We start from the raw sequence: 57671 nt of genomic DNA, 5'->3' as shown, positions 1-57671 counted from the left end.
GCTGAAACGCATAGCTGGGCAGCGGCACCCGGTGACGCGCGGCATCACCCCAGATCGGGGCCCAATCGGCGGCCACACCGCAGGCCCAAAGCCGCCCGATGGTGGCGATATGCCATTGATCGTCGGGGATCGCCTGTTCCGGGTGGCGCAGCGCCGGGATCACCTGCCCCGCAGGCACGCCATTGGCCTGCGCCAAGGATGACATCGCCCGCCCCGGCCCCATTTCCATGAACACCCGGTTCGGGGCTTTCAGCGTTTCCAGACAGGCGGCGAATTTCACCGTGTTGCGCAGATGGGCGACCCAATACTCGGGGCTTGTCGCTTCCTCTGTCGTCAAGGCCTTGCCCGTGCGGTTCGAGATGATGGGCAATTGCGGCGCGTGCAGCGGGATCGACCGCAGGTAATCACCAAAGCGGGCCAAAATCGGTTCCAGCATCCGCGAATGGGCAGCGATATCAATCGCGATGCGCTGGGTTTCCACATCCCGCGCGGCCAAGGTTTCGGCCAGCGCCTGCAAATCCGCATCAGGGCCAGACACCACGCACAGCCCCGGCGCGTTGACCGATGCCATATCAAGCTCCGCGGTCAGCAGGGGGCGCACCTCACCCTCATCCAGCGGGATGGACAGCATGCCCCCCGGTGCGATGGTATCAAACAAGCTGCCACGCAGATGCACCAAGCCGATGCAATCTTCGAAACTCAGCACCCCTGCAAGGCAGGCGGCGGTGTTTTCGCCCATGGAATGGCCGACCAACGCGGCAGGCTCCACCCCCCAGCTTTGGTAAAGCCTGGCCAGCGCGTATTCCGTGATCATGATCAGCGGCAATTGCACCGATGGCTTTTTCAACGCCTCATTCGCCGCCGCTTCCTGCCCCGGTTCGGGCAGCCATAGCGCGCGGATGTCGTAATCCAGCTTGGGTTGCAGAATGTCCAAACCACGATCCATCCAATCGGCGAATTCCGGTTCGGTCTGATACAGATCGCGCGCCATGCCGGCATATTGCGCGCCGCCACCGGGGAACATGAACACCACCTCGGGCGCGTCCAGCGGCTCATGCGTCCAGATCCGGCGGGGGTCGGCCCCTTCCAGCAGATCGGCGGCTTGGGCATGGGTTTCGGCGACGATCACGCGGCGCCGCTCAAACGCGCGGCGGCCTTCTTTCAAGGTCCAAGCCACATCGGCCAGCGGCTGTTCGGGATGGGCGCGCAGATGGGCGGCAAGCGCGCGCGCCTGCGCGTCGAGTGCGGATTTGGACTTAGCCGAGATCACCAGCAGCTGAAACGGCCAATCACTTTGCCCCGAAGGGCCGCGCGCGGGGGCTTCCTCCAGCACGGCATGGGCATTGGTGCCGCCGACGCCAAGCGAGTTTACACCTGCACGGCGCGGGCCTTTGCGGCGCGTCCAGTCCGTCAGCCGGTCATTCACGCGGAAGGGCGAGGTTTCAAAATCAATCGCCGGGTTCGGTGTGGTATAGTTCAGGCTGGGCGGCATTTGCCCATGGTGCAGCGCAAGGCTGGCCTTGATCAGGCTGGCCACGCCCGCCGCCGTATCCAGATGCCCGATATTGGTTTTCACCGAACCGATGCGGCAAAAGCCGGTTTCATCGGTGGTTTCGGCAAAGGCTTCGGTCAGCGCGGCCACCTCGATCGGGTCGCCAAGGAAAGTGCCGGTGCCGTGGCATTCGACATAATCAATCGTGTCGGCGGTTACGCCTGCAATCGCCTGCGCCTCGGCAATCGCGCGGGCCTGCCCGTCGACAGACGGCGCGAGATATCCGGCCTTGGCAGAGCCGTCATTATTGACCGCCGAACCTTTGATGATCGCCCAGATATGATCGCCATCGCGGATGGCATCCGCCGCGCGGCGCAGCACCACCACCCCTGCCCCCGAGCCGAACACCGTGCCTTGCGCCGAGGCGTCAAAGGCGTGGCAATGCCCATCGGGTGACAGAATTTCCCCGTCGTTGAAGATGTAACCCCGGCCCTGCGGCAGCTCAATCGTCACGCCACCTGCCAGGGCCATATCACATTCGCCCGTCAGCAGCGCCTGTGCGGCATAGTGAACCGCCACCAGCGAAGTGGAACAGGCGGTCTGCACGTTGATGCTGGGGCCTGTCAGGTTGAAGATATGGCTGACGCGGGTGGACAGGAAATCCTTGTCATTTCCGGTATGGCGCAACAGGAACATGCCGGTGTTTTCCACCAGATCGGGGTTTGAACACAGGTTGAAATAGAAATAGCTGCCCATGCCGCAGCCCCCATAAACGCCAATGGTGCCGGGGAAGTTTTCCGGCGGGTGGCCTGCATCTTCCAGCGCCTCCCATGCCACTTCAAGAAACTGGCGGTGCTGCGGATCAAGGATCGCGGCCTCTTTCGGCGAAAAGCCAAAGAACTCGGCATCGAAATGGTCGAATTTATCCAACGGGGCGGCAGCGGGCACATAGTTGCGATGCCGCATCCGGGCCGGGCTTTCGCCAGCGGCCAACAGCTCGTCCTGCGTCAACTGGCGGATGCTTTCCACCCCAGCGGCCAGATTGGCCCAATATTCGGCAACAGTCGCCGCACCCGGCAAATGCGCCGCCATGCCAACGATTGCGATATCGTTGTCGCCTAGACCCGTTTGGTTCGCCACATCATTCATTCCTGTCGCCTCAAGGCCTTTCGCGTCACTGAATCACAAAGGCCTTCAAAAGCGAGACCAGCTAAAACACTTATTCTGTTGGATTAAAAATACCGCAAACAGCGTTGCTTTAACACCCATCACGGCGCGGGTGCGCGATCTGTGAAGCAGGGGCGACAATGCCACATTCCCGCCACATTCCCGCCCTTTTACCCGCCGAAACATGGCAAAGCCGATGGGATTTCACCTCGTCTGGCGAAAATGTCGCGGGGTTTGGTGTGGGTTTGGAAACAATGGATCAGGCATTTTTAAGGGGTTTGCGCCGAATCGTCGTTAACCCAACCGCAGTTACAAGACGGTGCGGGGGCCCGAAGCACTGGCCAAACCTGCCTTCCATCTGGCATGCGCATCGGCGCGGCGCTGCGCTGCCAGATCCTCGGCATAGCCCAGCAGCGTGCCCGCCATCAGCCATGTAAAGGGGATCAGCGTGGCATTGGGCAACAGGTCGGCAAGGTTGGCCGCATAGATCAGCGCGATGGTGCAGCCAAAGGGTGAAAAAGCGGCCGAGCGTTGCAACAGCGCCTCGCGCCCCAACAAGACCAAAGGCATGATCAGCAAGCCGAATTCGGCGATATAGCCCAGCCAGCCATAGGTGCCCAAAACGATGATCCACTGCCCGTCCGGGATGGTCAGAATACGGCCATCCACCGGATCAAGGATCAGGTTACGGCCATAGCCGCCCCAGCCGAACCACGGCTTTTCCATGGCGCGGGCCAGCAGTTCCTCTTCGTTCATCACGCGGAAATTCAACGATTGGTGCCGTTCCGGGCTGACGGACAGCGCATAATCCAGAATGGCGTCCAACGGCACCAGATGCGCGCCGCGCAACAGCGGATAGGTGATGACGATCACCCCCAGCACCGCTGCCAGAAGCAACTGCCAGCGCCGCCCCAACAGCATGATCACCGGGATCAGCCCCGCCGCATAGACCAAAGGCCCGACGCTTTTGCACATATACAGAACAAAGCCGAGGTAGACGAACACCAGCAATCGGCGGGGCCGTTCCTCGGGCGTGGAAAGCCGCAGCAGGATCAGCGCCGACATCGCCGTCATCAGCGCAAAGAAGGCCACCCAAAGCCCGTGTGGCATAAACACCATCGGGCGGAACCCCCCGCCGCGCATGCTTTGCGAAAAGTCATGCTGAAAGAAGCCATAGACCCAGATATTGATCTGCGGCGACAGACGCGCCTCCAGCAGCATCGGGAGGGAATAGATCAACCCCGCCGCAACCAGCGCGCCGATGATCGCCCGCATCCCGGCCTCGGTCCGCAGCAAATGGCGGGCCAGAAAGAAAGGGATCAGCGCGATGAACTGATAGCTTATCGTCGCCGCACTGTCATAAAGGCGCAGGGCCGGAACGTCCTTGACCACAATCGGGATCGGGTCCGGGTTGGTCATCGCGGTGGCGAAAGGGCTGATGATATAGATCACGATCAAGGCCCGCCCGATGATGCCCTTTGGCAAAAAGCTGATCTTTTCGTCCAGCACCCAGATCGTCAGTGCCAATGCGCAAAGGTTGGCGATGGTGAACTTGTCCATATCCGGCACCGCCGGAAGGTTGAAATTCGCCAAGGGGGGCAGCAGCATATAGGCGGCAAGGATCGACCAGACCAACGCCTTTTCGCGCGGCAAATGCCGGAACAGGCCCGTCGCGATGAAGGGCCAGACAAGCAGCATCAGATAGGCAAGGGCGTTGGGCATCGCCTTGGGTCAGTCCTTTGGTCATGCGCGCCGGGTCTGCGGCGGCTTTGGCACAGCTTACCACATTCGCCCCGCCAGACCATCAAGCCCGTGGCCGTGGCAGGCCATCTGTTGCCGCAGCACACCGCCCACCAGGCCGCCCAGCACGCCGCCCCGCCCCCGTTTTGGCCCAAATTCAGGGAATTTCTGCCCCAGCCCCCGCAAAACCCTGCAAACCGGAAACAGAGTGTTGCCAGCCCGCCACCGCCCCAGCAGCAGTTTGGCCCATCGCGCAGGGGCCAATTTCATGCTAGGCCCGGATCGCGCGTAGTGATTGGACCCGGATTGTGAAATTCGCTTTTGCCGAAACCGAGATTGAAATTACCCACCCGGATGCCGCTTCGGTTCTGGCCGAAGTCAGGGCGCGGCTGGGGGCCGGAACCGGGTTTGCGCTGGCCACGATCAACCTTGACCATCTGGTGAAGCTGCGCGATGCGCCGGCGTTTCGGGCGGCCTATGCGCAGCAGGATATGGTGGTGGCCGATGGTAACCCGATTGTCTGGCTGTCGCGATTGGCCGGGCAACCTGTCTCGCTGGTGCCGGGGTCTGATCTTGTGCTGCCCTTGGTGCAAGCGGCGGCGCAAGGCGGGCGGCCCGTGGTGCTGTTTGGCAGCACGACAGAGGCGCTGACCGGGGCGGCGCAGACCCTGCGCGAGCGGGTGCCGGGGGTAGAGGTGCCGCTGTGCATCGCCCCCCCGTTCGGCTTTGATCCGGCAGGCCCTGCCGCGCAAGAGATGCTGGGCCGGATTGCGGCGGTCGGGCCTTGCCTTTGCCTGATTGCGTTGGGGGCGCCAAAACAGGAAATCTTCGCCGCTTTTGGCCGCAGGCTTGCGCCTTCGGCGGGGTTTGCCTCGGTCGGGGCGGGGGTGGATTTTCTGTCCGGCCACCAGAAACGCGCGCCGGATTGGGCCCGCCGCTTTGCGCTGGAATGGCTGTGGCGGGCGTTGCAAAGCCCCAAGCGGATGGTGCCGCGCTATCTGGCCTGCGCCGCGATTCTGCCGGTTCAGGCGCTGCGGGCGTGGCGGCTGCGCGGTTAGGCGCGGCTATTTATACTCGATCAAACCCGCGCGCTTGCGGCGCAAGCGGCCCCACCAATAGCCGATAACCCCTTGTGCCTCTGGCAGTTTTCCCAGCACCGTGAAAAACGCGCGTTCCATGCCCATGCGCGGTGCAAGGCGCATCACTTGCGCGGGCCAGGCCAAAAGCAGGGCAAAGCCGATGGGGTGCAACAGCCCCAACAGCAACGCCGCGACCGGAATGCCAATCCCCCAGACCAAGGCGCGCCGGGTTTCGGCAACCCAATGCCGCTCTGGCCCCGCGCCGTGCAAGGCCGCCCCTTCGGCAAAAGCGTGGCCCGCCCGCTTGCTGCGCTTCCACCATTGGGAAAAGCGGGTCATGGCGGCGTCATGCAGGGTCATTTCGGCCTCAATGCGGTGAACGCTGCCGCCCTGCCGGGAAAGGCGCAAGCACAGTTCCGGCTCCTCTCCCGCGATCAGGCTGTCGTTATATCCACCCACGGCGCGCAAGGCGGCAACGCGCATCAAGGCATCGCCGCCACAGGCGCGGGCGGGACCGATGGGCGTATCCCATTCCGCATCACACAGACGGTTGTAAACCGAGGCCTGCATAAAGCGTTCGCGCCTGCGCCCGCAGATCACCACCGCATCGGGCTGCGCTGTGGCAAAGGCCAAAGCGGTGGCAACCCAGTTCGGGGCCACCGCACAATCACCATCGACGAATTGCACAAACGCGGCCCCCACCTGCGCCAATCCGGCGTTGCGCGCCCGCGCTGCCGTAAAGGGCTGCGCCATATCCAGCGCGATGACGGTGGCCCCCATCGCCTCGGCCAAGGCCGCACTGCCATCGCTGGAGCCACTGTCGACATAGATCACCCGCGCCACCTGATCCTGCAAGGACAGCAGGCAGGCCCGAAGCCGCGCGCCTTCATTGCGGCCAATCACCACCGCCTCTACGGGCACGGGGGTCTGCAAAGGGGCGGGGGCGGCGGGCATAGGCATTTCCTGTGGCAGGTTTCGCGCCAAGCATAAGGGTGCCAGAAATCTTTGACCACGGCTTTGCACGGGTCGCCTTGATCAAGGCCTAAACTCTTTCAATTCAGAGGTTTCTCTGCTATTCCTTATGTGCTGGGCGGGGGCCCGGGCGAATCCATCGGGCGTGGCCCAATTTGGGCACAACAAACGGTGATCGCCTGTTAACTTGCCTGCTGCAACGCGGGTGCCTATGTGTGTAACCGCCTGCGACGATTGGATTCGTGCGGCGCAGCAGGAGCCTGTTTTCCTATGGCCAACCACGATATCTTGTTGACCTCGGCCAATTGGTCGGCGGATTTGGGGCAAGCGCCGATGGATGACGAAAGTTTCCGCAAAATGGCCGAAGAGGTAAAGCGCCCTCGGTCAACCGGAGTTTCGGTCTTTCGCAACACACACAGCACGGCCCACCCCCCCGCGACAGTCGAGGCAGAGCAAACGTCGGGGGCGTTGAACCTGTCACCGCCCAACCCCGACCGGGTATGGGAATCACTGAACCCGGTGGCGCTGAACGCTGCAACGCTGGCTGGAAATGGTCTGTTCGCGAATGCGCAACAATCGCCCGAGATCGCGCATTTCGACATTCTGCGCACCCGGCTTTTGCACGCGATGCAGGAACGCGGCTGGACCCGGATCGCCATTACCTCTCCCACGCATGGTTGCGGTAAATCCTTCGTTGCGGCCAATCTGGCGCTTAGCCTTGCGCGCCGCCCCTCCAGCCGCACGGTCTTGCTGGATCTGGAACTGCGGCAACCTGCGCTGGCCAATCTGTTCGGGCTGACCGATATTGGCCCGATCCGAGAGTTTTTGAATGGCGAGCAACCGCTGGAAAGCCATTTCCGGCGTGTCGGGCGCACCTTGGCCTTGGGCTTGAACGGCACCCCCGTCAGCGCCGCCGCCGAAGTGTTGCACGAACCTTCTACCACCGACACGCTGGACGCGATGGTGGCACAGCTTCACCCCGATCTGATCGTGATCGACGCGCCGCCGGTGCTGGTTTCGGATGATGTGCTGGCGCTGCTGCCAAAGGTGGATGCGGTGTTGCTGATCGTGGATGGCACCAAAACCACCGCCGAAGAGGTGCGCGCTTGCGAGCGTTTGTTTGAGGGCAATTGCCCCTTGATGGGGGTCGTTCTGAACCGCGCACAGGATCGCGGGCTGCGCCGCTATCGGTATGGTCACAAGTAACAGGGCATATTGGCATGGGACAAATTCAAAGCATTGAAGAGCTGATCGGCCTGTTGTTTCGCCGCCGTCTGTTGATTGGCGCAGTGACGGTGTTCGGCATCGTGATGACGCTGCTTTATGTGATCTCAAAACCGGATGTGTTTGAAAGCACCGCCGTTATTCAGGTGCAAAGCCCGACAGTTGCCAATGCCGAAGTGGGCAGCACGGTGGCGCGCGAAAGCTCTGCCCAGCGGTTGCAGACCATCCAGCAGCAATTGACCACGCGCGACAATATGCTGGCGGTGATTGCGAGTCAGGGCCTGTATACCGATTTGCCGCTGACCGATGACCAGAAGGTGCATTTGCTGCGGATTTCGCTGCGGTTTGAAACGGTGGCCAGTGCCGCGACGGCGGGTTTCGGTGCCCCGGCAGAGGTGTCTGCCCTGTTGATCAGCGCGCAGGCCCCGACACGGGCACAGGCCGCACGGGTCGCCAATGATTTTGCCCAAGGCATTCTGGATGCAGGCTCCGCCGGGCAAACCGAACGCACGCAAGAAGCCGCCAGCTTTTTCCGGGGTGAGGAGACGCGGCTGAAAGCGGCGATTCTGGCGCTGGAAACCGAAAGAGCCGCCTATCAGGCCAGCCATAGCGGCGCCCTGCCCGCGCAACGCGACCTGCTGCGATCCGAACAGACCGGGCTGGAAACCGAGTTGCGCAGCCTGGATCAGGCGCTTGTCGCCGCCCGCAATGAACGCGCCGCGATTGAACGCAAAACCACCCTGCGCGCCACCGATCGCCGCCAGTTGGACAGCTTGGCCGCCGAGATTGAAACGCTCTCCGCGCAGAGTGAGGCGTTGACGGCGCGGCGGGATGAGATTCAATCCCAACTGTCGCAATCACCCGAGGTAGACCGAACTTTGGCCGAATTCGACAGGGCCTTGACCCAGTTGCAGGGCCAGTTCGAAGTTGTGACCCGCCGCACCGCCGAGGCAGAAACCGCCGCTAAACTGCAAGACAACCAGCAAGGCGAAAGCTTTACCCTGCTGGAGCGCGCGGCGGAACCGGACTACCCGATCAGCGGCGGACGGCGCAAGCTGGCCATGGTCGGCGCGGTCGCCAGTCTGATGCTTGGGGTGATGGTGGCCTTTGTGCTGGACCACCTGCGCCCGGTGCTGCGCACCCAACGCCAGTTGGAACGCGAACTGGATTTGCGCCCCATCGTCGTGATTCCGGAAATCAAGCGCCCCGGCAAATCCCTGCGCCAGACCTTGCTGCCTGACCTGCCGCGCCTGTCGGACCTGTCGCGCGGCGTGCCTGAGTTCGCGGAACGGATGGCCGCGCAAGGCACTACGGCCACGGCGGGCCTCAGCCCGGTGCAAACCGCCTTTGGTGGGGCGCTGGTGCTGTTGCTGGTCGCGGCGGCGGCTGCGATGACCTGACGGGACCGCGCCAGCAGCCAAGGACGCATAGAAAAACCCCGCGCCAATCACTTGGCGCGGGGTTTTTTCATTTCACGTTTCACCAGTCTTTTGCCCGAAGGCTCAGTAGCCGGTGCATTTCATCACCACGCCCACCGTCCTCGACAAGACCTTCAGATCGGTCGCAAGCGACAGATTGGCCTCATACGCCTCGTCATACTGGGCGCGGGCCTCGAACGTGGTGCCATTACGGCCGCTGGTTTGCCAAAAGCCGGTGATACCGGGGCGCAGCCGATAATAGGCGGTGCCGGGATACAGGGCCTGTTGGTTCAGCATGATCGGGCGCGGGCCAACAAGGCTCATCTCGCCGCGAAAGACGTTCCAAAGCTGCGGCAACTCATCCAGCGACGACTTGCGCAGGAACTGACCGAACGGCGTGATACGCGGATCGCGTTTCAGCTTTTGTGTCTGTTCCCATTCCACCCGCGCTTGCGGGTTCGCGGCAAGGTAATCCGCCATCCGGTCATCGGCATCGCTGACCATGCTGCGCAGCTTCCACATCCGGAAATGCCGCCCATCCAGCCCGACGCGCTGCTGACTATAGAACGCCCCCCCGCCATCGCGCCGCACCGCAAAGGCCAGCCCTGCGATCAGCGGCACCACGAAAGGCGCGGCCAGCACCACCGCGGTTACATCCAGCACGCGTTTGAAAACAGCGCAATAGACCCCGCGCGGCGCGGGATGAACAGCAACTTGTGCGGCGGCCAGATCAACCGGCCGCGCAGGATGCTCAATTGCGCCGGACCCGCCGGCAATCATGTCGGAATAACTGATTGTCATTGTTACCCCCCCGTAGACAAAGAAGGATGCAGACCATCAGTGTCGGTGGCAAACCCCGCAAAACCGGCTGATACAGCCAGCCCTGCGGCATCCGAGATGCCATAGGCTAGAGAATTCAAGCAGACCATTACACGTACTCGGCAGTTACGCCCCCCAATGTCCATTTTAGCTTATTTTTAGATGCATTGGCGAGATCTGACGCTGCGAATTTGACATGATTTTGCCCCATTTACTTTGATATCCGACCCCGTTCACGACATTCGTGGCGCGCCAAGGGCGATATGCAACTTTCGGTTGCGTCTGAATGAAAAATACAGCCGACAGCGCGCCGGCCCGATTCGGGTTATGCCATGACAGGGTGGGGTAATTTCAGGGGAATACTGCGCCAGAATTCACAGCAAACCAGCCAGCGGGCGCAGTAGTCGATTGTTTCCAAAATGGAAATTAGCGCGCGCGGCGATCAGCGCATTTCTGTGGCAAACTCTGGTATGTCGGCGCGCACGCGGTCTGTGCTGCGGGTCATGGCGAAGGTGATGAAGCCAACGGCCCCCAAAGTGCCAAGCATCGGATAGAGCAGGATTGCAACCCAGATCGGAAAACCAGCCGTCAACGCAAGGATTGTCCCGAAAAGGCCCGAAAGAAATCCTGAAAGCAAAACGCCGATGACCATCTTAGTTTCTCCTGCCGGGTTCCCCGACTTTCCATTTCCTGCGATACACAGCATCCCTGCTGCCTGACTATGGTCGAAGTTGACCCGGAAATGTGGCGAGAGTCAGGCAAGATTGCAGCCTGCTTGCGGCGTCAGTCTTTTCTTGCCAAAACCGCGCTGCTGCCTGCGCCAGTTTTCGCCCAAGGCAGCACAAAACCCGCAGCACGCCCAAATCGTTTACCCTTTGGAAACGGGCTTTGCATATGGGCCAACCGGGCTTTAGACCTGATTCTGCACAAGCTGAAAGAACCGCCGTGAGAATCGCTTACCTCGTCAACACCTATCCCCGGGCCTCGCATACCTTCATCCGGCGCGAGGTGCAGGCGCTGGAACGGCGCGGGTTCACGGTGCATCGCTTTGCCATGCGATCCGAACGCGCCAGCCTAATCGACCCTGCCGATCTGGCCGAGGATGACCGCACCGAACATGTGCTGGCCCAAGGCGGGATGACCCTGTTGCGCGGGGCCTTGGGCTGGATGCTACGCCACCCGGCCCAAAGCGCGCGCGCCATTGCGGCGGCGATGCGCTGCGGCAAACTGGGCCAAGGCGGCAGCCCCGGCACCGGCGGGCGGCTGCGCCATCTGGTCTATCTGCTGGAAGCGGCTTTTGTGGCGCAGCGTTGTGCCGATTTGCAGGTTCAGCATTTACACGCGCATTTTGGCACCAACTCTGCCGCCGTGGCGATGCTGGCGCATCTGCTGGGTGGCCCCCGCTACAGCTTCACCGTGCATGGCCCCGAGGAGTTTGATGCCCCGCTACCGCTGGCCTTGGGCGAAAAGATCCGGCACGCGGCCTTTGTGGTGGCGATCAGCAGCTTTGGCCGCAGCCAGCTTTACCGCTGGGCGGCGCTGCGCGACTGGTCGAAACTGCATGTCGTGCATTGCGGGATTGAACCCGCCAAATTCACCGCCCCTGCCCCACCGCCAAGCGGCGGCCCGCATCTGGTCGCGATTGGCCGTCTGGCCGAGCAAAAGGGCTTTTCGCTGTTGGTGGATGCGGTCTCGCTGGCGGCGGCCACCCACCCCGACCTGCGGTTGACATTGGTGGGCGATGGCCCCTTGCGCAAGGAACTGGAAGCGGCGATTGCCGCCAACGGCCTGTCACAGATGATCACGCTGGCCGGTTGGCAGGATGAGGCCGGGGTGCAGCGCGCATTGGCGCAGGCGCAGGCGTTGATCCTGCCGTCCTTTGCCGAAGGCTTGCCGATGGTGGTGATGGAGGCGATGGCCGCAGGCCGCCCGGTGATTGCAACCGCGATTGCCGGGGTGCCGGAACTGGTGGTGTCTGGTGAAACTGGGTGGATTGTGCCTGCTGGCGATGCCGTGGTTCTGGCCGAGGCCATAGCAGCGCTTGCCCGCACCCCGCAGGCGCGCTTGATCACCATGGGGGCTGCGGCCCGCGACCGGGTGCTGGAACGGCATGATATTGATGTCGAGGCGGCAAAACTCTCGGGGTTGATCAGCCCCGAGCGCGGCGAAACCTAGCGCCCCCGCACCCAGGCACCGCCGCCGCGTCTGGTCTTTACCGCCAATGACACCGCCGCATAAACGGCAAAACCCGCAGGGTCCGCCACCGCGCGACGCAAAAGGCCCGCAGCGCCCATCTTTTGCTTGGCCTCCCGCGCCAGCAAGCCGGGGAACAGTTCTGCGATCTGGGCGACGCCGGCATCTTGCCTGCGCCGCACGCGGACCAAGGCATCGAACCCCTCGATCATCGGCCAGATATAGCTGGCGCGGCAGCCGACACGCTCTGCCGGGGTGAATTGCAGCCGCACGAAAGTATCGTCCGAGATCAGGTCCGGGAAGGCGCCCCAGCGCGCGCGGCCCGCACCATTCACCGCAAAGAGCCCGTAACCGGGGGCCGCACTTTGCGCGAAAGGCAGGGTTTGCCAGAACCGGGCATAGGCGCGCGTGACTGCCGAACGGGCGCGCGGAATTTCGGCCCGACCCGTGGCATAGCGCGGCGCGTCAATCGACAGGGCCAGCGCAAGCTGCGCCATCAGATCGGGGCTGACGATCACATCGGCATCCAGATAGGCCCGCATATCCCCGCGCGCCACGGCGTCACCAGCATTCAGCGCGCCGGGCTTGCCGCCCTCTGCCCGCTCTATCACCGTAAAGCGCCAACCCGCTGCTTCGGCCATGGCCAGATGCGCGCGCGCCTGTGCTGCGGTATCGTCGCGGCAGCCATTGGCGACGACAATCGCTTCTGCCCCGCCCGGAACCCCTGCGGATGCAAACAACGCCGACAAGCAGGCCCCGATATAGCCCGCCTCATTGCTGGCCGGGATAATCACACTCAGCAAGCGCGGCACCCATGGGCAAGGGCCTGCCAACGCGGGTTATCATCACCCAAGTCGCGCAAGCCGCCCCAACTGCCCCATTTGTTCGGCGCATAGACATCGACAAAAGCGTTGAACGGCGCAGGCGTCAGCGCGGCCCAACCTTCCAGCAAGCGGTCATACAACTCTCCCATCTGGGGGGAGTAATTGAGGTGGTGGAAAAAGGCTGTCACCTCGTCATCATCCAGCAAAGCCGCACCGCCGACGACATGGGTGCCGCCTTCATACATCACCAAATCAAGCCCATGTGCCTTGGCGACCTTGGCGTGATGGGGCAGCACAGCGGTCAGCAGATTGACCAGCGTGTCGGCACTTTGACCAGTAACAAAGCCGTTCTCCAATTCGGTCGCGGCGCGGTCGGTGGCCAGATCAAAGCGGTGGGCGGCCAGATAGGCCGTCCGGGCCTCGCCCTCCAACCCTTGCTGATCGGCCTGTGCTTGGGCGAATTTGCGGCTGTCGGCCAACCAGTTGCGCACAATTCCCGCCTTTTCATCGCTGCCCAACCCGGCGGCGAAATACCCCGTCACCGCATAGGCATCAAAGCTTTCATGCGGGGGTTTGCGCCCTTCGGCCACCACCAGCGGCGCGTTCAGGATCTGATCCTCCAACCCGATCCAGCCGGTTTGGGTGGCGATCACGCGGGTCAGACGGTCGCGGCCTGCTGCACCAAACACCTCGGCCCAGATATCGGCCACTTCGGCGGCGCGCAGTGCATAGAATTGCACCCAGCAATCGGTGGCGTTCCAGCGCGCGCGGCATTGTTCATCGGCCCAGGCGGCCTGACCGAATTGCCAGTTCCAGACCTCGTTGGAATATTCCACCTGCACCTGCAAGCCCGGTGCCAGCGCATCGCGCACCGCTTCGGCATAGGCACGCACCAGCGCATCCTCGGCCAGATGCGGCAGGGTGAACCACGCATCGGCACGCATTTCATTGGCAAGCGCGATCATGATTTCAATCGGCACGCCTGCGATGCCATAGGAAAAATCATCCGGCTTGGGCCTGTCAGCCAGCTTTGACAGCGTGGCGTTATTGGTGGCCATCCAATCCATGAACCGCACCCCCCGCACGCCGCGAATACGGCCCAGCCAATCGGGGTTGAACAGCGCGCCTGCATCAAAGGCCGCCAGATGATCTTCGCGCACCACCGAAATCGCGTGGATCGGGTTCGTCGGGTCAATCGCCTTGATGGTCAGGGTCACGGCACCGGGGCCGGGCGTATAGTCAAACACCACGCGGCCGGGTGCTGCCTCCACCACCGTCGCGCGGCCTTCAACCGAAAGCGCGCCTTGTCCGGCATAGCGCAGCACATAGCGGCCCGAAACCTTGGCCGCCGTTTCCGGCAAATCCGTCAGGATCAGGGTGGAAATCCCCGTCACCTCGGGGGGCAGTCTGACGGGCCAGCCTTGCGGGTTCAGATAACCGCCGCTGCGCAAATCCTCATATTCCATGCCGCCCCATTGGTCCGGCAAATGCCCGACCCAAGGGCGCGCGGTTTTCATCACATCGAGGAAAGGTTGCTGCACCGACCAGTCATGCACCCCCGCAAGCCCCAGCGCCAAGCGCGGGTTGGTAATGGCGCGCGGCAGATCCGCGGCAGGGATCGCGGGCGCGGCCACAGGGGCTGGCGCGGCTGCCGGGCTTTCGGCGGCTTCGGTCGCCGTCTCTGGCACTGGGGCCGCAATGGAGGAAACGTCAATCGTGGTTTCCAGTTGCTCCGGCGGGGCCACAGGCGCCGCGACCGCAACATCCGCTACGCGCGCGGCGGCGGCCAAGTCTGTGATCCGGGCGGTATCGGTGGCGCGATACGCGCTGACAGTGTCCCAAGCGATTTTCTGAAACGCCGCCGCCTGCGCATCCGTGATCACCCCCCCACGGCTAAGCCAGTGGCGCGAGAGTTTGGCGGGAAGCCCCTGCACATCCTTGCCACTGATCGCGGCCATATGCACCAAGGCCAGGAACGTCAGCGCCTGATCGCTGGGGTGGATATCTTCATCAAACAAGGCGTCACGGCTGGTGATGCCCGGCACCTCACCGGCGGCAATCGCATCGGCAAGGCGGCCCATGGCCTGCCCTGCCGGGATCAGCCGGACCAAAGGCGCGCCATCGGGGCGCATCGCATTGGCTTTGGCTGTCAGCGCCTCCCATTTCGGCAGATCGGCGGTCAGCCGTTCGCGCCATGGCACGCCGCTGCCCGCATCATCCGGGATTTCAACCCCCGGCCCGCTTTTGGTGCTGTGCCATGTCTCATAGATATAGACCTGCGTATCGGGCCGCGACTCCCATGCGAGCCCTGCGAATTTCGCCACATAGCCCGCGCTGTCGTTCCATTCGATCTGATTGGCCAGCGGGATCGCTTCGGTCAGGATAAGGGTTGTGGTTTCCCCCTTGGGCAAGATTGCCCGCGCATCGCCGCGCTCGCCCTCGGCGCTGTTATCCCACGCATATTTCAACGGCGCGCCATTGATGACCTGTGCGGATACAGCGACCTCCTGCCCTTGCCGGGCCAGCCCAGCCTCGACCAACGGGGGCAAGGAGGGGCCGACAAGGCTGTGGCCGACATATAAAATATCTGTCAACAGGGCCAGAAAGGACATGGGCAGGCTTTCCCTCAACAATCACAACACGAACCGGGCACGGCGCGAAATCAGCGCGCGATCCCGGTCAAAGCATAGCCTTGGACCACGCTCCAGACCAGCCTTTGCAATGGTAAAACCGCTGGTTCGGGCAAGGCTTGGGCCATCTGCCCATCTGCGCGGCGCAATTGATGCGGCAAGCCTTCGGGCGATTGCTGATACAGCGTGGCGAAATGGGTCAGCGCAATCAGATAGGCCCCAAGATCGTTCAGGTGAATGGGGTCCACCGCCCCGGCTGCATCGCGCGAAAACAACGCTTCGCGCTGGGTCAGGCCGGGGATTTGCCCGGCCTCCATCGCGCGCACGGCGGCGGCCAGAACCTGCCCGCCGGGGATCAGGTAAATCGTGCCGACATCGGGCCGCGCCATGGCCCCCCGCATCAGCACATCTTGCCATGCCCGAGGCAGATCGGCGTCAATCCGGGTCAGCCAGCCTTCGGGATCATCCAGTCGGTGCCATGTTTCATAAAGATAAACCCGCACATCGGGGTTTCCGGCCCGCGCGGCGGCGGCCCAATGGGCCAAGGCTTCGGCGCTTTGGTGGTATTTGATGGCATCGCGGATTTCGACCATTTCGGTCAGCACCACAGCATCAAAGGCACCAGAGGCCAGCGCCTCTGCTGCGGGGCGGTGGTTGGCATGGGCGTTTTCCTCGGCAAAGCCGGGGGTGGCATCGGGGCCTTTGCGGTGCTGGTCAAGGCTGGCACCCCAACCAAGCTGGCTGGCGTGGGCATGGGCGGCAAAGCCTGCGGCATGGGCCAGTTGGTCCAGCATCACTGGCATATCGCGGCCCACAAGGCTGTGTCCCAGATGATAGACAGTCAACGCAGCATCAGGCTTGGCCAGCGCGGCCGCATAGCGCGCCTGAAACGCGGCCATGTCCAGCGGTCGCGCCTGCATGGCCCGCCACGCGCCATAAACCCCGGCAGCCGCGATGGCCGCCAAGCCCGCCAAAATCATCCCCCTTCGTTGCATCCCATTTCCCCGCAAGGCTAATTTTCTCTGTTGCTTGCCGTTCAATCTGGTATCTCTGGGATCAGAAACCAACCCGGGGGGGTAGAAATGATCGGTTTCCATTTGCTGCGCAATCGCAAGGGCGATGCACGCTATTACCGCGTGGATGTCGCCTATAACCTGTTTGGGGAATATTCCGTGCTGCGGGAATGGGGCCTGCGCGGGCGGCCCGGTGCCGGGGCGGGACAACGCCATATCACATGGTTCGCCAATCTGCGCGAGGCTTGCCTTGCCGCCGAACGCTTTCAAAAGCGCGCGATGCGGCGCGGCTATGACCGCTTGATACAGGATTAAAAGGACAGGCCGGATGACACATATCTGGGTGCGCGCCGAACAGCGCGCCAATGAGGAACGCACAGGCATCACCCCAAAAGGCGTGACCGCCCTGATGGCCGCAGGGTTTCGCGTGACGGTCGAGGAAAGCCACGTCCGCGCCATCCCGATGGACGGCTACCGCGCCACGGGCTGCGAAATCGCGGCCGAAAATTCCTGGCCCGATGCCCCCCGCGATGCGATCATCTTTGGCCTGAAGGAACTGCCCGAGGATGGCACGCCGCTGCCGCATCGCCACATCCTGTTCGGCCATGCCTACAAGGGCCAACCGGCGGGGCAAGTGCTGTTACAGCGCTTCAAGGCCGGTGGGGGCACGCTGTATGATATTGAATATCTGGTCGATGAGACGGGGCGCCGCGTGGCCGCCTTTGGTTATTGGGCGGGGTATGCCGGGGCGGCGGTTGCGCTGAAATGCTGGGCCGCGCAGCAACGCGGGGCCATCGCGGGGCCAGTGGCGAAATACCGCGGCAAGCAGGCGCTATTGGATGATCTGGGCGCAGAGCTTGCCGCAACTGGCCCCAACCGCCCCCGCGCGATCGTGATCGGCGCAAAAGGGCGCGTGGGCAGCGGGGCCTCGGACCTGTGCGAAGCGATGGGCGTGGCCGTGACCAAATGGGATATGGCCGAAACCGCGCATGGCGGCCCCTTCCCCGAGGTGCTGGCGCATGAGCTGTTCCTCAACTGTATTCTGGCGCAACCCGGCTGCCCGGTGTTCGTGCCCGCCGATGCAAAAACCGCCCCCCGCGCCTTGACAGTGATTGGCGATATCGCCTGCGATCCAACGTCAGAGTTTTCGCCCATCAAGGTCTATGACCGCGCGACCGATTGGGATGCGCCTGCCCTGCGTGTAGCCGATAACCCGGTGCTGGACGTGACGGCGATTGATAACCTGCCATCCCTGCTACCCGTGGAAAGCAGCGAGGATTTTGCGGGACTGTTGCTGCCCTCGCTGCTGACACTGCATGATCTGAAAGCCGGCGTCTGGGGCCGGGCCAAGGCGCTGTTCGATCAACATATCGCGCGGGTGTAAGCCCTATTTCGGCGCGAACAGCCGGTAATAGGCCCAATCCGGCAGGAATTGCGACAAGCGAAACAGCCATGAAAACACGGTTGGAAAGCTGGATTTGAAGCGGTCCGTCTGCATCAACTCGAACATCTCGCGCGCGGCTTGTTCCGGCTCCATCAGGAAGGGCATCGTGAAATCGTTCTTTTCGGTCAGCCGCGTGCGGATGAAGCCGGGGTTGGCAAGCTGCACCGTGACCCCACTGCCGCGCAGATCGGCATAAAGGCATTCCGCCATCGCCATGACCCCAGCTTTGGACGGCGCATAACCGCTCGCCCCCGGCAAGCCGCGAAAGCCCGACAGCGACCCTGTCAGCACCAGATGCCCCTGACCGCGTGCAACCATTCCGGGCAGCACCGCGCCAATAACCCGCGCGCAGCCGGTGAAGTTGACATCACACATCGCCTCGACCTGTTCGGCGTTCCAGTCCTGCGCCTTCATCGGCCAATAGACACCCGCCAGAAACACCACACCATCCACGTCGCCCACGGCCTCTGCCGCTTTGGCGACTGCGGCCGTATCGGCCACATCCACGGCCACGGCACTTCCGCGCCCCGGCATCTGCGCCACCGCCTTTTGCAACCCGGCCTCGGACCGCGCCGACAAGATCACCTCTGCCCCCGCTGCCGAGATTTGCCGCGCCAGTGCAAGGCCAAGCCCCTCACTCGCGCCGATCAACCAATAGCGTTTGCCGTGCCAGTCTCTCATCCTATCCTACCTTCCGAAGTCATAAGTCCTAAACCCGCCTGACTTTAACGGGTCATGTATCATATGGGTTCCCTTGCCCGCGGTTACACCCCATCGGCCAGCGGCGTGCGGGCCAACAGCACCACGGCCAGAATTTTCAGCACGCAGGGCAGCCCTGCATAAAGCAATGTCAGCGCGCGCAGCGCCTCGGGCGTATTCTCTGCGCCGGATTGAAAGCCCTGCGCCTCCAGTATCGGGAACAGCGTGATCGCCGCAAAGGCCAGCATGAGCTTGGAGGCAAAGGACCACAGGCCAAAACCCATCGCCTCCCCCTGCCCCCTGGCGGCCAGATGGCGGGCGAAAAGCGCGGGCAGCAGCACCATATCGGCGGCCAATGCCGCCCCCGATGCCGCCGAGATCACGGCGAAGGCCAAAACATCGCCGGGGCCAAGCCGCAGGGCAAACCCAAAGGCCACAATCGCCAGCGCCATGCCCGCAAGCAGGCTGTTCTTTTGCCCATAGCGCGCCGCAACCCGCCCCCATAGCGGGGCCGTCACAGCAGCGGCCAGAAAGAACAGCAGCAAAAGCGGCCCTTCCATCCCCGCAGCCATGATCCGGCTTTCGACAAAGAACAAAAACAGCGTGGAGGTGACGGCCACCGGGGCCGCGTTCACCATGGCCAAGGCCAGAAAGCGCCGCGCCATCGGGTCTGCCAGAACCACCAGCGGCGAAGGGGCGGGGCCAAGCGCCACGCTGCCCCATTGCCCCCGCATTGCGGCGGTCGCCACCAGTGCCAGCAGCGCAAAGCCCAGCGCAAAGCCGGTAAAGGGCGCGTCCATCACAAGGGCCAGCACCGTCGGTGCCACCGCCGCTGCCGAAATGCCAAGCAACGCCCCCGCCTCGCGCCAGCTTGCCAGTTGCAAATGCCCGCCGGGCAGGTGCGCGGCACGGGCAACCCCTTGCGCATAAAAGCAAATCGTCAGCAGGGAAAAGGCCGAAAACAAACCCGCCAGCATCAGCCCGAACCACCACAGCGGCGGCAACATCGGCGGCACCGCGAACAGCCCCAGCATCGCCAGCGCCATCACAACCGCCGCCCCCGCCACCATCGCCCCACGATAGGCGCGGCCCTTTTCGGCCAGCCAACCCAGCGCCGGGTCTTGCACCACATCCAGCAGGCGCAGGCCAAACAGCACCACACCAAGTGACACCAGCGTCACGCCATATTCATCGACGTAAAACTTTGGCGCATGGATATAAATCGGCAGCCCCGCCGCAGCGATCAGCGCCGCGAACAGGGACCAAGGCCACAGCCTTGGGGCCATGCTCATCGGGAGACATCCTGTTCCGGCGGCTCTGGCCTTGTGAAAAACGGCGCGCGTTTGATCCAGAGTTTCAGCGCCTGCCAATGGATCAGCGTCAGCACCCGGCGTGACCCGAATGGGCGGCACAGACAGGCCCAAAGGATTGCGCGATTGGTCAGCGGCTTGCGCGGCCCGGTCAGCGTGGCAATCAAGCCGCCATTGCCTTGGGTGTAATCAATCCAGATCCCGATACGGTCTGGCGTGATATCAAACCGGAACTCATACGCCCCCGACACCGGCTGAAACGGTGAGACGTGGAATATCTTTTGGGCAGTAATCCGGTCCTCACGCGTGATGGGGGCCAGATCAGGGCGGTGACACAGATAGGAGTGACGGTCGCCGAAGGTGTTGTTCACCTCGGCCACCACCACGCGCAAATCGCCCGCCGCGTCATGGCACAGCCAGAAGGACACCGGGTTGAACACATGGCCCAGAACGCGCGGCTGGGCCAAAAGCTGCACTTTGTCCCCCCCCGGCAAGCCATGGGCGGCCAGAACCTCGCGCAGCCATTCCACCCCGCGCCCGGCTTTCGGCGCACCGCCATGGTCACGATCCCATAGCGATGTCAGATTGCTACGATTGCGCGAAAACAGGCCGGGGCCAGTGCCGCTTTCCATATCCAGCAGCACATAATCCACGCCATAGCGAAAGGCGTTTTGCACGGCGCCGCGCCTGCCGTGAAAGGTCTCTCCGGCGATATGTTCGACCTTGCTCATGCCGCGGCTGCAACTTGCCGCGCGCGCAGGGCGTCGACCACATCCACAGCACTGGCAAAGCCGTCTTCGTGAAAGCCGTTGCGCATCCATGCGCCGCAGAACCACGTGCCATTGCTGCCGTTGCTGGCGCGGATCGCGCGCTGCGCCTCCAGCGCGCCAAGGTCATAGACCGGGTGGCGGAAAGTGACCTGATCGTGGATCAACGCCTCGCGGATCGGTTTATTGGCGTTCAGCGTCACGAACAGCGGGTCATCCATCGGGATCGGTTGCAGCGAGTTCATCCAATAGGTCAGATCAATCCGGTCCGGGCGCGGCCCCGCCCCTTCGACATAGACCCAAGAGGCCCAAGCCGCGCGGCGTTTCGGCATCATCGCGGCATCGGAATGCAGCACCACATCATTCGGCTGATAGCGGATCGCGCCCAGTTGCGCCGTTTCAAACGCTGTCGGGTCCTCCAGCAAGCGCAACGTGTCGTCGGAATGGGTGGCAAAGATCACCTCGTCAAAGGCTTCCCATTCCGCCCCCGTCCCGCGCACGAATACCTGGCCCGCCGCGCGCCGCACCCCGGCAACAGGCGCGCCCAGCCGCAGGTCAACACCGGCGGTTTCCAACGCCGCCTGCACGCGGCGCACGTATTCGATGGAACCGCCCTGCACCGTATACCACTGGTGCTGCCCGGTGACGCCCAGCAGCGCGTGGTTCTTGAAGAAATCAATCATCGCCCGCGCCGGAAAATCCAATATCCCTTGTGTCGGCGTAGACCAGATCGCGCCCGACAACGGCAAGAGGTAGTAATCACGGAACCAATCGCCCGCGCCCAAAGCCGCCAGCAAGTCGCGGATTGTCATAGAGCCATCGCCTGCCAATTCCTCGGCCCGGGCGTTGAACCGCATGATATCGCGCAGCATGCCCCAATAGCGCGGGTTCACGATGTTGCTTTTCTGCGCCACCAGACCCGCCCAATCGCGAAAGCCATATTCAAACCGCCCGCCCCCGATAGAGGCCCCAAAGCTCATATCGCTTTTGGCCGTGGGCACACCCAGTTTTTCAAACAACCCCACAAGATTCGGATAATTCACATGGTTGAACACGATGAACCCGGTGTCGACCGGCTGATCCCCGCGCTTTCCCGCCAGAACGGTGCGCGCATGTCCGCCCAAACGCTTTTCCGCCTCAAACAGCACCACCTGATGATCGCGGCTGAGCAGATGGGCAGCGGCCATGCCGGAAATCCCGCCCCCGATGACAGCAATACGGCGGGTGGCGGCGGCAGTGGTTTCCAACGGCATGGGGCGACATCTCCTGTGGGGCTTTTTTACTTACGGTTCATACGCCTGCTTTGCCTTTCTAGATCACTTTCGCGCAACCTTGCCCCGGAAAACACCCTGTCGCCGCGGAAAGCGCAAAAAACTGTCAGCACGGGTGATCCAACCCCGACCGGGCAGCGTAGACTGGGTATGTTAGACACAATGCCCCATCAGAATCCGGATGCAACTTCCCCCACAGCCCCTTATGCTGCGGGTGGGGCAGCCGCTTTGCTGCGCCAGAAGAGGCAGATGGTGGCGACGGAAACAGGGCAAACAACGTGTCGGGACGCATTGGCCCAAGAAGAATGGGGCGCATTGATCCTGCGGGTGCGCGATACACAAGACCGCGACGCCTTTGCCGCGCTGTTCCGCCATTTTGCCCCGCGAATCAAAGGCTTTCTGATGAAGTCGGGCGCAACAGCCACGTTGGCAGAGGAATGTGCGCAAGATGTCATGGCGACGTTGTGGCAAAAAGCGCATCTGTTTGATCCCAGTCGCGCCTCTGCCGCGACGTGGATCTTTACCATTGCCCGCAACCGCCGCATCGACGCCCTGCGAAAATCCCGCCGGCCCGAGCCCGAAGACCTGCCGTGGGGCCCAGAGGCCGAGCCGGACCAGCAAGAGGCGCTGGAACTGGCGCAGGAAACCGAACGCCTGTCAGAAGCCGTGGCGCTTTTGCCCGAAAAACAACGTGAACTGATCGAGCGGGCCTATTTCGGTGATCTTTCGCATAGCGAGATCGCGACCGAAACGGGCCTGCCCCTCGGCACCATCAAATCCCGCATCCGGCTGGCGCTGGACCGCCTGCGCCATAGCATGAGTTGAAAGACGAATAGAATGACGATACGCCACCACCTTTCCGACCAATTGCTGCTTGGCTATTCCTCTGGCCAGTTGCCCGAGGCATTCAACCTAGTGGTTGCGGTGCATTTGTCGCTTTGCGATGACTGCAAGGCGCGGCTGGGGGCATTTGACGCCGTGGGCGGCAGCTTGATGGATGCCTGCGACAGCGTTGCCATGTCAGATGACAGCCTTGCCGCCACTTTGGCCCGGCTTGAAGGGGCTGTGGCCCCGCCGCCGCCGCGTCGTGGCACGAAAACCTTGCCAGCGCCGCTGATGGATTACGTCGGCCATGATCTGGCGGCTGTGAAATGGCGGTCGCTTGGTATGGGGGTGCGGCAGGCCGTTTTGCGCACGGACAAAGGCGCCAGCGCGCGCTTGCTCTATATCCCCGCCGGGCAGAAAGTGCCCGATCACGGCCATCGCGGCACCGAGTTGACGCTGGTCCTGCAAGGGGCGTTTCGCGATGAAACCGACCGCTTCGGGCCGGGCGATGTTGAAATCGCGAATGAGGAGTTGAGCCATCAACCCATCGCGGAAGCGGGCGAGGACTGCATCTGCCTTGCGGCCACCGATGCGCCCTTGCGCTTTTCGGGTCTGTTGCCGCGTATCGCACAGCCGTTTTTCGGCATCTGACGCCGCGCGCGCCAAAACCTCCGGTCGCGATCAGAAGTCGATCGCGATCCCCTTCTTTTCCCAATCACCATAGCGCACGGGTTCCGGCCCGTTGCGGCCCCCCAATTCCTTGGGCATGGTCTGCGCGTCTGCCTGCTTGCGGCGCTCGGCTGCTTCGGCCAGTGCGCGCTGTGCGGCGGGCGGCAGGTCTTGCGGGATCGCTGTGTCGTCAGTGGGCATGGTGCGGCCTTTCCTTGTGCGGCCCCTTTTGCCAATGCGCCTTTGGGCCGCTGGCTTGTCTGGACCTTTGGTTTGATATAGGCGGCAAAAGCCAGCCGGGCAACTGCGGGCACCACCAATCAATGAAGGGGCGACATCATGGCAGTGGATGGAACGGCGGCGCGCAGTGCGGCGATTGCCCTGCTAGAGGCGGTTCTGGACGAGGGCCAGCAGCTTGGTCAGGTGCTGGAGGCGGCGGACGGGCCGCTTAAACCCTTGTCACCTTCCGATAAAGCCCGCGCCCAGCGCCTTGTGCTGACCACGCTGCGCCATGTGGAACAGGCCGACAAAGTGCTCAAGCCCTTTTTGCGCAAATCGCCGCCTGCCTTGGTGCGTCATGCGCTGCGGCTTGGGGTGGTGGAACTGGCCGTCGATGGCGGTGCGGCGCATGGGGTGGTGAATGCGATGGTCGATGTGGTGCGCCACGGCAACCGCACCGGGCATATGACCGGGCTGGTCAATGCCGTGCTGCGCAAGGTCGCCGCGCTTGAGGCCCCTTTTGCCAAATTGCCGCCGCAACGCATGCCGCAATGGCTGCGCCAACCGCTTGTGCATACCTATGGCCGCGAGGCTGTCAGCGCGATGGAGGCGGTGCAGGCAATGTCCCCGCCGCTGGACCTGACGGCCAAAGCTGCTGCGCCCGAAATTGCAGGCGCGATTGCCCTGCCCAATGGCAGCACCCGCTTGCCCAACCCGTCACAAGTGTCGCAGCTTCCGGGCTATGCCGAAGGTGATTGGTGGGTGCAGGATGCCGCGGCCTCGCTCGCCGCTACGCTGCTGGATGCCCAACCGGGCGAGACGGTGCTGGACCTGTGCGCGGCGCCGGGGGGCAAGACGCTGCAACTGGCCGCCGCTGGGGCCAAGGTGACAGCGGTGGATATTTCCGGCCCGCGACTGGCCCGCCTGCACGAAAACCTTGCCCGCACCGGGCTGTCCGCCACCGTCATCACCGAGGACGCGCTGCACTGGCAGCCCGAAACCACCTTTGATGCCATTTTGCTGGATGCTCCCTGTTCGGCCACGGGCACCCTGCGCCGCCACCCGGATTTGCCCTTCATCAAGGATGGGTCCGAGATTGCCGATCTGGAGGCCCTGCAAGCCGCGCTGATCGACCGCGCGCTGGGGTTCTTGAAACCGGGGGGGCGGCTGGTGTTCTGCACCTGCTCGCTTTTGCCCGAGGAAGGCGAGGCGCAACTGGCCGCCGCGCTTGCCCGCCACCCGCAACTGACGGTAGAGCCACCCATCCTGCCGGGCATCGACCCGGCGTGGATCACCGATCAAGGCGGTTTGCGCCTGCGCCCCGACTACTGGGCCGAAATCGGCGGGATGGACGGGTTTTTCATGGCACGCTTGCGCCTGCCCGCGGCAGGGTAAAGCAATTGGCGGTGACAGCGCCGCATCCGGCGGCTATGATTGCGCCCAGACAAACGCGTAATACAGACCCGGAAATGGGCAGCGCGCCCGAACAGGTGTGCGAAAACAGGCTTGATTGAGTGGCAGTAACGATGAGGCACCTTGGCTTACCCGCGTAAAGACGGGTTCGCGGCGCGGGTAACGCGTTGGCAGAACCGGCTGGCGGCTTGGCGCGCATCGCGCAGCCATGCGGCGACGGGCTTCGTGTCGCAGCCCGAACCGCGCAGCATTGGGCTGTTTGCCCGTGGCAAGCAACTGACCGCAGGGAATTTCCTGCTGGCGGGCCATCTGGTCGAGGCCCCCGGCACCTTGCTGTGGGATGCGCCCACCGAGGCCGCCGAATTCTGGGCCGAGGCGCATGGTTTTGCATGGCTCGATGATCTTGCCGCCGTCAGCGACCCGATTGCCCGCAGCCGCGCGCAGGAATGGACATGGGCCTGGATCGCACGCTTTGGCACAGGGCGCGGCCCCGGCTGGACCCCCGATCTGACCGGACGGCGGCTGATCCGCTGGATCAACCACGCGATTTTCCTGATGAACGGGCGCAGTTCTGCCGATAGCCAATCCTATTTCAACGCGCTGTCGGCGCAAACCATGTTCCTGTCGCGCCGCTGGCAGGCCTCTGCCCCCGGTCTGCCACGGTTTGAGGCGCTGACCGGCCTGATCTATGCGGGCCTTGCGCTGACAGGGATGGAACGGCTGGTTGGCCCGGCCGTCGACGCATTGGCCAGGGAATGTGAGGCCGAGATTGATGCCCATGGCGGCCTGCCCACCCGCAGCCCCGAGGAATTGCTGGAGGTGTTCACCCTGCTGACCTGGGCCGCGCAGGCGCTTGGCGAGGCAGGGCAAACCGTGCCCCAAGCGCACCGCGCCGCGATTGAGCGCATCGCCCCCACGTTGCGCAGCCTGCGCCATGCCGATGGCGCGCTGGCCCGCTTTCACGGTGGCGGGCGCGGGATGGAAGGACGGCTGGATCACGCGCTGGCCGCCTCGGGTGTCAAGGCGGCCCCCGGCTCTGGGCCAGCGATGGGATTTTTGCGGCTGGCCAGTGGGCGCACCTCGGTCATCATTGATGCCGCCGACCCGCCGGGCGGGCATGCAGGTGCCTCCGCCCATGCCTCAACTCTGGCGTTTGAAATGACATCAGGCCGCCGCCCGGTGATTGTGAATTGCGGTTCCGGCGCGCCTTTTGGCGCCGAATGGCACCGCGCGGGCCGCGCCACGCCCAGCCATTCCACCCTGTCGGTGGAAGGCTATTCCTCCAGCCGGTTGAACCGCGGCACGCCCGAAGTGATGGCAGACCGCGCGCATGTCACGCAAACCCGCCCCACCGAAAGCGCCGAAGGCCATGCCTTGCGGCTGGCGCATGACGGCTGGGTCGCGACCCACGGGTTGACCCATTCGCGCCTGTTGCTGCTGTCGCATGATGGTCGCCACCTTGGCGGGCAGGATGAATTGCACGCCATTTCCCCCACCGATCGCGCCCGGCTGGCAACCGTGATGTCGCGCAAAGCCGATGCGCGGATTCGTTTCTCCATCCGGTTTCACCTGCATCCCGATGTTGATGCCGCGATTGACCTTGGCGGCAACGCGGTATCGCTCGCGCTCAAAAGCGGTGAGATCTGGATTTTCCGCCACTCCGGCGCGCAAGGATTGACGCTGGAACCCTCTGTCTATCTTGAAAAGGGCCGTTTGAACCCGCGCGCGTCCAAACAAATCGTGCTTTCCGGCCATGTGGCCGAGTTTGATGCCGTGATTGGCTGGACCTTGGCGAAAGCACAGGATACTCCGCTGGCCATCCGCGATCTGGAGCGCGATGAGCTTCCGGTCCTGTCCTGACACCTGCTGCCCAAAGGTTTTTGCCCATGCCCGCCAAAATCGCCACCACCTCCGTTGATCTCGTTCCCGTCAAACGCGCGCTGTTGTCTGTGTCGGATAAGTCGGGGCTGGTTGATCTTGGCCGCGCGCTGGCGGCACGCGGGGTGGAGCTGCTGTCAACCGGCGGGTCCGCAGCGGCGTTGCGCGATGCGGGGCTTGCGGTGCGCGATGTGGCCGAGGTGACGGGCTTTCCTGAAATGATGGACGGGCGCGTCAAGACGCTGCACCCGATGGTGCATGGCGGCTTGCTTGCCTTGCGCGACAACGCCGAACACAAGGCCGCGATGGAAACCCATGGCATCGCCGCAATCGACCTGCTGGTCGTGAACCTCTATCCGTTCGAGGCAACCGTGGCCCAAGGCGCCGATTACGATACCTGTATCGAAAACATCGACATCGGCGGCCCGGCCATGATCCGCGCGGCCTCAAAAAACCACGCTTATGTCAATGTCGTGACCGACCCCGAAGATTACACCGCCCTCTTGGCCGAGATGGAAGCGCATGACGGCGCCACGTCTTACGCCTTCCGGCAGCGCCTGTCGCAAATCGCCTATGCGCGCACGGCGGCCTATGATGCAGCCGTGTCAAACTGGATGGCAGGTGCGCTGAACATCGCCGCCCCCCGCCGCCGCGCCTTTGCCGGAACCCTTGCGCAAACCCTGCGCTACGGCGAAAACCCGCATCAGGCAGCGGCTTTTTATACCGATGGCACCAACCGCCCCGGCGTGGCCACCGCCAAGCAATGGCAGGGCAAAGAGCTTTCCTACAACAACATCAACGACACTGACGCCGCCTTTGAACTGGTCGCGGAATTCGCGGGCAAAGGCCCTGCCTGCGCCATTATCAAGCACGCAAACCCCTGCGGCGTGGCAACAGGGGCGACATTGGCCGAGGCTTACGGGCGCGCCTTTGACTGTGACCGCACCTCGGCTTTCGGCGGCATTATCGCGCTGAACCAAACGCTTGACGGCCCGACAGCGGAAAAGATTGTCGAGATTTTCACTGAAGTCGTGATCGCCCCGGATGCCGATGATGCCGCCCGCGCCGTCTTTGCCAGCAAGAAAAACCTGCGCCTGCTGACCACGGGCACGTTGCCAGATGCCTCCACCCCCGGCCTTGCTTACCGTCAGGTCGCGGGTGGCTTTCTGGTGCAGGACCGTGACGCCGCCAACGTGACGCTGGACGATCTGCGCGTGGTGACAAAACGCGCACCCACCGAAGCCGAAATGCGCGATTTGCTGATGGCTTGGACCGTGGCGAAACACGTCAAATCCAACGCGATCATCTATGTCAAGGATGGCGCAACCGTGGGCGTTGGCGCAGGCCAGATGAGCCGGGTCGACAGCACCCGCATCGCCGCCCGCAAAGCGCAGGATATGGCCGAGGCGATGGGCCTTGCCAAACCGCTGACGCTTGGGTCGGTCGTGGCGTCGGACGCGTTCTTTCCCTTTGCGGACGGGTTGATTACCGCCGCCGAAGCGGGTGCTACGGCGATCATCCAACCCGGTGGCTCCATGCGCGACGATGAGGTGATCGCCGCCGCCGATGCGGCAGGTCTTGCGATGGTGTTCACCGGCCAGCGGCATTTCCGGCACTGACATGCGGATGCTTTGGGCTGCCCTTGTGATTTTTGTGCTGGATCAGGCCAGTAAGCTGGCGGTGGTCTTTGGCCTGAACCTGCGCGAAATCGGCGATATGGATATCTGGCCGCCTTACCTCACCTTTCGGATGGCGTGGAACAAGGGCGTGAACTTTGGCCTGTTTGCCAACGATTCTGGCGTGATGCGCTGGATGCTGATTGCGGTGTCCCTGGCGATTACCGCTTGGGTCTGGCGCTGGATGACGCGCAGCACACAGCCAAAACTGGCGCAAATCTCGGCCGGGGTGCTGATTGGCGGGGCCTTGGGCAATGTGGTTGACCGGCTGGCCTATGGCGCGGTGGCCGACTTTTTGAACATGTCATGCTGCGGATTTGAAAACCCCTATGCGTTCAACGTGGCCGATATTGCCATCTTTGCCGGTGCGGCGGGGCTTGTTCTTTTCGCCGCCGATGGCAAAACTAACACGCGAAAGACCCCGTGACGCGCCGATAAGTTTGGGCTAAACAGGGGCCAGTGGTTTGAAGGAGGCGGAGATGTTTGCAGGAAAAGGGGTTTTGGCGGTCGCCGCGATAGCGATGCTGACACTTGCCGCCTGTGGCGATGATGAGCCGCGCCTGATGAACCTGCGGGCCACGACCGATGGGCCGGATGAATTTGGCATTCTTCCGCCCAAAGCCCTGCAAATGCCAAATGATCTGACGGCCCTGCCCGAGCCGACGCTGGGCGGTGCCAACCTGACAGACCCAACCCCCGAAGCCGATGCTGTTGCCGCGCTTGGAGGGCGTCTGCGCGAAGGCACTGGCGTTCCGGCGGGCGATGGCGCTTTGGTCAATCACGCCTCGCGCTATGGGCGCACCGCTGCCATCCGGCAAGAGCTTGCCGCCTATGATCTGGAATTCCGCCGCGATAACAAAGGCCGCATTCTGGAACGTATCTTCAACGTGAATGTCTATTACAAAGCCTATGAAGAACAATCGCTGGACCAGCAGGCCGAACTGGCCCGTTGGCGCGCGCGCGGCATTCGCACCGTGTCTGCCCCACCGCCGCAAGACGGCGAATAATCCCGTCCGGATCGTCACTTCCGCGTCAACACGGCTTGACCCTGCGTATGGGTCGCTTAGGTGTTGAACGAGTGACTGAACGGAGGCTTTTCGATGCTGCGCAGGCTGTTTACCCCACTTTTTCTGGGCGTCTTTGCGTCCTCTGCTGCCCTTGCCGAAAAAGTAACCACCTTCACACTTGAAAACGGGCTGGAAGCCGTGGTGATCGAGGATCACCGCGCCCCGGTCGCGATGCAGATGCTGTGGTATCGCGTGGGGGCGGCGGATGAACCTGCGGGCAAATCCGGCATCGCGCATTTTCTGGAACATCTGATGTTCAAAGGCACCGAAACCGTGGCCCCCGGCGAATTTTCTGTCGTGGTAGAAGCACAGGGCGGTGATGACAACGCCTTTACCCATCAGGATTATACGGCCTATTTTCAACGGGTTGCCGCCGACCGGCTGGAACTGATGATGAAGATGGAGGCCGACCGGATGCGCGGCCTGATCTTGTCGGAAGATAACGTCGAAACAGAACGCGCGGTGATCGTTGAAGAACGCGCCCAGCGCAGCGACAGCGACCCCAGCAGCCTGTTCAGCGAACAGCGTTCCGCGGCGCAATACCTCAACCATCCGTATGGCATCCCGATCATCGGCTGGAAACATGAGGCCGAGGCCCTGACCCGCGAAGACGCGCTGTCGTTTTATCGCACCTTTTACGCGCCCAATAACGCCATTCTGATCGTTGCAGGCGATGTGAACCCCGATGCGGTAAAAGCCCTTGCCGAAACCTATTACGGCCCCATCGCCCCCACCCCCGGCCTTGGGCCGCGCCTGCGCCCGTCCGAGCCGCCGCAACTGGCCGAACGCCGCCTGACCATGACGGACCCGCGTGTCGCCCAACCCTATGTTGTGCGCACCTATCTTGCCCCCGAACGCAATGCCGGCGACCAGAAAGACGCCGCCGCGCTTGTGATTCTGGCCGAGCTGTTGGGCGGCAGCAGCACCACCTCGGTGCTGGCGCGCGCCTTGCAATTTGGCGATGCGCCCAAAGCGGTCTACACCACCGCCTTTTATGACGGCCTGTCCTATGACCATACAGAATTTGGCTTTTACGCCGTGCCGGTGCCCGATGTTTCCCTTGCTGATCTGGAAGAAGCCGTGGATGGCGTGATTGCGCAATTCCTGAAAGATGGCGTCGATCAAGAAGCGTTTGACCGGATCAAGCGCCAGTTGCGTGCCGATGATATCTATGCCCGCGACAACCTTGACCGCTTGGCGCGGGACTATGGCACGGCGCTGACCTCGGGGCTGACCGTGACTGATGTGCAGGCTTGGCCGCAGGTGTTGCAAGATGTCACCCCCGATGCGGTGATGGAGGCTGCGCGCAATGTGCTGAACCGCAAGACCGCCGTCACTGGTTGGCTGATGCGCGAAGAAGACACCACCGAAGGGGCAAAACCATGAAGATGCGTCTGGTATTCGCGGCGCTGATCGCCTTTGCCCTGCCCGCGCAGGCAGAGCTTCCGATCCAATCCGTCACCTCGCCAGGTGGCCTCACCGCTTGGCTGGTCGAGGATCATGAAATCCCCTTCACCGCGCTGGAGATTCGCATGACGGGGGGCACCTCGCTTGATCCGGCGGATCAGCGCGGTGTGGTCAACCTGATGACCGCCCTGATCGAAGAGGGCGCTGGCGATCTGGATGCGCAAGGCTTTGCCAATGCCCGCGACGACCTTGCCGCGCAGTTCAGCTTTGGGGCCAATACCGACAGCATCAGCATTTCCGCCAAATTCCTGACCGAAAACCGCGACGCGGCGATGGACCTGTTGCACTTGGCCATGACCGAACCACGCTTTGATGCCGATGCGGTTGAACGGGTGCGCGGGCAGGTTCTGTCCAATATCCGGTCAAATATGAAAGACCCCGGCAGCATCGCCGCGCAGCGCTTTGACCGTATGGCCTTTGGCGCGCATCCCTATGGCGGGTCGGGCGATGGAACCGAGGAAAGCGTGGCCGCGCTCAGCCGCGCCGATATTCAGGCAGCGTTCCAGAACACGATCACGCGTGAACATCTGTTTATCGCCGCCACGGGTGACATCACCGCCACCGAACTGGGCCTGCTACTGGACAAGCTGCTGGGCGATTTGCCCGCCAAAGGCTGGCCGCTGCCAAAGCGCGCGGAATGGGGCCTGAAAGGTGGCGTGACCGTGGTGGATTTCCCCAGCCCGCAATCGCTGATCTATTTCGGGCATCAGGGCATCAAGCGCGACGACAAGGATTTCTTTGCCGCTTATGTGCTGAACGAGATTCTGGGCGGTGGCCGCTTTACCGCGCGGCTGATGACCGAGGTGCGCGACAAACGCGGGCTGACCTATGGCATCGGCACATTCCTTGCCCCGATGGACCATGCCGAAATGATGCTGGGCCAGTTTTCCAGCGCCAATGGCACCACCGCCGAGGCGATTGATCTGGTCAAGGCCGAATGGGCGCGGATGCTGAAGGATGGCGTGACCGATGAAGAACTCGCCGCAACAAAAACCTATCTGACAGGGTCTTACCCGCTGCGCTTTGATGGCAATGGGCCGATTGCGCGGATTTTGGTGGGGATGCAAAGCGAAGGCTTGCCGATTGACTATGCCACCCGCCGCAACGCCTTGATCGAGGCCGTGACGCGCGATGAAATCCTGCGCGTGGCCAAGCGGTTGCTGAAACCCGAAGATCTGCATTTCGTCGTGGTGGGCCAACCCGAAGGTCTTGGCACCACACCCTGAAACCGTGGTATGAAAACGGTGGATAAGCCGTGGCGCATGGTGGTCGAATCTAAACCACCATGCTAGAACTGGTGGCATGAACGCCAGCACCCCCAATATACACGCGCCACAGCGCCCGGTGATCCGTCAACTCGACGAAGCCGCGATCAATCGCATCGCGGCGGGTGAGGTGGTGGAACGGCCTGCCTCGGCGGTCAAGGAACTGGTGGAAAACGCGCTGGACGCAGGTGCGCGGCGCATCACGGTGGATTATGCCGATGGCGGCAAAACTCTGATCCGTGTCACCGATGATGGCTGCGGCATGACCGCCGATGATTTGCCGCTGGCCCTGTCCCGCCATGCCACATCGAAAATTGACGGCAGCGACCTGCTGAACATCCATTCCTTTGGTTTCCGGGGCGAGGCGCTGCCGTCGCTTGGCGCGGTGGGTCGGCTGACGATCACCTCTCGCAGTGCCGATAGCGATGGGGTTTCCATCACCGTCGCCGGGGGGCGTATGGACCCGCTGCGCCCTGCCGCACTGAACCAAGGCACCGTGGTTGAGCTGCGCGATCTGTTCTACGCCACACCTGCCCGGCTGAAATTCATGCGCTCTGACCGGGCCGAGGCGCAGGCGATTGCCGAGGTTATCAAACGTCTGGCACTGGCAGAACCCGAGGTCGGCTTTACCCTGCGCGATGTGTCGGGGGGCGAAGGCCGCGTGATGTTTCGCGCCGACCCCGTGCCGGGGGATTTCTTTGATGCGTTGCAAGGGCGCGTGACATCGGTTCTGGGTCGCGATTTTGCCGATAATGCCTTGGCCGTGGATGCCACGCGCGACGATCTGCGCCTTGTCGGCTATGCGGCGCTGCCCACCTATTCGCGGGGTTCGTCGGCCGCGCAATACCTGTTTGTGAACGGCCGCCCGGTGCAGGACCGGATGCTCTATGGCGCGCTGCGGGCGGCCTATATGGATGTGCTTAGCCGTGATCGGCACCCCGCCGCCGTGCTGAACATCGAATGCGATCCGCAAAGCGTGGACGTCAATGTTCACCCTGCAAAATCCGAAGTGCGCTTTCGCGATCCGGCCTTGGCGCGGGCGCTGATCGTTTCCACCTTGCGGTATGCCTTGGCCGAGGCCGGGCATCGCGCCTCCTCCACCGTGGGGGCGGAAACGCTGACTGCGTTTCAACCCGAACAAGGCGCATATCCGCCGCGTATCTATCAGATGGATCGGCCCAATCAGGCCGCATTTGGCCGGGCGATGGCTTATCAGGCCCCCGACCCTTTGACGGAACGCGTGGCGAACCCGATGGGCTTTGCCGAGGCCCCCTCCGCCCGGATCGAAGACCAGCCTATCGTGCAGGCCGATACTGCGCGCCCTTTGGGGGCTGCGCGCGCGCAACTGCATGAAAACTATATCATCGCGCAAACCGCCGATGGGATGGTGATCGTCGATCAACACGCCGCCCATGAACGGCTGGTCTATGAACGGCTGAAGGCCCAGCGCGACCAGAACGGCATCGCAGCCCAAGCCCTGCTGATCCCTGAAATCATCGAACTTTCTGCCAGCGACACCGCGCGCCTGCTGGATATCGCGCCCGAACTGGCCGAGCTTGGCCTTGTGATCGAAGGCTTTGGCGGCAGCGCGATTGCCGTGCGCGAAACCCCGGCCATCCTTGGCCGTGTCGATGCCAATGCCCTGCTGCGCGATATTCTGGATGATCTGGCCGATCTGGGGGCCTCTGACCGTTTGCAGGCGCGGATGGATGCGGTGCTGTCGCGCATGGCCTGCCATGGCTCCGTCCGCTCTGGCCGCCAGATGCGGGCCGAGGAAATGAACGCCTTGCTGCGCGAGATGGAGGCCACCCCGCTGTCGGGCCAATGCAACCACGGCCGCCCCACCTATGTGGCGCTGAAACTGGCCGATATAGAAAAGCTGTTCGGTCGCAGATGATTGAAATCGCAGGACAAACCTATCACTGGAACGACCCTTTGGTGCTGATCATCGCAGGCGCGGCGCTGGTTGTGCTGGGGTTCTTCCTGCTGATCCTGCGTGCGGCGGGCCAATCGGCCAAGGCAACCGAACCCTTGATGCGCGAAATGTCCTATCTGGGCCAGCGCGTGCAAAACCTGTCCGAAGGGCAGGAACGGCTGGCGGGTGGCCTGCATCATGTTTCGGAAACGCAGGCGCATAGCCAAACCGCCATGCTGCAACTGATGGAAAAGCGGCTGGCCGAGGTGCAGCGCGGCATGACGGAAAGCCTGCAAGGCACCTCTACCCGCACCGCCCGCAGTCTGGGCGAATTGCAGCAACGGCTGGAAACCATCGACCGCGCGCAGGCGAACATTGAAAAGCTATCGGGCAACGTGCTGGGCTTGCAGGATATTCTGTCCAACAAGCAAACCCGCGGCGCCTTTGGGGAAATTCAGCTGAACGACATCGTGCGCAAGGCACTGCCGTCCGATGCCTATGCGATGCAGGTCACGCTGTCGAACGGCAAGCGCGCCGATTGCCTGATCCATCTGCCCAACCCACCCGGCCCCATCGTGATCGACAGCAAATTCCCGCTGGAGGCCTATGAGGCACTGCGCCGTGCCCAAGGCTCCGCCGCGCTGACCGAGGCGGCGCGCTTCATGCGGCTGTCGGTGCGCGCCCATATCAAGGCGATTTCCGAGAAATACATCCTTGAGGGCGAAACCGCCGATGGCGCGCTGATGTTCCTGCCCTCTGAGGCGGTCTATGCCGAGTTGCACGCCAATTTCCCCGAACTGGTGCGCGAAGGGTTTGAAGCAAAGGTTTGGATCGTGTCACCCACCACTTGCATGGCGACGCTGAACACCATGCGCGCGGTGCTGAAAGATGCGCGCATGCGCGAACAGGCGGGCGCGATCCGCGCTACCTTGCGGTTGCTGCACCGCGATGTGGAACTGGTGGTGGAACGAGTGCAAAAGCTGGATACCCATTTCAATCAGGCCCGCGCCGATCTGGAAGGCATCGGCACCGCCGCCGAACGTGCGGGCAAACGTGCGGCGAAGCTGGATAATTTTGACTTTGAGGAATTGGCCCCTGATACGCCAACCGCCGTGCTGGGTGGGCAGGCCGCAGAATGATGCAGCATCTGACGCGCAAGGATTACACCGAAATGCCTTGGGCCAATGGCGGCGGCACAACGGTGGAAATGCAGCGCGTCAACGCCGCCTCTGGCGCAATGCTGTGGCGGTTTTCCATGGCGACCGTGGCCGAGGATGGGCCGTTTTCGCAATTCCCGCAGATAGAGCGGAACCTGACAGTGATTGACGGGCCGGGGTTCGATCTGGTTGGCAAGAGGGTCCTGCGCGCCGATCCGCTGTGCCCGGTGGCCTTTCCGGGGGATATTCCACTTTCAGCGCAAAACGTGACGGGCATTGCGACCGATTTCAATGTGATGACGCATCGCAGCTTGCCAAAACCCATTGTAACCGTGGTGCAGAATGACCGCGTTACCCCGCTATCCGGCGCAACGCTTTGTGTCTTTGCCTTGGGCAAGGCGCGGTTTTCTGGCAGTGATCTGATGCATCATCACCTTCTGGTCAACGCGCCAGAAGGGGAGGTTTCAGGTGCGCCTTGCGTGGTAGTGCAATTGTTCACCCAAGCCCGCTGACGAGATCAGCTTTTGGCGCCCCAGCTCAGCGATGCATGTTTGCGGGTGAAAAATTCGGCCATCAGCCCGATGAGAAGACACACCAGCGTCACCTTCAATGCATAACTCCACGAGCTGTAATGCGGGTTATAGTTCAGGAAAATATAGCCGCGCCCCTGATCAATGGTGTGAAACAGCGGGTTCCAATCGAACATCGCCAGCATCGAGGTGGGCATCGAATTGGCCACGAACATCTTGCCACTCGCGATCATATTGGCGCGTTGATAAAGCTGCGCGATGATCGCCACGGCATCGGGCTGCCACGGTTTCGCCGCCAGCAGAATCGTCCCGATGGCGGCGCCACTGCCCCATGACAGCAGCATCATGCCCATCACCCCGACCGGATCATGAAAGCTGATTGGCACAAAGGCCGCGTGATAAACGTAAAGCACCACCGCCGCAGACAAAACCTGCGTGTATAGGCTGGCAAGCGCCGCGGCACTGATGGCGACAAAGGTGTTCATCGGCGCGTGTTTCATCATGGGCGAGGTTGGCCCGTCGCAGCCCGCGACTGCGCCTAATGCCTTGATATGCGTCATGAACATATAGATGCCAGACATCACATACAGCAGATAATCGCCCCGGATCGCATTGCTGCGCATACCCAAAATCTGAAACAGCAGGAAGAACACCGCCACCAGCATCACGGTTTGCAGAATGTTCAGCACCAGCCCGATCACCGCATTCCCATGGTTTTTCCGCACATTCCGCACGGTCGCATGAAAGATGAGTTCAAGGATGCTAAAGGCAGTCAGCAGCGGACTTTTCCGAACGCGGCGTTGGAACATCTGTCAGTCCTACCCTTATACTGGCCGTGCCTCTGCATATTTTATGCGGGAAATCTTGCCGATCCCTTACTGGCGGATGATAAAGGGGTTTCAGGATTTTGGCAATATTGCCATCCCGTGCCGAAACGGAGAGCAGAATGGACTATTTACCCCTCGTGTCGCTGATGCGGAAACTGGCTTTGGAAGCGGGCGACAAGATCATGGAGGTCTATGCCGCCCCTGATTTTGACGTGCGCGCCAAGTCTGATGCCAGCCCGGTGACCGAGGCGGATGAAGCCGCAGATGCGATTATCTCTGCCGGGCTTCGGGCGGCTTACCCAGATGTGACGCTGATCACCGAAGAACAGGCCGACAGCCACGCATTGCGGGCCAGCACCTTCCTGATCGTGGACCCGCTGGATGGCACCAAGGAATTCGTGCAACGGCGCGGCGATTTTACGGTCAATATTGCCTATGTCGAAAACGGTATCCCGGTGCGCGGCGTGGTGTATGCGCCTGCCAAGGGGCGGCTGTTCTATACCCGCGCCGATGGCCAGGCCGTTGAGGAGATGGGCGATTTTGAAAAAGACCGCGCTGGGATCGCGCGTGAAATTCGCGTGTCGGAACCGGATGATGAGGCGCTGATGGTTGTCGCCTCCAAATCCCACCGTGATGCGGCCACCGATGCCTATATCAGCCAATATGCGGTGCGCGATATGACCTCGGCGGGCAGCAGCCTGAAGTTCTGCCTTGTCGCCACCGGAGAGGCTGATCTTTACCCGCGCCTTGGCCGCACGATGGAATGGGATACAGCGGCGGGCGATGCGGTGTTGCGCGGCGCTGGCGGCAAGGTTGTGCGCTTTGACAGCCACGAGCCGCTGGAATACGGCAAGGCCGGGTGGGACAATCCGTTCTTCATCGCCTATGCCCCCGGCGTAACCCTGAAGGCATGACGCCCCTGCCACCAACCAGCCTTATCATCGTCAGCCGCCACCGTCCGGCGGCCTTGATGCGGGCGCTGGTGGCGGTGGCGCAAATGGATCACCCCCACTTTGAGGTGATCGTCGTCGCGGACCCCGCCGCGATTGCGCAACTGCGTGGCAGCGCGCAACCCTATAAGCTGGCGGCGTTTGACGAGGCCAATATTTCCAAGGCGCGCAATATCGGGCTGGGGCTGGCCTCGGGTGCGGTCGTGGCCTTTCTGGATGACGATGCCGTGCCAGAGCCGACATGGCTGTCGCGTCTGGCCGCAGCTTTTGCCGACAGCCGCGTCACGGCGGCAGGTGGGTTTGTGCTGGGGCGGTCGGGGCTGTCGTGGCAATGGCGGGCGGCGTATATTGATGCCGATGGGTTTGATACCCCGTTCGAGGCATCGCCAACCGTCAGCCTGCATAGCGGCGATGCGTGGCGCGCGGTAAAGACCCAAGGCACCAATTGCGCCTTTCGGCGGGATGCGCTTTTGGCAATCGGGGGCTTTGACCCCGGCTTCGCCTTTTATCTGGATGAGGCGGATGTGAACCTGCGGCTTGCAGCGCAGGGAGGGTTAACCGCCGTGGTGCCCGATGCCGTTGTTCACCACGGCTTTGAAGCCTCGGCCCGCCGCAGGGCGGATCGGGTGCCAACCGATTTGCGCCAGATCGGGGCCAGCCTTGCGTTGTTTCTGGCACGGCACAGCAAGAACCCCGGCACAATCGCGCGGCATATCGCAGACCAACGCAAACGCTTGTTGCGCCATATGATCACAGGCGCGCTGGAGCCGCGCGATGTGGGCCGCCTTCTTGGTGGGCTGCATGATGGCATAACCAATGCAACCGCGCCTGCTGCACCCCTGCCCCCACTGCGGCCCGGACCCTTGCCTTTCACCCCCCTGCCGGGCACTGGGCCCCGCCCCGGCCTTGTGCTGTCCGGCACGGCAGAGCAGCTTGCGACCCTGCGCCAAAAGGCCCGCAGCCACAGTGCCGCAGGCGAAATCGTAACGCTGATAGCCCTTGCGCGCGGCCTGCGCCCGCATCAACACCGCTTTACCCCCGAGGGTTGGTGGGAACAAAGCGGCGGTCGGTTTGGGCGCTCTTTCCGCGATGGCACGCGGGTTAGTTGGGCGCCTGCCGATGTCCGATTGGCACAAGAAAAGGCGTGGCTGGCAAAATTTCGGCCAATTTCCCCGTGATTGTCGCGGAAATACTGCATTAAACAGGCCCGTAGCCCCAATTGTTTCCATTTTGACAACTTCCTGTCGAAATATTACCAGAATTGGGTGCGAAGCATCGGGGACAAGAGTAAGCTTGTTGCAATAAGAAGCTAAAGGTTGGGGCAGCGTCATGAAAATCAAGAAAATCAGCAAAGCGGTGTTTCCCGTCGCCGGGATGGGAACGCGCTTCCTGCCCGCCACAAAGTCGATCCCCAAAGAGATCATGACACTGGTCGATCGCCCCTTGATCCAATACGCGATTGATGAGGCCCGCGCGGCGGGCATCAAGGAATTCATCTTCGTCACCTCGCGCGGCAAATCCGCGCTGGAGGATTATTTTGATGTCGCCCCAGAGTTGGAAGCGACCCTGCGCAAGGCCGGGAAAAAGCAGCTGCTGGAGGTGCTGAAAGCCACCAACATGGACAGCGGCGCGATTGCCTATGTCCGCCAGAATCGCCCGATGGGTCTGGGCCATGCGGTCTGGTGCGCGCGGCGTCTGATCGGCAATGAACCCTTTGCGGTGCTGCTGCCCGATGACGTGATCGCGGCTGAAAAACCCTGTTTGCAACAGATGGTCGAAGCCTATGCCGAAACCGGGGGCAATATGGTTGCCACGATGGAGGTGCCGCCGGAAAAAGCCAGCGCCTATGGCGTTTTGGATGTGGCTGATGACATGGGTGCCATCGTGCGGGCCAAGGGCATGGTGGAAAAACCAAAGGCCGAGGATGCCCCGTCCAATCTGGCTGTCATTGGCCGCTACATCCTGTCGCCGCAGGTTCTGAACAATCTTAACAAGATGAAGCAGGGCGCAGGCGGCGAGATTCAGTTGACGGATGCCATCGCAAAGGAAATCGGTGGCGAAGACAGCGTCTATGGCTATCGTTTCCGAGGCCAGCGCTATGATTGCGGGTCCAAAGCGGGGTTCTTGCAGGCCACCGTGGCCTTTGGGCTGGCGCGCGAAGACCTTCAGACCGAATTTTCGCATTACTTGCACGATCTGATCGCGCAGCAAAAAGCGGCGCAATAGGCCGATGCCCCCTCCCGCCCGGTTGCTGGACCTGACGCGGCTGATGTCGCGGTTGGGCAAAGGGCAACCGACGGGGGTGGACCGGGTAGAGGCGGCCTATCTGGCGGAACTGTTGGTGCGCCCGGACATTGTGTTCGGGTTGATCCGCAGCAAAGCCGGGTATCTGCTGCTGGACCGGGCCGGGATGGCGCGGTTTCAGACAATGGTGGAAACACAGGCCCCCCTGCCCGCGCCGGATATGCTGTCGCGCCTGCTGCGGCGCGGTGATCCGCCCTTGGCCGCCGCCGAAACCGCGGCCCGTGGCCTTGCCACCGCGCGCTGTCTGCCCATCCGTCTGCCTGCCCTGCTGCGCCGCCATCTGCCTGCGGGGTTTACCTATCTGAATACGGGCCACGCGCATCTTGGGGCGCGCAGTCTGGCCGCTAACCGCGCTGGGGGGGCGGGCAAATGCGTGGTGCTGATCCATGACACCATCCCACTGGATCACCCGGAATATTCCCGCCCCGACCGGATTGAAAATTTCCGCGCCAAACTGGCTGCAACGGCGGCGGGGGCCGATCTGGTCATCCATAGCGCCCAGTGCACGCGCCAGCAGACCGAGGCGCATTTCGCCCGCTTTGGCCGGGTGCCGCCGGGGCTGACCGCGCCGCTCGGTCTTGCCCCGCCGCCCCCCGTGGGTGCGCCTGACCGCAGCACGCCTTACTTTGTCACCCTCGGCACGATAGAGCCGCGCAAGAACCACGCCTTTCTGCTGGACCTTTGGGATCAGTTATACCGAACACTGCCCGCATCCGACATGCCGCATCTGCTGATCATCGGGCGGCGCGGATGGTCCAATGCCCCGGTTTTTGCGCGGCTGGATAACCTCGGCCCCCTTCGCGACTTTGTCTTTGAACTGGCGGATATGCCTGATGCCGAAGTCACCACCTTGCTGGCCCATGCCCGCGCCCTGCTGTTTCCCAGTTTTGTCGAAGGATATGGCCTGCCACCGCTGGAAGCCGCACAGCTTGGCACCGCGGTCATTGTGCCACCATTGCCAATTTATCGTGAAACTATGGGCAACTATCCCGTTTACGCAGCACTGAAGGACAGTTATTCTTGGTTGGAAACAATCATCCGGTTAAAGGATGGGACAACGGCGCAAGAACAATCGGGGACAGGACACGCGGATATGGTTAAACAGGCGGCAACTGCCCCGCGCTGGTCTGACCATTTCAATCTTGTCTTAAACTCCGTTTGATACGGAATAATGAGTTGGCGGGCGCAGCCCGCGCGGTAGACCCGACCTGCTGGAAAGTAACGTGTGAGCATATTTTCACGATATCGGCTAAGACTGGCGCGCAAACGCTGGCTTTTTCGCGCCTTCCGCAAGCGGAGGGAGCTGAAGCCTGTTGTCAACCGCACCCGTAGCATCAAGCCTGCCGATATCCTGCTGTTTTCCACCCTGCGCAATGAGCGCGTGCGGCTGCCGTTCTTTCTGAAATACTACCGCGACCTTGGGGTTAATCATTTCCTGATCGTGGACAATGACAGCGATGATGGCTCTCGGGAATATCTGGAAGATCAGCCGGATGTTTCGGTCTGGACCAGCAAACACAGCTACAAACGCTCTCGTTTCGGGGTTGATTGGCTGAACTGGCTGCAAATGCGCTATGGCCACAACCATTGGACACTTGTCGTCGACCCGGATGAGTTTTTCGTCTATCCGTTCTGCGATACGCGCCCCTTGCGCGCCCTCACCGATTGGCTGGATGCCTCGTCGATCAAATCCTTTTCGGCCATGTTGCTGGATATGTATCCCAAAGGGCCAATCGGCGCGCAGCCTTACCGCGAAGGGCAAGACCCGTTTGAAATCGCGCAGTGGTTTGACAGCGGCAATTACAGCATTCAGCGGAATGGCCATTATGGCAATCTGTGGATTCAAGGGGGCCCCCGCGCCCGCATGTTTTTTGCCGATGCGCCCGAACGCGCCCCCGCGCTGAACAAGATTCCGCTGGTGAAATGGAACCGGCGCTATGCCTATGCCAGTTCAACCCACATGCTGCTGCCGCGTGGTCTGAACCTTGTCTATGATGAATGGGGCGGTGAAAAGGCCAGCGGTTGCCTGCTGCATGCCAAGTTCCTCGACACATTCGCCCTGAAGGCCGAGGAAGAGATGCTGCGCGGTCAGCACTATGCCAACAGCCATGAATACAAAGCCTATAAGGCCGGGCTGAACGACAGCCCCGATATGTGGTGCAAATGGTCTGAAAAATACATCAACTGGCGCCAGCTTGAGATTCTGGGCCTCATGTCCAAAGGAAACTGGGCATGACCGTCGGGATCGTCATGCTGTGCCACACGGCCCTGGACCGCGCCGCACAGGTGGCCCGGCATTGGGTGGACCGGGGCTGCCCGGTGGTAATCCATGTCGACAAACGCGTGAACCGCGTTGAATTCGAAAGCCTGAAAGCAGCCTTGGCCGATCTTTCGGACGTGCGCTTTTCGGGGCGGTTTGCTTGTGAATGGGGCACATGGGGGATCGTGGCGGCCACTCAAGCGGCGGCAACCATCATGCTGGCAGATTTTCCGGGGGTTCGGCATGTTTATCTGGCCTCGGGGTCATGCCTGCCGCTGCGCCCGGTGCGCGAATTGGTCACCTATCTGGATGAACGCCCGCGCACGGATTTCATTGAATCCGTGACAACTGCCGATGTCGGCTGGACCATCGGCGGGCTGGATCTGGAACGTTTTACCCTGCGCTTTCCCTTTTCGTGGCGCAAGCAACGCAGGCTGTTTGACGGCTATGTCAAATTGCAACGCCGCATTGGGTTCAAACGTAAAATCCCGGCCGGCATCGTGCCGCATCTGGGCAGCCAATGGTGGTGCCTGACGCGCCAAACCCTCTCGGCCATTCTGGAAGACCCGGAGCGGGAGGAGATTGACCGCTATTTCCGCCGCGTCTGGATTCCCGATGAATCCTATTTCCAGACGCTGGTGCGCCGTTATTCCGCCAATGTCGAAAGCCGGTCGCTGACCCTGTCGAAATTCGACTTTCAGGGCAAACCGCATATTTTCTACGATGACCACCTGCAACTTTTGCGGCGGTCTGACTGCTTTGTCGCCCGCAAAATCTGGCCCTATGCCAACAAGTTGTATCGCGTTTTCATGACCGAGGAAGGCGTGGGCCAAGCCACCGCCGAACCCAACCCCGGCAAGATCGACCGGCTGTTTTCCAAAGCGGTGGAGCGGCGGACCAAGGGCCGCTCGGGCCTTTATATGCAAAGCCGCTTTCCGAATGAAAACTGGGAAAATGGCAAAAGCGCCTCGCCCTATTCGGTGTTCGAAGGCTTCTCGGAACTGTTTGAGAATTTTGAGACATGGCTGGGCAAGATGACCGGAACGCGGGTGCATGGCCACCTGTTCTCCTTGGACAAGGTAGAGTTTTCGGGCGGCGAGACGGTGTATAACGGCGCGCTCAGCAATTCCGCCGCGATCCGCGACTATAACCCCAAAAGTTTTCTGGCTAACCTGCTGTGGAATACGCGCGGGGAACGGCAGTGTTTTCAGTTCGGCCCCGCCGATAATCAGGAAATCAACTGGCAGCTTGCCACTGACCCGAATGCGACGATCTCGGTGATCTCGGGGGCTTGGGCGGTGCCGCTGTTCAAATCCAACCTCAATTTCTCAGACATCCGCAAAGAAGCCGCCCGTCTGCAAAAGCTGGAGCAAGAGCATCTGACCATTCTGCGCAGCCCATGGACCAAGGCGCGGACGCGCATCTGGAACCTTGCTGAATTTGTCGAAAATCCGATGGAGCCGCTGCAAACCATCGTCGATGAAATCAGCCCGCGCGCCCTGCGCCGCCTGACCGAGGCCCCGCGCATGACAGACTTGAAGGGTTTTGGGCAGTTCCTGCAAAACCTGCGCAACCAAGGCATGCAGCCTGTCTTGATGGGTGATTTTCCGGTCGGGGATGACCTGCAACAAAACGCCGCCCGCCGTGGGCGGCCCTATCTGGTGAAATAACGCTTTGGATCAACAGTTTAACAGTTTCGTTTTGCTCGCGGAAATGCGCACGGGCAGCAATTTCCTAGAGGCGAACCTGAATGCCATGCCGGGTGTGGCCTGCCACGGAGAGGCATTTAACCCGCATTTCATCGGCAAACTGAACCAGGATGAGGCTTTTGGCGTTACCCTTGCCGCGCGCGAGGCGGACCCGCTGCTGCTGCTGCGCAAGATGCGCGACCATTCCGATGGTATCGCCGGTTTTCGCTATTTCCACGATCATGATCCGCGCGTTCTGCCAGTTGTTCTGGCCGATCCGCTCTGCGCCAAAATCATCCTGACCCGCAACCCGATTGAAAGCTATGTCAGCTGGAAAATCGCGCAGGCGACCGGGCAGTGGAAGCTGACGGATGCCAAGCGGTTGAAAACCGCGAAAGCCCATTTTGACGCGGCAGAGTTTTCGGCCCATCTGACGCAGTTACAAGCCTTTCAGTTGCGGCTGCTGCACGGTTTGCAAACCAGCGGGCAAACCGCATTTTACATTGATTACGAAGATATCAACGACACCGATGTGTTGAACGGGCTTGCGCGATATCTGGGCGTCAAAGGCGAATTGGCGGCCCCCGATGGCAAGCTGAAAAAGCAAAACCCCGAGGAACTTTCGGAAAAGGTTGAAAACCCCGAGGAAATGGCCGCTGCCCTATCGCGGCTGGATCGATTCAACCTTGCGCGCACGCCGAATTTCGAACCCCGCCGCGCGCCCGCAATCCCGTCTTTTCTGGCAGCGGGTGGGGCGCTTTACATGCCGGTCCGTGGCGGCCCCGAAGAACAGGTGGCGCAGTGGCTGGCAGGGTTTGGCCGGGTGACAGAGGATTTCACCCAGAAAACGCTGCGGCAATGGATGCGGAAAAACACGCCCCATCGCAGCTTTACCGTACTACGGCATCCGGTTGCCCGTGCCCATGCCGGGTTTTGCAGCCATATCCTTTCGGGCGCTTTGCCGCATATCCGCGAAGGGCTGATCAAAAGCTACAAGCTGAACCTGCCCGCCCCCGGCACCACGCTCTCTGTGGGCGATCATCGCGTTGCTTTTATTGAGTTTCTGCGCTTTCTGAAGCTGAATGTCGCAGGCCAGACCGGGTTGCGCATTGATCCGCGCTTTGCCAGCCAGACCGCCGTGTTGCAAGGCTTTGCCCAGTTTCAAGGCCCCGATCTGGTGCTGCGTGAAGACAGCCTGCCCATGGGCCTTGGCTTTCTGGCCGCTGAAATCGGCGCGCCCTGCCCTGCCCTGCCCGGCATCGCGGACCCGTCGATGGACCTGTTGGCGCAGATCTATGATGATGAGGTTGAGGCCGCCGCCCGCGACGCCTATACCCGCGACTATCTGGGGTATGGCTTTGGTAACTGGCGGGATTAAAAATCCAGATCGGCGTAATGTGCAGGCGGCGGAAAACCCGAAACCTGATCGACCAGTAAGGGCCGGAAGGACGGGCGTGATTTGATCTTGGCATACCAATCCTTCACATTGGCAGACCGGTTCCAATCGACGTCCGAGATATAATCCAGACAGCTCAGATGCGCGGCGGCGGTAAAATCCGCCAGCGTCATCACATCGCCCGCCAGCCAGCGCCGCTGATCCAGCAACCAAGCCATATAATCCAGATGGTATTTGATGCGCGCCGCCCCCTGCTTGACCGCTTTGCTGTCGGGGTAGCCCAGCTTCATCACCTTCTTGTTCACCCGCTCATACAGCAGGTTCGATGTGACCTCGGCATGGAATTTATCATCGAACCACGAACACAGCCGCCGCACCTCGAACCGGCCATCGGGGTCGCGCGGCATCAGTTGCGGGCTGGGGTTGGTTTCTTCCAGATATTCGCAAATCGCCTGACTTTCGGTCAGCACCTTGCTGTCCATCCGCAAAATCGGCACCTTGCCCGCCGGGTTGCGGCGCAGAAACTCGGCCGAGGGTTCCCAATAGCGCTCCTCAACCAGTTCCACCTCCAGCTTTTTCTCGGCCATGGTCAGCCGGACTTTGCGGCAGAACGGCGAGAGGGGGAAGTGATACAGACGGTTCATCGCTATGGGCTTTCGGCTAAAGGGATGGGCCTTCATAACTGGCAATGCCCGGAAAATTCAATCCCACATCGGTGTCAGGGTTCAAAACAGGCGGATCGACCGTCGCGCCGGATGGTTTCTGCCCCGTCCAGGATAGAGGCAGAACGTTTGCGCAAACTGGCCGTGGGGTTTTTCGCATCGCGGCCTTTTGGATCGGGCAGAATGGCGGCCAGTCGCGCGGCCTGAACGGCGGTGATCTGGTCGGGCTCTACCGCGAAATAATGCGCGGCGGCGGCTTTGACGCCAAAGATGCCCTCATCAAATTCGACCACATTCAGGTAGACTTCCAGAATGCGCTGCTTGGTCCAGACCAGTTCCACCACCGGGGTAATCAGCGCCTCGGCGGCTTTGCGGGTGTAATTGCGGCCCTGCCACAGAAACACATTCTTCACCACTTGCTGGCTGAGGGTCGAGGCCCCGCGATTGCCGCCTTCATCAATGGCGGCGCGAATGGCCCCCATATCAAAGCCCCAATGCAGGCAGAAATTCGCATCCTCCGCCGCCACGACCGACCGCGCCATCACGGGTGCAATCTCCTGCCAATTGGCCCAATCCCGGGTGATACCATCCAGCCGGCGGCTTTCCTGCATCATGTAGATCGTGGTTGGCGGGTTCACCACCGTGAACAGCAGAACCAGCAGCACAACGAAAGCAGCAAGGCCAAGCGCGCCGCGCAACAGCCATTTCAACCCGCGGCGGATCATGCCGGGGCGCGCTGCGGCGGGTTTTTTGCGGGTGCTTCGTTTTGCCATGCCCTGTTTAGCCACGAAGCCCGCCTGCGTTCAAGTCAGCTTGGCGCTGGCTCAGGCGGCGCGCAGCACTTGCGCCTCGCGCCCGGTCGCGGCCATCCGCGCGGTTTTCCAGCGATTGCGCCCGGCTTCGGTGTCCAATTCGGGGAAAAGCTCAATGATTTCAGCGGCGAGTTCGGGGTTCTCTTGCAGCATCGTGTCGCCGGGATGCAGGCTTTCTGTGGCTGCCCCTTCGGAAAAGATAATCTGGTGCTGGTCAAACAGCAGGTGGCAATAGGTTACCGTTTCGCAGGGTGCGCGGCAAATCGTGTCGCCATTCACCAGATGTTTGGCGGCGACCAGAATTTCCTCGACCCCGAAGAACAGTTCCGCTTGCCAACCTGTCACCAAAATCCGGTGCTGGGGCGAAACCAAAAGCGCAGCGTCATTCCCGATTGCGCCTTTGGCAAAGCGGATCGGCGCCCAATCGCCCGACCCCGGAATAACCCGGTGCCCGGCCCATTGCAGTTCTTGCAAGCCGGCATCGCGGGTTCGGATCAGATCACCGGGCCGCAGCTCTTCGACCTTGCGCGGGCCGGTATCGGTTTCAATCATGGTGCCCGCCACGAAACACGGCGGCCCGAAAGAGCCTACGGGAACCTGCGTGCTGGTGGTGACAAAGGTGGAACGGCGAAAAATCGCATTGCTAAGGATCGTGCCATCCGTCGGGGTAAATACCGCCGGGCCACCACTTCGGTAAAAGGTCACACCCGTGATCCACTGCGTTGTGCCGTTCATGGTCACGCGGATCTGGTCGTTAACCCAAACCGATGTGACAACCAGACCGCCCACCAGATCGCCGGTGCCGGTTTGAATCCAGTTGTTGCTATCGGTATCGTTGATATCCAGCTTTACCACGGTCAACGCCGTGCCCGAAGGCGGGGCGGACCCCGGATCAATCACGAAAAACTGGTCTGGATAGATCGGCATGTCACCGTCCTTCATCTTGGATTGTTTCCAATTTGAAGGGTAATTTCGGCGATTACGGTGCGAAATTATGTCAATAAAGAGAAAAAACCCGGCGAGTTGCCCCGCCGGGTTTCCTGTTTCACGACAATGGGCCGCTTATTCGGCGGGCACCGCCTCGCGCTCATCGCTCAGCGGATGGGGAATATGGACCAGCATTTCCTTCGGGCAGGCTTGCAGGAAATTCGCCCGCTCATTCGCCCAATCGTTCAGAATGGCTTTGGCCTTCAGGCTGCCGGTTTCCTCGGCGTGACGCTGGATAAGGCCTTTCAACTGCGCTTCCCAATGCGGGTTGCTGACCGCGCAGGTAACAAGGCTTTCCAGATTCATGAACTCCTCGGCCACGCCGTCGGGATCGTAAAGATAGGCCATACCGCCCGTCATCCCTGCGCCAAAGTTGGCACCGATCGACCCCAAAATCACCGCCACACCGCCGGTCATATATTCGCAGCCATTGGTGCCGCAGCCCTCGATCACCACCGACGCGCCAGAGTTGCGCACGGCAAAGCGTTCCCCGGCCCGACCGCAAGCAAACAGGTTGCCCCCCGTCGCGCCATACAGAACCGTGTTGCCGATGATGGTGTTTTGCGACGCCTCCAGCGGGCTGGACATTTGCGGGCGCACCACGATAGTCGCGCCAGACAAGCCCTTGCCAACATAGTCGTTGGCATCGCCGAACACTTCCAGCTTCAACCCGCGCACCGCAAAAGCGCCCAAGGATTGCCCGCAAGAGCCAGACAGTTTCACCGTCAGATGGTCTTCCTGCAACGTGTTGCGCATGCCGAACCGCTTGACGATATGGCTGGATGCCCGCGTGCCAATGGTCCGGTGCGTGTTGCGCACGGCATAGGAAAGCTGCATCTTTTCGCCATCTTCAAAGAAGCGCGCGCCGTCGCGGATAATCTCGGCATCCAGCGTATCGGGCACCGCGTTGCGCGGCTTGGACCGGTCATAAGTGATGCGGTTCGCGCCATCCACGGTGATCAGCAGCGGGTTCAGGTCCAGATCATCCAGATGGGCCGACCCACGGCTGACCTGGCTCAGCAAATCCGCGCGCCCGATAACCTCATCCAGCGACCGCGCGCCGATTTCGGCGAGGATCTCGCGCACTTCCTGCGCGTAAAAGGTAATCAGGTTCACCACCTTATCCGCATTGCCGGTGAACTTGGCCCGCAGCGCCTCATTCTGGGTGCAGACGCCGACCGGGCAAGTGTTGGACTGGCACTGACGCACCATGATGCAGCCCATCGCGATCAGCGCTGCGGTGCCGATGCCGTATTCCTCGGCCCCCAGCATCGCCGCCATCACAATGTCACGCCCGGTGCGCAAACCACCATCGGTGCGCAGCGTGACCCGTTCGCGCAGGTTGTTCATGCTCAGCACCTGATGCGCCTCGGTCAGGCCCATTTCCCACGGCAGGCCCGCATATTTGATCGAGGTCGCAGGCGAGGCCCCGGTGCCGCCGTTATGGCCCGAAATCAGGATCACATCGGCCTTGGCCTTGGCCACGCCCGCCGCAATCGTGCCCACGCCCGAACTGGACACCAGCTTCACCGTCACCTTGGCGCGCGGGTTGATCTGTTTCAGGTCATAGATCAATTGCGCAAGGTCTTCGATCGAATAGATGTCATGGTGCGGCGGCGGCGAAATCAGCGTCACCCCCGGCGTCGAATGGCGCAACCGCGCGATCAAGGCCGTGACCTTCATCCCCGGCAATTGCCCGCCTTCACCGGGCTTGGCGCCCTGTGCCACCTTGATTTCCAACTCCTCACAGGCGTTCAGATATTCCGCCGTGACGCCAAAGCGGCCAGAGGCCACCTGCTTGATCTTGGCGCTGGGGTTGTCCCCATTGGCTTCGGGCAGGAAATGCGCGGGGTCTTCACCGCCTTCGCCTGAATCCGATTTCGCGCCGATGCGGTTCATCGCGACGTTCAGCGTTTTATGCGCCTCCGGCGACAGCGCGCCAAGGCTCATCCCCGGCGTCACGAACCGCTTGCGGATCGAAGTGATGCTTTCCACCTCCTCAATCGGCACGGGCTTGCCCAAGGATTTGATATCCAGCAAGTCGCGCAGATGGATCGGCGGGTTGGCCCGCATCGCAGCCGAATACTGCTTCCAGATGTCATAGCTGGCGCGGTCACAGGCCGATTGCAGCATATGCATGGTCTGCGCTTCCCAAGCGTGCTTTTCGCCCGAGCGCCGCGCCTTGTAAATGCCGCCGATGGGCAACACATCCGCGCCCCCGCGCCAGCCTTTCGTATGCACTTCTTCCAGCTTGTGCTGAATACCGGAAACACCGATGCCCGAAATCCGGCTTTGCATGCCGGGGAAATATTCGGCCACCATTGCGCGGCTCAACCCGACGGCTTCAAAGTTCAGACCGCCACGATAGGACGAGATCACCGAAATCCCCATCTTTGACATGATCTTCAGCAAGCCCGCGTCAATCGCATCGCGGTAGCGGCGCATCGCATCGGTCAGGCTGCCTTCGATCAGGCCGCGGTCAATCCGGTCAGCGATGCTGTCTTGCGCCAGATAGGCGTTAACGGTGGTCGCACCGCAACCGATCAGCACCGCGAAATAATGCGGGTCAATACATTCCGCCGACCGCAGGTTGACCGAACAGAAGGTCCGCAAGCCCTTGCGCGTCAGCCAGCTATGCACGGCAGAGGTCGCGAGGATCATCGGCATCGGCACCCGGTCCGGGCCCTGATGTTCATCGGTCAGCACCAGATGCCCGGCCCCCGACCGCACCGCATCTTCGGCCTCGGCGCGAATACGCTCCAACCCTTTGCGCAGCGCATCGGGTTCGGCATCGCGCACAAAGGTGCAATCAATTACCGAAACGCTATCGCCGAAATGCTGCATCATCACGTTGAATTCGGCATTGGCGACAAAGGGGCTTTCCAGCAGCAGAATTTCGGTCTGGCTGCTGCTTTCGTCCAACACGTTCTTCAGGTTGCCGAACCGCGTCTTCAGGCTCATGACCCGGCTTTCGCGAAGGCTGTCAATCGGCGGGTTGGTGACTTGGCTGAAGTTCTGGCGGAAGAAATGCGACAGCGGGCGGTAAACACTCGACAGCACAGCGGCAGGCGTATCATCGCCCATGGAGGCGATCATTTCCTTGCCATCCTCGGCCATCGGGGCCAGCACCTGCTCCAGTTCTTCGATGGAATAGCCTGCCGCGATCTGGCGCTTGCGCAACTCTGCGCCGCTGAATTTCGCGGTTTCCGGCACATCGCGCAGCAGGTTGTTCAGATCGACAACCTTTTCGATCCAGTCGCCAAAGGGCTGGGCGGCGGCCAGCTTATCCTTCAAGGGCGCGTCGTGATACAGCTTGCCCTCTTTCATATCGACCGCGATCATCTGGCCCGGCCCAAGCGCACCCTTCTCGCGCACGGTGGTTTCATCCACCGGCACCATCCCTGCCTCGGACCCGGCGATCAGCAAGCCATCGCCCGTGACCACATAGCGCATCGGGCGCAGGCCGTTGCGGTCAAGCCCGCCGCAGACCCAGCGGCCATCGGTCATCGCCAGCGCGGCGGGGCCGTCCCACGGCTCCATCACGGCGTTGCAATAGGCATACATATCGGCCCATGCTTTCGGCATATCGGTCGTGGTTTTGCTCCAGGCTTCGGGCACCAGCATGGTCTTGGTGAAAGGCGCGTTGCGCCCCGAGCGCACCATCACCTCAAACACCGCATCCAGCGCACCGGAATCCGACGCCCCTGCCGGGATGATCGGCTTGATGTCTTCGGCCATGTCGCCAAAGGTGTTCGATGCCATGCGAATTTCATGGCTGCGCATCCAGTTCACGTTGCCTTTCAGCGTGTTGATCTCGCCGTTATGGGCCAACATGCGGAAGGGCTGCGCCAGCCACCACTGCGGGAAGGTGTTGGTGGAATAGCGCTGGTGATAGATCGCAAAAGCGCTTTCAAACCGTGCATCCATCAGGTCGGGGTAGAACACCGCCACCTGTTCCGCCAGCATCATGCCTTTGTAAATGATTGACCGGCAAGACAGGCTGCACAGATACAGGCCCGCGATCTGCGCGGCAGCGGCCGCCTTTTCGATCCGGCGGCGGATGATGTAAAGTTCCCGCTCAAACTGGTCCTGGTCGATATCCTTGTCGCACCGGATCAGGATCTGCTCGATCTCGGGGCGGGTCGCATTGGCCTTTTCGCCCAGCACCGTGGTTTCCACCGGAACATGCCGCCAGCCATAGATGTAATGGCCCATGCGCAGCACTTCGGTTTCCACGATGGTCCGGCAGCGTTCCTGGGCGCCGAAATCGGTGCGCGGCAAGAACACCTGCCCCACGGCGATCAGCTTGTTCACATCCGGCTCATGGCCCGTGCGCTTGACCTGATCATAGAAAAACTTCACCGGAATCTGCACATGGATGCCCGCACCATCGCCGGTCTTGCCATCGGCATCCACAGCGCCACGGTGCCAAACCGCCTTCAGCGCATTGATGCCGTTTTCCACCACTTTGCGGCTGGGTTTGCCCGAAATGGCAACCACAAGGCCCACCCCGCAGGAGGCATGCTCATCCTCGGTCTTATAGAGGCTGTGCTCATTCATATAGGCGCGCTTGGCTTCCTCGGCGGCAACCCAGGCGGCGTCATAAACAGGGGCGTTGGTCATTGGGGTTACTCCGTCAGCAGGGGAAAAAAGGGGGGCGCGGCGTGGTCATTTCTGAATGGCCGCAATGAAATCTTCCATCATCTTGGCGTAAACCTCATTCGGGGTCATTTGCCACGGATAGGCCTGATCGGCTTCAAAGGCGCTGCGCCAGGTGTTGTAATTCTCGTCAAACAGCTCTTGGTTCACATCGAACGGGTCGGCGGCCATCATCTCGCCGTCCAGCGCTGCACTTTCCCAGAACGGCGCATGTGACAGGATCGGCGTATCCGGCAGCGCGGATTTCAGGATCACACTGACAACCGGCTCATGCGCGCCATTGCCCAGATCATCCGGCAAATCCACCCGGCCCAGCCACATCACCACGGGGTCAAACCCATCCTGCACGCAGGTGTAAAACCCGCCCAGTTCCAGTTCAATTTCCATAGCGAACCTTTGTTTCAAAGCGGCTCAGCACCGCGTCACATTCAAAGATCGGCTGTGTGGCAAAGAACCCCGGCTCTCCGGGAAAAATGAATTCCACCGGGCTGCCATCCATCGGCACATAGCCATCGCCGCCATCCCATTCCGACGGGCCGGCAAAGAACACCCGCCATTCGGGATGGATGTATTCAAACCCGCGCGACCGGCGCAGCAGCACACCCGACCGGTCCGTTTCGGTATATTCAAACTCGGTCTGCAACAGGCTGATGCCGTCAATCACCACCGTCTTGCCCGTCAGACGGTCAAAGCCGCGCACGAGGCTGCCTTCGCCGTTATCCTTGGACAGACCAAAGGCAAAGGTATCAAGCCCCCCAAGCAATTCGGTAAAAGAGGCCGGATCTTCGGGGCCCGCATCCAGCGTTTGCCGGACCACGGGGTTCATATCAAGGCTTTCCACCCATTGCCCTTCACGGTCAACGCGGCTGGCGAAAAACAGACCCTCTTGGTCGAAATCCGTGCGCCACTGGTCGCCCGCCGCATCTTGGCTACAGGTGTAATAGTTGGAAACGCGGCAGGCCCGCGCCTGCACCGTCAGATAGCCCGTGCATCCGGCAGGCGGCGTGAATGTGCCCGCTGCCGCAGGCACCGCGCCCAAAACGCCCAGACAAAAGATGAAAGCTGTCTTCACTCTGCGTTCCCCTTGGATGACATTCCAGCCTACGGCCGGATTTATTCGGCCGCCACCGCCGCGCCTTGCGCCATGAACTCCAGCATGGCATCGGCCGCCTCACGGCCATCGCGGATGGCCCAGACCACAAGGCTTGCCCCGCGCACAATATCGCCCACGGCATAGACGCCGAGCATATTGGTGGCATGGGTTTTGTAATCGGCCTTGATCGTGCCCCAACGGGTCACCCCCAGCTCGGGCTGGCCCCACAGGTTCGGCAGGTCCTCGGGTTCAAACCCAAGCGCCATGATGACCAGATCGGCAGGCTCTACATAGTCAGCGCCCTCGATCACTTCCGGCATCTGGCGACCCGAGGCATCCGGTGCGCCCAGACGCATCTTTTGCACCATCACACCATCCACCGCATCGCCGCCGGTAAAGCCCTTGGGCGCCGACAGCCACACAAATTCCACGCCTTCCTCCTCGGCGTTCTGGGTTTCGCGCTGGCTGCCCGGCATATTGGCGCGGTCACGACGATAGAGGCACTTCACGCTTGTCGCGCCTTCACGAATGGCGGTGCGCACGCAATCCATCGCCGTGTCGCCGCCACCGATCACCACAACCCGCTTGCCCGCCGCATTCAGCGTGCCGTTGTCATAGTCCGGCACCTCATCGCCAAAGCTTTTTCGGTTGCTGGCGGTCAGGAATTCCAACGCAGGCACAATACCCTTGGCCCCCACACCCGGCACCGCCAGATCGCGCGCCTTGTAAACGCCCGTCGCAATCAACACCGCATCATGCTGGCCGCGGATGGCGTCAAAGGTCAGGTCTTTGCCAACCGTGCAGTTCAGCACGAATTGCACGCCACCGTTTTCCAACTGCTCGATCCGCTGCATCACAACCGGCTTTTCCAGCTTGAAGCCGGGGATGCCATAGGTCAGCAACCCGCCTGCGCGATCATAGCTGTCATACACCGTGACCTGCACACCCGCGCGGCGCAGCACATCGGCGGCGGCAAGCCCCCCCGGCCCGGCCCCGATGATGCCCACCGATTCTGTCCGCTCCCGCGCGGGTTTGATCGGCTTCACCCAGCCATTTTCCCAGGCCAGATCGGTCAGGTATTTCTCCACCGAGCCAATCGTCACCGTGCCGTGGCCGGATTGTTCGATCACGCAATTGCCTTCGCACAACCGGTCCTGCGGGCAAATGCGGCCACAGACTTCGGGGAAAGTGTTGGTGGCTTGGCTCAGCTCATAGGCCTCTTGCAGACGGCCTTCGGCGGTCAGGCGCAACCAGTCCGGAATGTTGTTGTGCAGCGGGCAATGCGACTGGCAATAGGGCACGCCACACTGGCTGCACCGACTTGCCTGCTCGGCGGCCTTGTCGGCGGCAAACTCGCGATAGATTTCATGGAAATCCTGGGCGCGCAGATTTGGCGGGCGCTTTTCAGGCATCTCTCGTGCAACATTGACGAAGCGGAGCATCCGTTCTTTGGCCATAGCGGCGCCTCCCAGAAGGTCGTGGAATTGGAGGTCTTGATACTGCGCAGCCACAGGAAATAAAAGTCAGTCACGCTGACCTAAATGTCGTTATTTTGGGCGAAAGGTAAGCGCTTCTGCCTTTTATTTTAGGTTTTATGTCAGCATTGCTGACATAATGCTTCAAAACCCCAAGGAAAGCGCCAGAAACGCCAGGCTGCCCACGATGATTCGCCACCACCCGAACAGCGCATAGCCGTGGCGGCTTACATAGCCCAACAGCCAGCGCACAACCAAAACGGCAGAGATAAAGGCCGCGACAAACCCTATGGCGATCTCATTCATCGCGCTGGCGTCCAGCACATCGCGATTCTTATACAGGTCATAGGCAAAGGCCCCGGCCATCGTCGGCATCGACAGAAAAAACGAAAACTCCGCCGCAGCGCGCTTGTTGGCCCCCAGCATCAAGGCCCCCACGATCGTCGCACCAGACCGCGACACGCCGGGAATCATCGCAAGGCACTGAATGAACCCGATCTTCAGCGCCATCCCCAGCGGCAGCTTCATCGCATCATCATAGCGCGGCGCCGGGGCGAACCGGTCCACAAAAACCAGAATAATGCCGCCCAGAACCAGCATGACAGAAATCAGCCGCGGGCTTTCAAACAGCACCGTCTTGATGAAATCATGCGCCAGCACCCCGATGACAACGGCAGGCCAAAACGCCACCAGCACCGACAGAATCGTCCGCCGAGCGGCAGGGTCATGCGGGGCATCGCGGAACACCGCCCAGAGTTTCGCGGCATAAACCGACAGAACCGCCAGCACCGCGCCAAGCTGGATCACCACCTCAAAGGTCTTGCCAGAGCTTTCGAACCCAATGAAATGCCCCGCCAGCAGAATATGCCCGGTCGAGGAGACGGGGATAAACTCGGTCAGGCCTTCCAGAACGCCCAGAAACAGGGCCGCCAATGTTGTATCCGCCATCATCGGCCCCTGTTACTTCGGTCAGACCTTGCGCAGGTTCTTCGCGCTGTTCTTAATTGCGGCATATTGGCCCGACGGACGATAGCGCCACAGATATTCCGGCAGCATCGCTTCCATCGTCGTGGGCTGAATGCCCAGATCGGCAAAGCCCTTCGCCCCTTCGGCAACCACGTTATCGTGCCGCAGGGATTTCACCTGATCGCGGGTCAAGACGCCGTTGCGGATCAAACCGCCGGTGGCGAAAGACAGGAAGTCAAAGCCCGCCGCCATGATATTGGCCACGAAAAACGGCATGTTCAGCACCAGCCGCCGCCGCTGAATGACGCTCAGCATCTCTTTCATCAGATCGCGGAAGCTCATGGCATCCGGCCCGCCCAGCTCATAGATGCCGGGTGCGGCGGCCCCGGTCGCGCCCAGAACAGCGGCCTGCGCCACGTCATCCACATACACCGGCTGGAACCGCGTGTTCGCGCCCACCAAAGGCAGAACCGGCCCCAAACCTGCCATGCCCGCAAAGCGGTTAAAGAAACTGTCCTCCGGCCCGAAGATCACCGAGGGGCGCAGAATCACCGCCGCTGGGAAAGCCCTCAGTATCGCGGCCTCACCTTCGGCTTTGCTGCGGGAATAGGCGCTGTCAGCGTTCAGATCCGCCCCGATGGACGAGATGTGAACCAGATTGGCAACGCCCAGATCCGCCGCGGTGCGCGCGATGCGCGCGGCCCCTTCGGCTTGCACAGCGGTAAAGTTGTTCTTGCCACCTTTGTCGAATGTGCCCACGCAGTTCACCACGGCGTCCGCGCCCTGCATCACCTTGCGCACCGAAGCATCGTCACGGATGTTGCACAAAACCGGCTCTACCTGCCCCACCGCGCCGTAGGTTTTCACGAAAAGCGCCTCATTCGGCCGGCGCACTGCAATACGCACCCGCCACCCTGCCTGCGCCATCCGCCGCGCGATATACCGCCCGACAAAGCCCGAACCGCCATAGATCGTGACCAGTTTGCTCATCCGTCCTGCCTCCATCTGGAAAGCTTTTCATCCGTTTGTCTGCATATCCCCCCACGCCGGTTCAAACAAGCAACAAAAGGCCGCATAATTTTTCATTTCCCCCCGTTGACAGTCCCTCACAGCCCGCATAATTAGCCCCCACGACACCTGCCCAGGTGGCGGAACTGGTAGACGCGCACGGTTCAGGTCCGTGTGCCGCAAGGCGTGGAGGTTCGAGTCCTCTCCTGGGCACCAAGTCGTCAGGAAAGCCCAGCAACTTCAACAAGTTGCTGGGCTTCTTCAATTCTGCATCTCACTGGTTTCCTCACGGTTTGTGAACAGACGATAAGATAGGGCTGAACGCTGCCGCTAAAGCGTTTCGGGGAAAACTTGAATCGGGGGATTCCCATGGGGTCGTATTTGTGATTCATCCTGTATGGGAGGATCGGTCATGTCAGCACCTTTGCCATCGGCGCTTCG

49 protein-coding genes and 1 tRNA gene (1 of these 50 running past the window's edge) are annotated in these 57671 nt (G+C 61.7%); 27 read left to right on the top strand and 23 right to left on the bottom strand.

Features of this window, described 5'->3' with window-relative positions; genetic code table 11:
• Together EGN72_RS09990 and EGN72_RS09985 are read right to left on the bottom strand one after the other, a co-directional pair.
• A protein-coding gene (locus tag EGN72_RS09990; protein WP_127047110.1) for a type I polyketide synthase crosses the window boundary here: on the bottom strand, nucleotides 1-2641 show its beginning. It extends 3713 nt beyond the left edge of the window; the window shows 2641 of its 6354 coding nt (coding positions 1-2641); the start codon lies at nucleotides 2639-2641; the stop codon falls past the left edge of the window.
• Nucleotides 2642-2968: 327 nt separating this feature from the next.
• Nucleotides 2969-4381 carry a hypothetical protein gene (locus EGN72_RS09985; RefSeq protein ID WP_127047108.1) on the bottom strand — a complete coding sequence of 471 codons (1413 nt, stop codon included), beginning with the start codon at nucleotides 4379-4381 and terminating at the stop codon, nucleotides 2969-2971.
• A 326-nt stretch (nucleotides 4382-4707) separates the two neighbouring features.
• On the opposite strand from EGN72_RS09985, the gene EGN72_RS09980 reads away from it, so the two are divergent.
• A complete protein-coding gene (locus tag EGN72_RS09980) occupies nucleotides 4708-5457 on the top strand; it encodes a WecB/TagA/CpsF family glycosyltransferase (RefSeq protein ID WP_127047106.1) in 750 nt (249 codons plus the stop codon).
• Nucleotides 5458-5463: 6 nt separating this feature from the next.
• Here EGN72_RS09980 and EGN72_RS09975 read toward each other — a convergent pair whose 3' ends face one another.
• Nucleotides 5464-6432, bottom strand: coding sequence for a glycosyltransferase family 2 protein (locus EGN72_RS09975; RefSeq protein WP_370323238.1), 969 nt, complete (start codon nucleotides 6430-6432; stop codon nucleotides 5464-5466).
• Between the two features lie 288 nt (nucleotides 6433-6720).
• Here EGN72_RS09975 and EGN72_RS09970 point away from each other — a divergent pair, with 288 nt between their 5' ends.
• Both EGN72_RS09970 and EGN72_RS09965 read left to right on the top strand, forming a co-directional pair.
• On the top strand, nucleotides 6721-7656 hold the full coding sequence (locus EGN72_RS09970; RefSeq protein ID WP_127047103.1) for a CpsD/CapB family tyrosine-protein kinase: 936 nt from the start codon (nucleotides 6721-6723) through the stop codon (nucleotides 7654-7656).
• Between the two features lie 14 nt (nucleotides 7657-7670).
• Nucleotides 7671-9074, top strand: a complete 1404-nt coding sequence (locus EGN72_RS09965; protein ID WP_127047101.1) for a Wzz/FepE/Etk N-terminal domain-containing protein — start codon at nucleotides 7671-7673, stop codon at nucleotides 9072-9074.
• A 102-nt stretch (nucleotides 9075-9176) separates the two neighbouring features.
• Here the strand turns inward: EGN72_RS09965 and EGN72_RS09960 are convergent, their stop codons facing one another.
• Complete coding sequence (locus tag EGN72_RS09960; protein WP_127047099.1) at nucleotides 9177-9893, bottom strand: sugar transferase; 717 nt, start codon at nucleotides 9891-9893, stop codon at nucleotides 9177-9179.
• Between the two features lie 460 nt (nucleotides 9894-10353).
• Nucleotides 10354-10563: a hypothetical protein gene (locus tag EGN72_RS09955; protein WP_127047097.1), complete on the bottom strand. Its 210-nt coding sequence runs from the start codon at nucleotides 10561-10563 to the stop codon at nucleotides 10354-10356.
• Nucleotides 10564-10632: 69 nt separating this feature from the next.
• Here EGN72_RS09955 and EGN72_RS19170 point away from each other — a divergent pair, with 69 nt between their 5' ends.
• The gene (locus EGN72_RS19170; protein ID WP_158623169.1) at nucleotides 10633-10860 is read left to right on the top strand and encodes a hypothetical protein; all 228 of its coding nucleotides are present in this window, start codon (nucleotides 10633-10635) and stop codon (nucleotides 10858-10860) included.
• The gene (locus EGN72_RS09950; protein ID WP_127047095.1) at nucleotides 10857-12086 is read left to right on the top strand and encodes a glycosyltransferase; all 1230 of its coding nucleotides are present in this window, start codon (nucleotides 10857-10859) and stop codon (nucleotides 12084-12086) included. Before EGN72_RS19170 ends, EGN72_RS09950 begins: the two co-directional genes overlap by 4 nt.
• Here the strand turns inward: EGN72_RS09950 and EGN72_RS09945 are convergent.
• From EGN72_RS09945 to EGN72_RS09935, 3 genes are read right to left on the bottom strand one after another with little or no spacing between them, the layout of a single operon-like run.
• On the bottom strand, nucleotides 12083-12916 hold the full coding sequence (locus tag EGN72_RS09945) for a glycosyltransferase (RefSeq protein ID WP_127047425.1): 834 nt from the start codon (nucleotides 12914-12916) through the stop codon (nucleotides 12083-12085). The genes EGN72_RS09950 and EGN72_RS09945 overlap by 4 nt on opposite strands.
• On the bottom strand, nucleotides 12901-15540 hold the full coding sequence (locus tag EGN72_RS09940) for a hypothetical protein (RefSeq protein WP_127047093.1): 2640 nt from the start codon (nucleotides 15538-15540) through the stop codon (nucleotides 12901-12903). The genes EGN72_RS09945 and EGN72_RS09940 overlap by 16 nt, the downstream gene beginning before the upstream one ends.
• Before the next feature lie 50 nt (nucleotides 15541-15590).
• Nucleotides 15591-16538 (bottom strand): hypothetical protein, encoded by a 948-nt coding sequence (locus EGN72_RS09935; RefSeq protein ID WP_233587112.1) that lies wholly within the window; start codon nucleotides 16536-16538, stop codon nucleotides 15591-15593.
• Nucleotides 16539-16640: 102 nt separating this feature from the next.
• Between EGN72_RS09935 and EGN72_RS09930 the strand changes: the two genes are divergently transcribed.
• Complete coding sequence (locus tag EGN72_RS09930; protein WP_127047089.1) at nucleotides 16641-16886, top strand: WGR domain-containing protein; 246 nt, start codon at nucleotides 16641-16643, stop codon at nucleotides 16884-16886.
• A 13-nt stretch (nucleotides 16887-16899) separates the two neighbouring features.
• Complete coding sequence (locus tag EGN72_RS09925) at nucleotides 16900-17955, top strand: saccharopine dehydrogenase (RefSeq protein WP_127047086.1); 1056 nt, start codon at nucleotides 16900-16902, stop codon at nucleotides 17953-17955.
• Nucleotides 17956-17958: 3 nt separating this feature from the next.
• Here EGN72_RS09925 and EGN72_RS09920 read toward each other — a convergent pair whose 3' ends face one another.
• The 4 genes from EGN72_RS09920 to EGN72_RS09905 all read right to left on the bottom strand — a co-directional run bounded on the left by EGN72_RS09920 (nucleotide 17959) and on the right by EGN72_RS09905 (nucleotide 22044).
• Nucleotides 17959-18696 (bottom strand): SDR family oxidoreductase, encoded by a 738-nt coding sequence (locus EGN72_RS09920; protein WP_127047084.1) that lies wholly within the window; start codon nucleotides 18694-18696, stop codon nucleotides 17959-17961.
• Nucleotides 18697-18779: 83 nt separating this feature from the next.
• Entirely contained in the window at nucleotides 18780-20000 is a 1221-nt protein-coding gene (locus EGN72_RS09915; protein ID WP_127047423.1) for an MFS transporter, read from the bottom strand.
• A gap of 2 nt (nucleotides 20001-20002) precedes the next feature.
• Entirely contained in the window at nucleotides 20003-20755 is a 753-nt protein-coding gene (locus EGN72_RS09910; protein WP_127047082.1) for a DUF1365 domain-containing protein, read from the bottom strand.
• On the bottom strand, nucleotides 20752-22044 hold the full coding sequence (locus tag EGN72_RS09905) for an NAD(P)/FAD-dependent oxidoreductase (RefSeq protein WP_127047080.1): 1293 nt from the start codon (nucleotides 22042-22044) through the stop codon (nucleotides 20752-20754). Before EGN72_RS09905 ends, EGN72_RS09910 begins: the two co-directional genes overlap by 4 nt.
• A 267-nt stretch (nucleotides 22045-22311) precedes the next feature.
• Between EGN72_RS09905 and EGN72_RS09900 the strand changes: the two genes are divergently transcribed.
• Together EGN72_RS09900 and EGN72_RS09895 are read left to right on the top strand one after the other, a co-directional pair.
• Nucleotides 22312-22887, top strand: a complete 576-nt coding sequence (locus EGN72_RS09900) for a sigma-70 family RNA polymerase sigma factor (RefSeq protein ID WP_127047078.1) — start codon at nucleotides 22312-22314, stop codon at nucleotides 22885-22887.
• Between the two features lie 12 nt (nucleotides 22888-22899).
• Nucleotides 22900-23538, top strand: coding sequence for a ChrR family anti-sigma-E factor (locus tag EGN72_RS09895; RefSeq protein WP_127047076.1), 639 nt, complete (start codon nucleotides 22900-22902; stop codon nucleotides 23536-23538).
• A 30-nt stretch (nucleotides 23539-23568) separates the two neighbouring features.
• Here the strand turns inward: EGN72_RS09895 and EGN72_RS09890 are convergent, their stop codons facing one another.
• On the bottom strand, nucleotides 23569-23757 hold the full coding sequence (locus tag EGN72_RS09890) for a DUF1674 domain-containing protein (RefSeq protein ID WP_127047074.1): 189 nt from the start codon (nucleotides 23755-23757) through the stop codon (nucleotides 23569-23571).
• Between the two features lie 138 nt (nucleotides 23758-23895).
• Between EGN72_RS09890 and EGN72_RS09885 the strand changes: the two genes are divergently transcribed.
• The 10 genes from EGN72_RS09885 to EGN72_RS09840 all read left to right on the top strand — a co-directional run bounded on the left by EGN72_RS09885 (nucleotide 23896) and on the right by EGN72_RS09840 (nucleotide 36125).
• The gene (locus tag EGN72_RS09885) at nucleotides 23896-25170 is read left to right on the top strand and encodes an RsmB/NOP family class I SAM-dependent RNA methyltransferase (RefSeq protein WP_127047072.1); all 1275 of its coding nucleotides are present in this window, start codon (nucleotides 23896-23898) and stop codon (nucleotides 25168-25170) included.
• Nucleotides 25171-25311: 141 nt separating this feature from the next.
• Nucleotides 25312-27048 (top strand): heparinase II/III family protein, encoded by a 1737-nt coding sequence (locus tag EGN72_RS09880; RefSeq protein ID WP_127047070.1) that lies wholly within the window; start codon nucleotides 25312-25314, stop codon nucleotides 27046-27048.
• Between the two features lie 26 nt (nucleotides 27049-27074).
• Nucleotides 27075-28685 carry a bifunctional phosphoribosylaminoimidazolecarboxamide formyltransferase/IMP cyclohydrolase gene (purH, locus tag EGN72_RS09875; RefSeq protein ID WP_127047068.1) on the top strand — a complete coding sequence of 537 codons (1611 nt, stop codon included), beginning with the start codon at nucleotides 27075-27077 and terminating at the stop codon, nucleotides 28683-28685.
• A 1-nt stretch (nucleotide 28686) separates the two neighbouring features.
• On the top strand, nucleotides 28687-29169 hold the full coding sequence (gene lspA, locus EGN72_RS09870) for a signal peptidase II (RefSeq protein ID WP_370323236.1): 483 nt from the start codon (nucleotides 28687-28689) through the stop codon (nucleotides 29167-29169).
• Nucleotides 29170-29221: 52 nt separating this feature from the next.
• On the top strand, nucleotides 29222-29749 hold the full coding sequence (locus EGN72_RS09865; RefSeq protein ID WP_127047066.1) for a DUF3035 domain-containing protein: 528 nt from the start codon (nucleotides 29222-29224) through the stop codon (nucleotides 29747-29749).
• Nucleotides 29750-29842: 93 nt separating this feature from the next.
• Entirely contained in the window at nucleotides 29843-31195 is a 1353-nt protein-coding gene (locus EGN72_RS09860) for a pitrilysin family protein (protein WP_127047064.1), read from the top strand.
• Nucleotides 31192-32502, top strand: a complete 1311-nt coding sequence (locus EGN72_RS09855; protein ID WP_127047062.1) for a pitrilysin family protein — start codon at nucleotides 31192-31194, stop codon at nucleotides 32500-32502. The genes EGN72_RS09860 and EGN72_RS09855 overlap by 4 nt, the downstream gene beginning before the upstream one ends.
• A gap of 76 nt (nucleotides 32503-32578) precedes the next feature.
• Nucleotides 32579-34438 (top strand): DNA mismatch repair endonuclease MutL, encoded by a 1860-nt coding sequence (gene mutL / locus EGN72_RS09850; RefSeq protein WP_127047060.1) that lies wholly within the window; start codon nucleotides 32579-32581, stop codon nucleotides 34436-34438.
• The gene (locus EGN72_RS09845; RefSeq protein ID WP_127047058.1) at nucleotides 34435-35595 is read left to right on the top strand and encodes a DNA recombination protein RmuC; all 1161 of its coding nucleotides are present in this window, start codon (nucleotides 34435-34437) and stop codon (nucleotides 35593-35595) included. The genes mutL and EGN72_RS09845 overlap by 4 nt, the downstream gene beginning before the upstream one ends.
• Nucleotides 35592-36125 carry a HutD family protein gene (locus tag EGN72_RS09840; protein WP_127047056.1) on the top strand — a complete coding sequence of 178 codons (534 nt, stop codon included), beginning with the start codon at nucleotides 35592-35594 and terminating at the stop codon, nucleotides 36123-36125. Before EGN72_RS09845 ends, EGN72_RS09840 begins: the two co-directional genes overlap by 4 nt.
• A 5-nt stretch (nucleotides 36126-36130) precedes the next feature.
• Here the strand turns inward: EGN72_RS09840 and EGN72_RS09835 are convergent, their stop codons facing one another.
• Nucleotides 36131-36952 (bottom strand): ABC transporter permease, encoded by an 822-nt coding sequence (locus EGN72_RS09835; RefSeq protein ID WP_127047054.1) that lies wholly within the window; start codon nucleotides 36950-36952, stop codon nucleotides 36131-36133.
• Between the two features lie 137 nt (nucleotides 36953-37089).
• Here EGN72_RS09835 and cysQ point away from each other — a divergent pair, with 137 nt between their 5' ends.
• The 7 genes from cysQ to EGN72_RS09800 all read left to right on the top strand — a co-directional run bounded on the left by cysQ (nucleotide 37090) and on the right by EGN72_RS09800 (nucleotide 45550).
• Nucleotides 37090-37884, top strand: a complete 795-nt coding sequence (gene cysQ / locus EGN72_RS09830; RefSeq protein WP_127047052.1) for a 3'(2'),5'-bisphosphate nucleotidase CysQ — start codon at nucleotides 37090-37092, stop codon at nucleotides 37882-37884.
• Entirely contained in the window at nucleotides 37881-39098 is a 1218-nt protein-coding gene (locus tag EGN72_RS09825) for a glycosyltransferase family 2 protein (RefSeq protein ID WP_127047050.1), read from the top strand. Before cysQ ends, EGN72_RS09825 begins: the two co-directional genes overlap by 4 nt.
• 151 nt (nucleotides 39099-39249) lie before the next feature.
• Nucleotides 39250-40146, top strand: coding sequence for a UTP--glucose-1-phosphate uridylyltransferase GalU (gene galU / locus EGN72_RS09820; RefSeq protein WP_127047048.1), 897 nt, complete (start codon nucleotides 39250-39252; stop codon nucleotides 40144-40146).
• A 4-nt stretch (nucleotides 40147-40150) separates the two neighbouring features.
• The gene (locus tag EGN72_RS09815) at nucleotides 40151-41386 is read left to right on the top strand and encodes a glycosyltransferase (RefSeq protein ID WP_127047046.1); all 1236 of its coding nucleotides are present in this window, start codon (nucleotides 40151-40153) and stop codon (nucleotides 41384-41386) included.
• A gap of 63 nt (nucleotides 41387-41449) precedes the next feature.
• Nucleotides 41450-42460: a glycosyltransferase family 2 protein gene (locus EGN72_RS09810; RefSeq protein WP_127047044.1), complete on the top strand. Its 1011-nt coding sequence runs from the start codon at nucleotides 41450-41452 to the stop codon at nucleotides 42458-42460.
• Nucleotides 42457-44154, top strand: coding sequence for a beta-1,6-N-acetylglucosaminyltransferase (locus tag EGN72_RS09805; protein ID WP_127047042.1), 1698 nt, complete (start codon nucleotides 42457-42459; stop codon nucleotides 44152-44154). The genes EGN72_RS09810 and EGN72_RS09805 overlap by 4 nt, the downstream gene beginning before the upstream one ends.
• A gap of 4 nt (nucleotides 44155-44158) precedes the next feature.
• Nucleotides 44159-45550: a nodulation protein NodH gene (locus EGN72_RS09800; protein ID WP_127047041.1), complete on the top strand. Its 1392-nt coding sequence runs from the start codon at nucleotides 44159-44161 to the stop codon at nucleotides 45548-45550.
• Here EGN72_RS09800 and EGN72_RS09795 read toward each other — a convergent pair.
• From EGN72_RS09795 to EGN72_RS09755, 9 genes are all read right to left on the bottom strand, one after another.
• Complete coding sequence (locus EGN72_RS09795) at nucleotides 45547-46212, bottom strand: glutathione S-transferase family protein (protein WP_127047039.1); 666 nt, start codon at nucleotides 46210-46212, stop codon at nucleotides 45547-45549. The two genes, EGN72_RS09800 and EGN72_RS09795, sit on opposite strands and share 4 nt — an antisense overlap.
• Before the next feature lie 74 nt (nucleotides 46213-46286).
• Nucleotides 46287-47003, bottom strand: coding sequence for a monofunctional biosynthetic peptidoglycan transglycosylase (gene mtgA, locus EGN72_RS09790; protein ID WP_127047037.1), 717 nt, complete (start codon nucleotides 47001-47003; stop codon nucleotides 46287-46289).
• A gap of 51 nt (nucleotides 47004-47054) precedes the next feature.
• Nucleotides 47055-47984 (bottom strand): Hint domain-containing protein, encoded by a 930-nt coding sequence (locus tag EGN72_RS09785; RefSeq protein ID WP_127047036.1) that lies wholly within the window; start codon nucleotides 47982-47984, stop codon nucleotides 47055-47057.
• Nucleotides 47985-48104: 120 nt separating this feature from the next.
• Nucleotides 48105-52652: a glutamate synthase large subunit gene (gltB, locus tag EGN72_RS09780; RefSeq protein WP_127047034.1), complete on the bottom strand. Its 4548-nt coding sequence runs from the start codon at nucleotides 52650-52652 to the stop codon at nucleotides 48105-48107.
• Between the two features lie 45 nt (nucleotides 52653-52697).
• Nucleotides 52698-53075 carry a hypothetical protein gene (locus EGN72_RS09775; RefSeq protein WP_127047032.1) on the bottom strand — a complete coding sequence of 126 codons (378 nt, stop codon included), beginning with the start codon at nucleotides 53073-53075 and terminating at the stop codon, nucleotides 52698-52700.
• Nucleotides 53065-53760: a hypothetical protein gene (locus EGN72_RS09770; protein WP_127047030.1), complete on the bottom strand. Its 696-nt coding sequence runs from the start codon at nucleotides 53758-53760 to the stop codon at nucleotides 53065-53067. Before EGN72_RS09770 ends, EGN72_RS09775 begins: the two co-directional genes overlap by 11 nt.
• A gap of 41 nt (nucleotides 53761-53801) precedes the next feature.
• On the bottom strand, nucleotides 53802-55238 hold the full coding sequence (locus EGN72_RS09765; RefSeq protein WP_127047028.1) for an NAD(P)-dependent oxidoreductase: 1437 nt from the start codon (nucleotides 55236-55238) through the stop codon (nucleotides 53802-53804).
• A 162-nt stretch (nucleotides 55239-55400) separates the two neighbouring features.
• A complete protein-coding gene (locus EGN72_RS09760) occupies nucleotides 55401-56207 on the bottom strand; it encodes an undecaprenyl-diphosphate phosphatase (protein ID WP_127047026.1) in 807 nt (268 codons plus the stop codon).
• 18 nt (nucleotides 56208-56225) lie between these two features.
• Nucleotides 56226-57212, bottom strand: coding sequence for a complex I NDUFA9 subunit family protein (locus EGN72_RS09755; protein WP_127047024.1), 987 nt, complete (start codon nucleotides 57210-57212; stop codon nucleotides 56226-56228).
• A 149-nt stretch (nucleotides 57213-57361) separates the two neighbouring features.
• Between EGN72_RS09755 and EGN72_RS09750 the strand changes: the two genes are divergently transcribed.
• Nucleotides 57362-57446: transfer RNA gene (locus EGN72_RS09750), tRNA-Leu, on the top strand.
• The last annotated feature ends 225 nt before the right edge of the window (nucleotides 57447-57671 follow it).

Origin of the sequence: Pseudorhodobacter sp. E13 (assembly GCF_003991405.1) — a bacterium.
Lineage (GTDB): Bacteria > Pseudomonadota > Alphaproteobacteria > Rhodobacterales > Rhodobacteraceae > Pseudorhodobacter.
The sequence above is the reverse complement of the archived record's forward strand: the minus strand, read 5'-3'. Positions and strand labels throughout refer to the sequence as shown.

Bases quoted from the DNA above. Each gene is read 5' to 3' on its own strand.
- EGN72_RS09985 (WP_127047108.1), bottom strand. From the start codon at position 4,381: ATGCCCAACGCCCTTGCCTATCTGATGCTGCTTGTCTGGCCCTTCATC.
- EGN72_RS09975 (WP_370323238.1), bottom strand. From the start codon at position 6,432: ATGCCCGCCGCCCCCGCCCCTTTGCAGACCCCCGTGCCCGTAGAGGCG.
- EGN72_RS09970 (WP_127047103.1), top strand. From the start codon at position 6,721: ATGGCCAACCACGATATCTTGTTGACCTCGGCCAATTGGTCGGCGGAT.
- EGN72_RS09965 (WP_127047101.1), top strand. From the start codon at position 7,671: ATGGGACAAATTCAAAGCATTGAAGAGCTGATCGGCCTGTTGTTTCGC.
- EGN72_RS09960 (WP_127047099.1), bottom strand. From the start codon at position 9,893: ATGACAATCAGTTATTCCGACATGATTGCCGGCGGGTCCGGCGCAATT.
- EGN72_RS09955 (WP_127047097.1), bottom strand. From the start codon at position 10,563: ATGGTCATCGGCGTTTTGCTTTCAGGATTTCTTTCGGGCCTTTTCGGG.
- EGN72_RS19170 (WP_158623169.1), top strand. From the start codon at position 10,633: ATGGTCGAAGTTGACCCGGAAATGTGGCGAGAGTCAGGCAAGATTGCA.
- EGN72_RS09940 (WP_127047093.1), bottom strand. From the start codon at position 15,540: ATGTCCTTTCTGGCCCTGTTGACAGATATTTTATATGTCGGCCACAGC.
- EGN72_RS09935 (WP_233587112.1), bottom strand. From the start codon at position 16,538: ATGATTTTGGCGGGCTTGGCGGCCATCGCGGCTGCCGGGGTTTATGGC.
- EGN72_RS09930 (WP_127047089.1), top strand. From the start codon at position 16,641: ATGATCGGTTTCCATTTGCTGCGCAATCGCAAGGGCGATGCACGCTAT.
- EGN72_RS09925 (WP_127047086.1), top strand. From the start codon at position 16,900: ATGACACATATCTGGGTGCGCGCCGAACAGCGCGCCAATGAGGAACGC.
- EGN72_RS09920 (WP_127047084.1), bottom strand. From the start codon at position 18,696: ATGAGAGACTGGCACGGCAAACGCTATTGGTTGATCGGCGCGAGTGAG.
- EGN72_RS09915 (WP_127047423.1), bottom strand. From the start codon at position 20,000: ATGGCCCCAAGGCTGTGGCCTTGGTCCCTGTTCGCGGCGCTGATCGCT.
- EGN72_RS09910 (WP_127047082.1), bottom strand. From the start codon at position 20,755: ATGAGCAAGGTCGAACATATCGCCGGAGAGACCTTTCACGGCAGGCGC.
- EGN72_RS09905 (WP_127047080.1), bottom strand. From the start codon at position 22,044: ATGCCGTTGGAAACCACTGCCGCCGCCACCCGCCGTATTGCTGTCATC.
- EGN72_RS09900 (WP_127047078.1), top strand. From the start codon at position 22,312: ATGGTGGCGACGGAAACAGGGCAAACAACGTGTCGGGACGCATTGGCC.
- EGN72_RS09895 (WP_127047076.1), top strand. From the start codon at position 22,900: ATGACGATACGCCACCACCTTTCCGACCAATTGCTGCTTGGCTATTCC.
- EGN72_RS09890 (WP_127047074.1), bottom strand. From the start codon at position 23,757: ATGCCCACTGACGACACAGCGATCCCGCAAGACCTGCCGCCCGCCGCA.
- EGN72_RS09885 (WP_127047072.1), top strand. From the start codon at position 23,896: ATGGCAGTGGATGGAACGGCGGCGCGCAGTGCGGCGATTGCCCTGCTA.
- purH (WP_127047068.1), top strand. From the start codon at position 27,075: ATGCCCGCCAAAATCGCCACCACCTCCGTTGATCTCGTTCCCGTCAAA.
- lspA (WP_370323236.1), top strand. From the start codon at position 28,687: ATGCGGATGCTTTGGGCTGCCCTTGTGATTTTTGTGCTGGATCAGGCC.
- EGN72_RS09865 (WP_127047066.1), top strand. From the start codon at position 29,222: ATGTTTGCAGGAAAAGGGGTTTTGGCGGTCGCCGCGATAGCGATGCTG.
- EGN72_RS09860 (WP_127047064.1), top strand. From the start codon at position 29,843: ATGCTGCGCAGGCTGTTTACCCCACTTTTTCTGGGCGTCTTTGCGTCC.
- EGN72_RS09855 (WP_127047062.1), top strand. From the start codon at position 31,192: ATGAAGATGCGTCTGGTATTCGCGGCGCTGATCGCCTTTGCCCTGCCC.
- mutL (WP_127047060.1), top strand. From the start codon at position 32,579: ATGAACGCCAGCACCCCCAATATACACGCGCCACAGCGCCCGGTGATC.
- EGN72_RS09845 (WP_127047058.1), top strand. From the start codon at position 34,435: ATGATTGAAATCGCAGGACAAACCTATCACTGGAACGACCCTTTGGTG.
- EGN72_RS09840 (WP_127047056.1), top strand. From the start codon at position 35,592: ATGATGCAGCATCTGACGCGCAAGGATTACACCGAAATGCCTTGGGCC.
- EGN72_RS09835 (WP_127047054.1), bottom strand. From the start codon at position 36,952: ATGTTCCAACGCCGCGTTCGGAAAAGTCCGCTGCTGACTGCCTTTAGC.
- cysQ (WP_127047052.1), top strand. From the start codon at position 37,090: ATGGACTATTTACCCCTCGTGTCGCTGATGCGGAAACTGGCTTTGGAA.
- EGN72_RS09825 (WP_127047050.1), top strand. From the start codon at position 37,881: ATGACGCCCCTGCCACCAACCAGCCTTATCATCGTCAGCCGCCACCGT.
- galU (WP_127047048.1), top strand. From the start codon at position 39,250: ATGAAAATCAAGAAAATCAGCAAAGCGGTGTTTCCCGTCGCCGGGATG.
- EGN72_RS09815 (WP_127047046.1), top strand. From the start codon at position 40,151: ATGCCCCCTCCCGCCCGGTTGCTGGACCTGACGCGGCTGATGTCGCGG.
- EGN72_RS09805 (WP_127047042.1), top strand. From the start codon at position 42,457: ATGACCGTCGGGATCGTCATGCTGTGCCACACGGCCCTGGACCGCGCC.
- EGN72_RS09795 (WP_127047039.1), bottom strand. From the start codon at position 46,212: ATGAACCGTCTGTATCACTTCCCCCTCTCGCCGTTCTGCCGCAAAGTC.
- mtgA (WP_127047037.1), bottom strand. From the start codon at position 47,003: ATGGCAAAACGAAGCACCCGCAAAAAACCCGCCGCAGCGCGCCCCGGC.
- EGN72_RS09785 (WP_127047036.1), bottom strand. From the start codon at position 47,984: ATGAAGGACGGTGACATGCCGATCTATCCAGACCAGTTTTTCGTGATT.
- gltB (WP_127047034.1), bottom strand. From the start codon at position 52,652: ATGACCAACGCCCCTGTTTATGACGCCGCCTGGGTTGCCGCCGAGGAA.
- EGN72_RS09775 (WP_127047032.1), bottom strand. From the start codon at position 53,075: ATGGAAATTGAACTGGAACTGGGCGGGTTTTACACCTGCGTGCAGGAT.
- EGN72_RS09765 (WP_127047028.1), bottom strand. From the start codon at position 55,238: ATGGCCAAAGAACGGATGCTCCGCTTCGTCAATGTTGCACGAGAGATG.
- EGN72_RS09760 (WP_127047026.1), bottom strand. From the start codon at position 56,207: ATGATGGCGGATACAACATTGGCGGCCCTGTTTCTGGGCGTTCTGGAA.
- EGN72_RS09755 (WP_127047024.1), bottom strand. From the start codon at position 57,212: ATGAGCAAACTGGTCACGATCTATGGCGGTTCGGGCTTTGTCGGGCGG.